A 48,965-nucleotide genomic window follows, 5' to 3' on the forward strand; every position below is an offset into this window, starting at 1 on the left:
AATTCTTTAAATAATAAGAACATTTATTTCGCTCCAAGGTTCTTAATCCTGCCTTCTGTTTTCCAATTCGATCACAGTGACGGGAGGAATAACTACTACCATCTCATTTATATATCAACAAAAATAAGGTACAATCCATATGCGTGATTGCACCTCTATTTCATTTACTTTTTGATTTTTTACGATTCAAAACTAAACTCGTACAGGTTACTTTTATCTTGCTAATAGACCACTAACAAATGGCTGCAACCAGTTATTCCCCTTCATATGAAATGATTCTTTCGTTACTTGCTTCCATTTTAACGGGGTAATGTAAGATGCTCCTTCTCTAAGTTGGCGAACTGGAGCTTCAGCTAGCGTCGAAGCCACATCTAATCCGGAGTTTATTTCAAATTTTTGATCTTCATATAGTCCGGTCTCGACTGCCTTCTGTTCCAGCCTACCAGCACTGGTCATTTGCCAAACGGACCCATTTAATAAAGCATCCTCAAAAATAGTGGTCGCACCTAGCGATTCTTCAAGTGTAATCGCAAGCGTTCCATGGTAGCCTGGTAATAGCTCTGCTTCTATTTCAGTTTCAGCCTCTGCTTCCGTTTCCTCGTCCTCTATATCTTCTTCTAAAGTATCTTCTTGGAAACTCGCAGAAAACGGGTAAATACTTTCTTTTTCCACGTTAAGTTCAGCAGGGGAATCACCAAGCAACTCCACCGTACCTTCTAAAAGAACATCCGTTTCCTCCAGTTGTAAAACAGCATTCATGCCTTCTTCCACTTCCAACCGTTCCGCTTCACTCAAATCACCTGTTGCATGGAGTTCTGTACTTTCAATAACAATCAATGGATTGCTAAGATCTGTTGAGATATGTTTTATTTTCCCTCCGAAAGGACTCTCGTATGTAATCATATCCCCTGTATCCCGAAGTTCTGCCAATTGATTTTCCAATGTCGTCAATTCAATCGTTTTTGCTGCTAATTCTTGTTCTTTCTCCGCGATAAATTGTTCTTTCATCAATTCTGCTTCAACCGGTGACTCTGGAAGCTCAACGAAAATATCTTCCTCGGTAATCAAAACGGAACTCGATGGATTAAAGTCATTCGCAGGAATTTGGTATGCCTTCATTTGAGAAATCGCTTGTTCAGTGGCAGTGATTTCTCCTTGCACACGTTCCAGCTCCTGAAGTAAATCCGATTCGGTTTCATAATAGTTTTCCACACGGAAGGTGAATAAGCTTGAACCCGGTGTCACTTCTTCTCCAACTGACACAAGAAACTGCTGGAAAATTCCTTCCGTCCTGTCAAAGTAAATCTCCTCTTCATCTGCAGCCGCTAAAACAACTGGTTTATACAGCTCCCGCTTTAAATCTGCAGTGACACTTTCCGACCATTTATTCACATAAGAGACCCGATCGACCCGTGCTTCGTCGTCTAAGTAGACAAGCAGTAAATTTACAGCTATAAATACAAGTATTCCTAATTGAATAAAGTGACTTCTCCTCATTCAAACCACCGACCTATCATATAAGAATCAGCGAATGCAATGGTTCCCGCAAGAACCCAACCGAGAACATGGAGCAACAAGATAAATGCCCATAACGTTCGACTTCCGATTTCAGAGAGCGTATGTAAAAACCGGTATTGGAACCAAATAATCCAAAATTGAAACAACGTAATTGCACCAAAGAAATAAATAAACCAATCGATTTCCGTAATATAGGAAGCGATGATTCCAAAGGATAGCGGGGATACAAACCAATCCAGTCCTGCAAATAAGGCAAGAGGAATCCATAGAAGCCTTTCGATCAACATGACCGCAAGCACGACTTGCTGCATGATGACGAGTTTCCCGTACGGTATTTCCGTAATCAAGTAGAAGATCAGACTCGGTATAAAAAGAAGGAACGCGGCAAATAGGGCACCATAGATCATTCGTCCAATGACAAACCATAATTTACTCGTTTCGTATTCCATTGCACCAAGTTCCGCTACTCCTCCCGACAAAATGGAACTGCCGATGCCTAAATAAGCCATCCATCCATAGATAATTATCGTCGCGAGAATCAATAGAGTACTAGTTTTTCTAACGTTGGATAGTTTTTCCGCTTGTCTAATCCGAAAGATATGGTCATAGATTGATGTGAAAAATTTAAACAACTGGACACGATAGAGCATGATTCGACTTCCTTTTTAAGTTTATATGTAGTGACTTACATTTTAACCTATGTACCGAATAATTTCTATGTATTACATTAAAAAACTTGACATTTCGCCAAGCCTTTACGGCGAATGCTTGTTGAACTTATGCAGAAATAAAACTTTCTTTTATAGTAACCAATTCTTTGCATTTTAAATAAACACCCTTATTTGTTTGCCAAACCAACAAAATTAATATATACTTAACATTACATGTAAACGCTTTATAACTCAAGAGAAGCCATGATTAATCTTTAAAACATCTTTACTCGTTTGTTTGAAGTCTATCAATTTCTATTTGTGTTCTACCCCACAGAATTAGAGGATTTGTTATAATAATTACGAGGGATGAAAGCACTTGCATTATCTTAAATAAACATTAAGATATTTACAATTCATGATGTATCATCCAGACGTATGAAGGGGGAACCGAAATGGTTATTGGGGATGGCGCCTATATAAAAAAAATAAACAGGTCGCTGATTTTGCAAAAGATTATTGAACATGAATTTATTTCACGAGCGGAAATTGCTAAGATAACAGGCTTAAATAAAGCAACGATTTCCGTCCAAGTTGCTGATTTATTGAACGAAAAGCTCGTGCAAGAAACACAACAGGAACATAACACAGTCGGCAGGCGTCCGATTATGCTTTCCATTAATGGAAGTGCTGGTTATGTTCTCGGTATCGATCTTGACTTTAAAGAAATTAAATTTCAAATTGCCGATTTACAAGGAAATATAGTGGAAGTCAATACAATGGCGATCCATACAGAAGTGTACGAAGAAGTCCTTTATATTCTTGTTGAAGAAATCCGCAATTACAAGGAAAAGTATTCTACAAGTCATTATGGACTTGTTCAAACGATCATCGGTGTGCACGGTACCGTAAATAACGATGAATGGGTTCAATTCATTCCGAGATTGCAATGGAGCAACAAGGACTTGAAATCAGATATTGAAAGGGAAATCGATATAGATATTTCGATTGAAAATACAGCGAACCTTTCCATTTTTGCTGAAAGAGTTTATAAATATCCTGATAGCGATAACATGCTTGGTATCGTACTGGGTTCGGGGATTGGGGCAGGAATTATTAACGATGGTAAACTTGTAAAGGGAAACGATGGTTATGCTGGAGAAATTGGTCATATGATTATCTCCCCGTTTGGGCAAGAGTGCAGTTGTGGTAACTCGGGCTGTTGGGAACTTTATGCAGCAGAGTCGGTTGTCTTTTCACAGTTGATGGAAAAGCTTGACCGCCCGAACTTAAATTATCATGACATTAAGCAATTACTGGCTGCAGAAGATCCAGAAACTTATGATGTAATGAAGAACTTTATCAGTTATATATCCATTGGATTAAACAATATGATTAATTCCTATAATCCTGAAACATTGATTATTAACAGTGAGTTATTGAAGGTATATCCAAATGCGATTGAAGAGATTGTCGCAAACTTGAAGTCTTCAGTCAGTGTGTATGGCCAAATCGTCTTATCTGACCTCGGAAAAGATGCTAGTGTTTTAGGGGCAAGTGCGCTTGCAATCCAGAACTTTTTTGAAGTCAAAGAAGTGGTCTTCTCCCGGGAGGAAGTTATAGCTTAGTAAGTAAAAGTTGAAATAAAAACGAGTCATTCAAAATGAATTGACTCGTTTTTTTAATTAGAACCAGTTCGTATGGAACGTTCCTTCTTTATCTTTACGCTCGTACGTATGAGCACCAAAGTAGTCGCGTTGTGCTTGGATTAAGTTTGCTGGTAAGTCTTCCGCACGGTAGCTGTCATAGTAAGCAATTGCGCTTGAGAATGTTGGTACTGCAATACCATGCTTAATTGCAAGTGCAACAACTTCACGCAATGCATCTTGATAGCCTTCCACAATCTCTTTGAAATATGGGTCTAGCATTAAGTTCGCTAAGTTTGCATTGTTATCATAAGCATCTTTGATCTTTTGCAAGAAGTCTGCACGGATAATACATCCCCCACGCCAAATCATTGCAATATCACCATACTGAAGGTCCCAATTGTTCTCTTCAGATGCTGCACGCATTTGTGCGAAACCTTGCGCATAGGAAACAATCTTACTCATGTATAGAGCTTTACGTACCTTTTCAATCAATTCCTTGCGGTCACCATCAAACTGGGATGGGGATGGGCCAGACAACACTTTGCTTGCTGCAATACGTTCATCTTTCAAGGAAGAAATGAAGCGAGCAAAGACGGACTCTGTAATAAGTGGTAGTGGAACTCCAAGGTCAAGGGCGTTCTTACTTGTCCATTTACCAGTTCCTTTTTGACCAGCTTTGTCCATAATTACCTCTACTAGCGCTTTGCCTGTTTCGTCATCTTTCTTCTTGAATATGTCTGCAGTGATTTCAATTAAGTAACTGTCAAGTTCGCCTTTGTTCCACTCAGCGAATACTTCACTTAATTCGTCAGCTTCCATGCCAAGAACATGTTTCAGAATGAAGTATGCTTCTCCAATTAATTGCATGTCGCCATATTCAATCCCGTTATGAACCATCTTCACAAAGTGACCTGCTCCATTTGGTCCAATGTACGTAACACATGGGTCGCCTTCAACTTTTGCGGAGATTGCTTCAAAGATAGGTGCAACAAGTTCGTAAGCTTCCTTCTGTCCGCCCGGCATGAGAGATGGACCTTTTAAAGCGCCCTCTTCCCCACCAGATACACCAGTACCAATGAAGTGAATACCTGTTTCGTCCAACATTTTATTACGACGCATTGTATCTTCGTAAAGTGTGTTTCCACCATCGATTAGAATATCGCCTTCTTCTAAATACGGTTGTAATGATTCGATTGTCGCGTCTGTAGCTGGTCCCGCTTGAACCATCAACATGATTTTACGTGGCTTCTCTAGGGAATTTACAAATTCTTCAATTGTTTCTGCGCCAACAAAATTCTTGCCTTTTGCTTCGTTTGCTAAGAATTCCTCTGTTCGTGCGTATGTACGGTTATACACTGCAACGGAATAACCTCTGCTCTCAATATTCATTGCCAGGTTCTTACCCATGACAGCTAAGCCAATTACACCAAATTGTTGTGCCATATTATTCCCATTCCTCTCATAGATTGTGGTTTTTATATTATTATAAATGCTCTATCTAAACATAACTTCCATTAATATAACTGGTATCAAGATTACATCCGGAGCCTAAAGGGAAAACTTAATCTATTTCCCTAAACTACTTAATTAAAAAAATAAAGATTCCTCTCCATCCTTGTCATATCAATTAATTGACTGACTAAACAAATTAAGTATTTCATAATTATATCATATCGGACTAGTACAGGTTTTACAAGTGATAATGCGTGGGAATACATTGTAGAAACTGCGGATTCATCATATAATGATTATAACAAATTACAGGAGCGACTGTGTATGAATAACATTATATTATTTGATGGTGAATGCCACTTTTGCGATGCGAGCGTCCAGTTTATTATTAAAAGAGATCCAAAAGCTGTTTTCTCATTCGCTTCCCTCCAAAGTGCAACAGGAAAACAACTTTTAGCTGCATACAAACTTTCTGAGAACCTCAGCATGGTGCTTATTGTTGACGGGAAAGCCCACCTTAAATCGAGTGCTGCCCTACGGATTGCCAAGGAGTTATCAGGTATTTGTAAATTAGCGTATGCCTTTATCATGATGCCACGTCCAGTTCGGGACTTATTTTATGATGTAGTCGCTCGAAATAGATATAAGTGGTTTGGGAAAAAGGAAAGCTGTGCAATCCCTTCCCCTGAGGTAAGAAAAAGGTTTTTATAAAATTAACGTAAATTAAATCCTATTGGAGCGATGGGAATGCATTCTTGTCTATTTCATTAAACATTCGATTAGAAATTCCCGATCTTCCGGAAACGATAATTCGAGTTCTTTTATTTCTTGTACATTCTTCCAGGCTATCCCATGAATGAGTTGATCAGGATCTTGAATACTTCTAGTACCGCCAATAATTTTTACTAAGAAATAATGGACTTCTGCAGAAATATTATATGCTTCATATTTTCTTTTTTTCACTTTCATTTTTTTGATAATTTCTGTTTTATATCCCGTTTCCTCTTCTATCTCCCTTATACAACAATCTTCAAATGTCTCATTCCGTTCTTTTCCACCAGAAGGTATGGACCATGTTCTTCTCTCGTCAGGCGCACCTTGCAAAACCATCAATAACTCGCTTTTTTCATTTATACAGACGCCAGCGGCTCCTCGCCATTCCTCCATACGAAAGCCCCCTTTAAGATTTGTGATATCATCTCGTATAAAACTTTCTAAGCCCTCTTTATCTTTTATTTACAACAATTCTCTAGCAAGCAACCGATACACATCCAACCGTTTCTCCTGCGAATGCGGGATACTCACAATCATTGCTTCATCAAAGCCATACTGCTCCTGCTGCTCCCTTAACGTTGCTGCCACTTCTTGCGCACTGCCCACAAGGTGCAATTTACGATTATCTTGAATCTTCATCTTATCCACTTCTGTTAATGGATAATCTTTTGCCTCTTCCGGTGTAAGGACTTGTATATTTTTCCCCTTCTCGAAAAGCAGACGCCAAATATCCTGCGGTTTCGCTTCGTATTCTGCTTCTTCTTTCGTTTCCGCAGTCGTCACCATGTAGCAGACATTAATCTCCGGTTTATCCATGAAACCGGAAGGTTCGAAGCTGTTCTTATATATATCAAAAACTTCTTTTTCCATCTCCCCGGTGAAAAACTGTGCATAGGAATACCCAACACCGCTGCGTCCGGCCTGTGTTGCACTATCACCTGTTGAACCGAGTAACCATGCTTCTGGTAAAGTGACTTGATACGGGGAGGCAATCATTCGCTGATATAACGGATCGTCTGGGACCTCGTCGTTGATGAGCTGAAGTGCTGTTTCTAATTTTTCATACATATTATGGACCATCGGCTGCCTTCCTTCTGATAAGGCATAGATAGAATAATTATCGCCCCCAGGAGCTCTTCCTACTCCGAAATCTATTCTCCCTGGAGAAAAAGCACTTAATGTTTTAAACACTTCAGCCATTTTCAATGGAGAATAATGCATCATCATAATACCGCCTGTTCCAATCCGGATGTTTTTTGTCTTTGCGGCTAAATGGGCGACGGTGATTTCCGGTGCGGAACTTGCAAGCGTGTTCGTGTTATGGTGTTCTGCCATCCACATCCGATGGTACCCTAATTCATCCCCTAAGATAGCCAACTCTTCCGCTTTCTTTAAGGCATCAGATGCTCGGTTTCCTTTTGTAATCGGAGCTTGATCCAGTATGCTTAACTTCATTTTATCGATCCCTTTCCAACATTTTTTTAATCTATTGCCTAGTATAATACATCATTTCACGAACACCATTCATCTGCTTGCACAAACAAAGGCGGAAGCGCCCTCGCAGGTTAAAAACGCGATTCGTTTCGCAACACCTGGGACTGCGATTACTCGTCCCACCGAAGGGCGTTTGCATTAGCACATCCAGTAGTCGTAGCAACGTACAAACTGCGCCTCCTAGGATAGGAGGTAGTTCGATGTTATTATTTTTGTTTTATAGTTTCTTATGCACTAAAAATCCTAATGCAGCCACGAAGGCCACCTTAGGATTTCCCTTTTAGTTCACAATATGTTTTTTTATTCTCCGTATATAATTATGACGGATGAAGATAAAGTAAATAATTTGGATCAGTGTGAAGCTCCCAAGAACAAGAACAGAGCTTTCGAGCATACTTGTAGCGAACATGTTCTTTAGTGCCGTTAAAGCAACTGCACCATGGATAACTGCTACGATAATTGGAATAAAGAACAGTAAGGCAAGCTGTGTTGTTAACACTTTCGACAATTCCTTATCCGTCAGTCCGATTTTACTAATCATCGCGAACTTCTGCTGCTCACTTTCTAAATCCGCATACAAGCGGAAATACAAGAAACTACCTGCTGCTACGAAGAATACAACACCAATGAATAAGCCGATAAACAGAACTGTACCGAAAGATTGATTGATAATATACCAATCGTAACCAAGATTACTAAAGGTGAAGTGCTCACCATATCCATTCGTGTCACTTACCCCTAGCTCTTCTAGCAGCTGTTCTCCTATATCCGCTGTCGCTTTCCAATCTTCTACTTGAAAGGCATAGAAGGTTTCCTGCTCAAAGTCAGTGATTGTATCATAAAATGCATCATCAACAATTAAATAATTTTCAAACGTACGAATCAGAGCCGAACCGAATGCTGTTATCTGATTTACTTCATTACCCGCAAATTCAAGCATTCGCTTCCCCTCCACTTCTTTTGGTGGAAGCATTGCACTATGATAATACAGGTAAGCCGCCTCCTGTCCATCTAAGGCAACCTGTTCCTCGCCCCGTCCTGCTGCTTCAGCAATTGCATTAAACTCCGACTCGGAAATAATCCCCGTTAGTGGATTATAGCCATCATCGGCGAGACTTGGAATTGAAACATTTTTTATATGAACAGGCAGTTTCTGATAGGTAATGCCATCAAGTTTATCCTCAATAATTGCAATATGTTCCGTTTCTTGTTCATCCCCATGCTCTGAATAATATTCTACCGCAAAGGGACGTTCATCTAATATATTATTCGTAATCATAAACCGGAAACCGACAAGCGTACCTATCGCAGTAAACGCAACCGTTGATACAATTGCAACAAAGAAAAAGGTGCGCGCATTATCCTTCATCCGGTGCGCCAAATCGGAAAATAATACGAGATTCGTCTTTTTCCAAAACAGCCCTTTTCGTTTTTTCAACCGATTGATCATAAAGACACTTAATTGAGTGAAAAGGAAATAGGTCCCGATAATGACAATAATTGTTACAGGAATCATGGCGAATACGACTTGATCCCCTTTCACTGTTAATGCAACCCCGTAACCAACCGCCAGTAACATAGCAGCTAATAACGAGAGGAGAACAGAAGCTTTCGGTTCTTTCTTCGGAACAGCGCTTCCCTTGATCAAATCGATTAATTTATTTCCTTTCAAGATGAACACCGTAAAGAAGGATATCACAACAAACAGGAGTAAGAATGCACCACAAGTAAGCAAGATCGCTTCCCATGGCATATAAAACGGCAAGGATTCTTTTAACTCAAGCACCGTTTCCGCCGTCATCAGGATGAGCTTCGCGAACACAAGCCCGATTCCCACACCGAAAATCGTTGCAATGAAGCCGATCAACACATTTTCTAAAAAGACCATCCTACGCAATTGCTTATTCGTCATGCCGAGCATAACCATTAAGCCGAATTCCTTCTTTCGTGAATGAAGGAAGGCACTCATCGAAACGAGTACAAAGATGAACGAAAAAACATAAATAATTCCCTCAGCAAAATGCAGACCTACCGTAACGCTCGAATGCACTTCCTTTAATGCCGGGTGAAAGGCAAAAATCGCATAAACAAAGAAAACCATTACTGAAAATAAACTACTAAGGAAATAAGCAGCATAGACCCGTTTATTTCTTAAGACATTATTAAACGCGAATTGACGAAAGGTCACTTGTATCTCCCCCCAACAGCGATAGCACATCAATTATTTTTTGAAAGAAAGCTTGACGGTTATCCCCACGCTGAATCTCGTTATATAGCTTCCCATCCTTAATAAAAACAACCCGCTGCGTGTGACTTGCAGCGATTGGATCATGGGTCACCATCATCATCGTTGTCCGGTCGTTCCGATTAATTTGCTCAAGCATTTCCATTACCGTCCGGGATGCTTTAGAGTCAAGGTTACCTGTTGGCTCGTCGGCGAGCACCATTTTCGGCTGGTGGATAATCGCTCGGGCTATGGCCGTCCGCTGTGCTTGTCCACCGGAGATTTCATAAGTGCGGTTTTTCAAAATTTCCAAGATGCCGAGCTTTTCAGCAACTGCTGCGACACGCTTCTCCATTTCTTTGACCTTTGTTCCTTCAAGCGTAAGTGGCAGCACAATATTTTCCTCCACGGTCAATGTCGACAGCAAATTAAAATCCTGAAATACAAAGCCCAATTCTCGGCGGCGGAACTCTGCCATTTCATTATGTTTCATCTCTAGCGGATTCTTGCCACTGATAAGAATCGAGCCTGAAGTTGGCTGATCAATCGTTGCAACCATATTGAGCAATGTCGACTTCCCGCTTCCCGAAGGACCCATGATTCCAACAAATTCCCCTTCCTCAATAACTAAATCAATATCCTCAAGCGCTTTATGCGCTACTTTTCCATCATATACTTTGCTTACGTTTTGTGTTTTTAAAATTTCCATACTAAAAACCCCTTTCCTTCTACAACTAGTGTAAAAGAAAAGAGGAATTTTAAACATCGGTCTAGCTTTCAATTAGCTTACATTTCTGTAAGGTTTCTTAACTCGGGAATGTTAATTTGACTAATGTCCCTTTTCCAGGCGTAGATTCTATTTCCACAGTATGTCCTAGGTTGTCACATATATCTCGAACTAGCGCAAGTCCCATCCCCGTCGATTCACGATAAATCCTTCCATTTTCACCTGTGAAAAATGGAGCAAATACACGTTTTATATCTGATTTCGGAATACCGACACCATGGTCTTGAATGAATAATTGAACTCCTGCAGCAGTCCTTGCTTCCGAGATATAAATCTTATGTGCTTTCCCTGCCGAATATTTTACAGCGTTCGTAATAAGCTGGTTGATGACAAAGACTAACCATTTCTCATCTGACTCCACACGAACTTCCGAAAGGTCGAGCTCCGGGTAAACCCTGTTCTTAATGAATAGCCGCTTATTATCGCGAATTACTTGTTCCACCGCTCGCTTTAATCCGACCGATTTCACGTGAAAGTCTTGTTCGAACACTTCTAGGCGAGCAGCATATAAAACCATTTCCAATCCCTTTTCAAGCTTATCCGTTTCTTCACGGATACTTAGAATTTGCTCATCTTCATATTCCTGGATAATCAACTCGATGACAGATAATGGTGTCTTCATCTGGTGCACCCATTGATTGATGAATGTCATATGTTCATTTTTCTTACTGTTCGCATGTGCTATTTCGCTAATATATAAACGATGTTGTGTCTTTAAGAGTTCGCTTAGGGCAGCAGAAAGTGGAGCTTCGTCAAGTGTTTCAAACACTTCCTCCAGCCGGGCAATCGGATTTGCCAAGCGTTGGTAAAATTTCCGTAATGTAACGTAACGGTATACTAAATAACCTGTTAGAAAGAGGATGCTTAAAAATAAAAGATAAAAGACGAGTGACACTTCACGAAGGCCGCTTAACCAGAGCACAAGCACCATAACCGTGAGCTGAATAATATTTAAAAAAATAAGCGGAAACTGGTCACGAAAAAATAGTTTCTTCATGAGCCGTGCTCCCAATTCGCTACGAGCCGGTAGCCTGCACCTCGAATCGTTTCAATCGCATCTTGAATCCCTAACTCCTGCAACCTTTTCCGAACGCGAGTGACATTCACATTCAGTGTATTTTCATCAACAAAAGCTTGGTCATCCCACAGCTTTTCGAGGAGTAATTCCCTTGATACAACCCTCGGAGAACGACTCAACAGCATTTCGAGCAAAACAGCTTCTTTCTTTGTTAGAGTAATCACGTTTCCACCTTTCACTAATTCCATCCGTTCCGCGTAAAGAGTAAGCCCGTCCAGCTCAATCTTCCGCTCTTCCACTTTTGGTGCATATTCCCCGTATGCTCTCCGTAAGTTACTCTTAATTTTCGCAACGACGACTTCATAAGCGAATGGTTTCGTAATATAATCATCCCCGCCATTTTCCAGTGCCATGACTTGATCCATCTCCCCTGAACGGGCAGAAATGAATATGATCGGACAGGTTGAAAACTGTCTAATCTGCCTGCACCAGTAGAAACCATCAAAGCTAGGTAAATTAATATCCAATAATACAAGATCCGGTTGAACTTTGTGGAACTCTTCCGTTATTGCATCAAATTGTTCTGCGACTACCGCGTTATAACCATATTTTTGCAAATGGCTCTGCAGGAGTACGGCAATCTTTGGATCATCCTCGATAATTAAGATCTTCGCCATTGGTAACCGTCCTTTTATACATAAGTTATAATCGTTCCTTATAGTATAACGTAAGTCGGACCATTTTTAACATAAGCATTTCAATTGAATAAACGGGAATCGATCTAAGCAATTCAAATTTTGATTCACTCACAGTTTCACTGGATGATATAAATATATTTCTTTCCCTCCAAAGACTAAAACCCTTGGAAATCCCCAAAAATTGGCGCAAATAATGAATTAAAAATAGTGAACATATCAAAAAACAATATAATTCCCATTAGAATCATGATGCTTCCACCGACTTTCATAAATGCACCACTGTATTTTTTAATCCACGTAAATTTCCCGATAAAAAATGCCATCAACAGAAACGGGATACTAAAGCCTAATATATAAGCTCCCATGTACCAGATACCTTGGGACGGATTCGCGCCGACAAGAGCTAACGTGGCTGCTAATATCGGTCCCATACAAGGTGTCCAGCCCAATGCAAAGGTTAAACCAATCAACACAGTGCCTAGATAACCAGATGGCTTGTTTTTTAAGTTTAGTTTATGGTCTTTCATCAAGAAGGTCGGGGTGAAGATCCCAACTGTAACTAAACCAAAAAACACGATGAAGATCGCACCGACCTGGCGGATGATATCTCCATATTGTATATACCACGTCTCAATTAAACTGGCACTTCCAGTTGACCCTAATCCCAGCACGAGATAAATAATGGAAAATCCTAATAAAAAGAATAATGTATGAAATATCGCTTTGCGTTGTCCTCCTATTTTACCGCTTTGTACATCAGACACACTCATTCCAGTAATATAGGATAAGAATGCTGGATAGAGCGGAAATACACAGGGTGATACAAAGGATAATACCCCTGCGCCAAACGCTAGAATAATAGAAACTTCCGTTAGCATACTCCACCTCCTTTGCTTTGCTATTTCATTTCTTTACACTTAGTAAAATGGTGTAAGACAATCGCTAGTTCTTCTTTCGAGTAATTTAAAAGCAGCGACTTTATTTGATTTCTTTCTTCTTCAGAAATTGTCTTTATTGTTTCATGCGCACCCATGTCACTCTTCCCTTTCACAAACGTCATTGTTATTCCTTTTACCTTACACTAGGATAAGTATTTGTTATCATACTATACTTAAGAAGCCAAGCACACTTGTAACTTCAATCGCGAGCGGTTCAATCAATCACTTCTGTATGGAAACAACGTACCATATGATTAACCATTGTTTCTCCAAGATCTGTAAACGTTGCTATACCTCGTTTGTGAATCGCCGTTTTAAAACCTTCTGCATCTGCTCCTGAAACTGTTAAAAAGTCACAGATATCCGTCGTTACCCCAACGGTATGAACCTTCTCCACACCCGCCTTCCTGAATGTTTCAGCCAAATCTGTTTGGAAGAATGCATTATAGTTAGTCTTTGCCGAATATATTAGGTTTTCATTATTCTGATTAGCTTCGTACCAATCATAGAGCTCCCCGTACAATTGCTGGCCTTTCGTACCGACAATATTATGAGGTGGCCATAATTCGAAGTGAGGGTCATTTGGCTGATGGGCATCCATCGATACAACAACCATCTTTCCTGCTTCTAGAAATTCGGTTGCCAAATCCTTAATGTAGGGTACAATTTCTTGTGCTGGTTTACCGACAGTTAATGGGCCATCGTCTGCTACAAAGTCATTACTCATATCAACAATTAATAACGCTTCTTTTACCAATTTGAATCCACTCCTATATGTTATTTTTTAAAACTGTATTTTTTCATTTCTTCTATATGCTTCATCTTGTTATCCCAACAAGCCTGACTTAAATCGACTGGATATTCTTCCGGATTTAAGGAACGCTTGTATTCTTCCCATAATAGATTCAATTGTTCCTTGGAGTAAGATTGAATCTCTTGGAGTGGTGGGTTTTCATACATAAGTATACCATCCACAAAAATATCCTCATGTAAATCCTTTGCGATGAAATTGGTAACAAAACTTCCAATATACGTATGTACGGGATGGAACATATGAAGTTTAGATTCTTTTTCAGGTTGTTCGTAATTTAAGGCGATATAATCCCCTTCTGATTTATTTGTAAATTTATTAATGATGCGGTATACCTTTTTTAGTCCCGGTGTCGTAACCTTTTCAGGACTGGAAGAAAGCTTGATCCGATCAGTCATTTCGCCATTTTCATCTTCCATAGCTACCATCTTATATACGGCTCCCAAGGCTGGCTGGTCAAAAGCAGTAATCACTTTCGTTCCGATACCCCATGCGTCGATTTGCGCTCCTTGTGCGTTTAAATTCATCATGGTATATTCATCTAGATCATTTGAAGCGATGATTTTGGTATCTACAAACCCTGCTTCATCTAATAATTTTCTTGCTTCTTTGGAGAGATAGGCTAAATCTCCACTGTCTAATCGAATCGCTTCAAAATTTATATTATCGCCAAGCTCTTTCGCAACTTTGATTGCCGTTGGAACACCGGACTTTAACGTATCATAAGTATCCACTAGGAAAACACAATTCTTGTGGGATTTTGCATATTTGTGGAAAGCAATATATTCATCTTCATATGCCTGAACATACGAATGGGCATGCGTTCCAGATATAGGAATACCGAAGCGCTTGCCTGCTCGAACATTGCTTGTGCTAGAGAAGCCACTGATAAAAGTTGCTCTCGTACCCCATAATGCAGCATCAAATTCATGCGCGCGTCTCGTACCGAATTCCGATGCCGGCTTGTCCCCCGCAACTTGCATAATCCGGGAGGCCTTCGTTGCAATAAGCGTTTGGTAGTTAACGATATTCAACAGAGCCGTTTCAATTAGTTGCGCCTCGATTAACGGGGCTTCGACTTGAAGAATTGGTTCATTATTAAATACAACCTCGCCCTCCTTCATTGCACGGACATTCCCTGTAAAGCGCACCGTTCGTAAATAGTCAATAAAATCTCGCTTGTAGCCTAACTCCTTTAAATAATCCAGATCACTTTCGGAAAAATGAAAGGTCTGTAGATAATCGATGATTCGTTCTAACCCAGCAAATATTGCATATCCATTCCCAAATGGCAACTTCCTGAAATACAAATCAAATACAGCTTTTTTATGATGAATATTATCTTCCCAATAAGCTTTTGCCATATTAATTTGGTATAGGTCCGTATGAAGGGCAAGACTATCATCACTGTAATTGTTCATAATAATTTCCTCCTAAGCTGACTAATGGTGCTTGGACACCCGTACTATAAATAAACTTTACACCTACTCATTTGTTTTTTCACCTTTTTTGCAATATATCTTTTGCAAAGTCAACAAGTTCATGCACTTCTTTTGTCCGTAAGAAATTTATATCCAAGCGAGCAAGATGTGCTCATTTTGCTTAGCGCGTCATCTTTAAGATATATCATAGCATGGCGCCCATTTTTATACCCTATCTTTCAAAAAGACGATCTTCCGGAAATCCTGCTTATCTAAAATGATCATATACATTCGATGTAACGACAAAGAAGTCTTTATTTTTTATCTTAGCTTCAATCTGTGTGAAAAAGAAAAAGCCTGAATAAAGTTCTATTAACTTCATCCCGGCTTTTATCATGTCTAGAACATTCTCTCCATCTCGTTTCATATTCATATCTAACATCCTTTTACTGTTTTATTCCTTATGAAAAGGTATGAATCACTTTCAGTATAACCTATGTTACCATGTTTACAAAGCAGTCTCTTCCAGCTATGATGAATACAGAATTCAGGTAGGGAGGACGTAAGATGAATACAATCATGGATGCCATTGGAATAGAGATAATTGAAGTAACAAAGGAAAAAGTGATAGCGACAATGCCTGTACATGGACCAACACGCCAGCCTTATGGATTGCTGCATGGAGGAGCGTCAGTGGTTCTTGCGGAGACCGTGGCCAGTGTAGGAAGCATGAATCTAGTAGATGCTGAAACGGAAGCAGCAGTGGGGCTTGAGATTAATGCGAACCATATCCGCAGTGTGCGGGATGGTAACGTAACTGCAGTTGGAAAACCGCTCCATATCGGAAGGACAACCCATATATGGGAAGTTAAAATTACGGATGAAGCAACAGGCAAGCTTGTCTGTGTATCCCGTTGTACAATCGCAGTCATTCAGAAATAAGCATTTATAATTATGATGGTGAAGAAAGAATGAGTAGACAGAACAGGAAACTAGGGTTTTTCTTTGTTATTATCGGTGCAACATTTTGGGGAGTCGGTGGTACGGTTTCCCAAAAACTTTTTCAAGATTTCCAAATTGAAGTAGATTGGCTTGTTACCGTCCGATTGCTTGTTTCTGGAATCTTATTATTAACGATTCAATATCTCACAAGGGATAAGAAACAAGTATTCGATGTTTGGAAAAATAAGCGGAATGCGTTCCAGCTTCTTATATTCGGACTTTTTGGTATGCTTGCGGTCCAATATACGTATATGGCTTCGATAAATCACGGAAACGCGGCTGTTGCTACCCTATTACAATATCAAGCGCCAATTATGATTATCGCCTATTTATTGGTACGGAGACAGATGAAGTTAAGAAGAATTGATTTTGTAACTGTCTTCCTTTCTTTGAGCGGCTGTTTCTTTTTACTGACGAATGGATCGTTATCAGGATTATCTGTCCCCGCACCGGCAGTCATCTGGGGAATTCTGTCAGGGGTCGCTTTCGCTTTTTACACATTATATGCTGCTTCCCTCCTCGCCTATTTCGATTCCCTCGTTATTGTCGGCTGGGCGATGGTCATTGGAGGCTTCACGTTAAGCTTTATCCATCCACCATGGCAAATGGATTTCGCGGCGCTCCCACTAGAAGGGTATCTTTATTTATTTTTCGTCGTGATTTTTGGAACGATGATTGCTTTTTGGTTTTTCATCGAGAGTTTACATAGTCTTTCACCAAAGGAAACGAGTTTAATAGGTAGCTTAGAGCCGCTCGCCGCAGTTTTAACGACTGTATTTTGGCTGAAAGAGCCATTCGGATCGTTTCAATGGCTTGGCACAGCTTGTGTGATTGCGATGATTGTCTTTATGGCTTTAGCAGATAGTGAGAAAGCTGAGATTGAATGAGGAAGAGACATTCAGGAGTATGGCCTGGATGTCTTTTTATGCTTTTTTACCTTTGACATTTCCTTTAAAATACTCTATAGTTTCCTTCGTTAACTATTACCCTAGGTAACTAATTTTCGCAGGAGGAGGTTAAAACTTGGAAGGATTCTTTCAGCGTTATTTAAGCTTATATCGCCCGCTCATTAGCAAATTGAATGAACTATTAAGCGATCATGGACTTTCCTATTCCTTATGGCAAGTTATCTTTTACTTAAATAATAACGGGCCCTCTACATTAGTTGAGATTGCGAACTACTATAATGTGGAGAAACCAACAATCACAAGGAGAGTTCACCGCTTGGAAGAAATGCAAATTATAAAACCAATTCCGAGTGAAGACAGAAGAGAGAAGATTATTCAATTAACGGATTTGGGTAAAGAGATTTATCGAACATGCAGAATAAAAATAACGGATTTAGAAAATCATGTCATGGAAGGTATCACGAAGGAAGAGCAACTAGCTGCTTATCATATCTTCCCTAAATTACAAGAGAATATTAGAGCGGAAAACATTATTTATTGGCTTAATTCTTTTTACGATTATGAGTATTTTTTATCTTTTTAGTGCGAGTATCTATTCGCTATTAATTGTGCGACTGTTGCATGGATTTACACTTGGAATAGCGAGTACAGCAGCTGGAACAATTGTTGCTGACCTGATTCCGGCATCTCGAAAAGCTGAAGGGATCGGCTATTACAGTATGAGTGCAACTTTGGCTGCAGCTATTGGTCCATTCTTTGGGCTTTATCTAAGTCAAAACACGAGCTATTCGATTATTTTTGGTTTCTGTTTACTATTGGGGGTTATTAGTTTAATTACAGCATTTCTAATCAATGTGCCAAAAGTAGACTTTTCAATAGAAGAGTTAGAGGAGAAAGGATTTAAAATCTCTAATTTTATCGAACCAAGGGCGATGTCTATTGCAATTATTGTTCTCGTGCTAGGTCTTTGCTATTCGAGTGTGCTTTCTTATATTAACTTTTATGCCGCAGAAAAAAACCTCGTTGAAGTGGCGAGTTTCTTCTTTCTCGTCTACTCTGTGGCAATCTTACTATCACGCCCTTTCACTGGCCGCTTAATGGATTTGAAAGGAGCAAACTATGTCATGTATCCAGCTTTTGTGATTTTTACAGCTGGAATGCTGCTTCTAAGTACAGCAAGTGGCGGGATGACTCTATTATTGTCTGGATTTCTGATTGGTCTTGGGTTTGGGAATATCCAGTCCTGCTCACAGGCTATCGCAGTTAAGCTGACCCCGCCTCACCGATTAGGACTCGCTACATCAACCTATTTTATTGCGCTTGATGCAGGGCTTGGGTTCGGCCCTTATCTGCTCGGATTCATTATACCTTTAATAGGTTACAGTTCCCTTTACGGTATTTTAGGTTTTGTAGTATTAGCTTCAACCGTGCTTTATTTCTTCTTGTATGGTAGAAAAGAGAAGCAAATGCTAAGAATAACATAACAAAAATCCGAACAATCTAAGGTAGAAGTTCCTCCTAGATTGTTCGGATTTTCCTATCTAACAAACGATTCTTTTATCGCGCATTAACGGTCTGTAATACCCCCACTGAATGAAGTTTCACTTTATAAGTCGTCAAACCCGTTCAAATCACTTACTTTTGTATAGGCACGTGACTTTTGCTCAAAGAAGTCTGTCTTCGTTCCATCAAAGTTATCTACATATGCGCGAATCCATTTCATCGGATTATCGAAGTAACCATCATATATCTCACTTAAGCCCAACATACGTAACATCTTATTCGCTCGATATTTAATATAGCCTTCCATTTCATCTAAATCAATTCCATCAACATGAGCTAATACATATCTGGACCAATTAATCTCTTGTTCCACCGAATGACGGAACGCATCATATACCCACTCATTGAACGCTTCCGTATTATACTCCGGATTCTCAGCTAGTGTTGCGCGGAACAATTCGCCAATATATCTTCCGTGCTCGAGCTCGTCCCGATTAATATAGCTGATCATCGTACTAGTTCCTACCATTTTATTATTTCGTGCTAAGTTATAAAAGAAGGCAAATCCGGAATAGAAAAACATTCCCTCCAGCAGAGAAGTATAGACCATGACTTTTAATATGTTTTTGATTGTCGGATTCTCTGCAAATTCATTATAAACTTTGATAATCCGTTCGTTCCGTTTTAGGAGAACTGGATCTGTCCGGCCTAACTCGAATGACTTATTCTGTTCATCCAACGACACGACAGATGATAAAACATACGAGTAGCTCTCATTATGCACAGCCTCTTGCTGCGAAATTACAGCCATAATGGATTGTACGGATGGATCGGTTGCGTATAAAGATAATAACAAGGCCGTCCGTGTCTGTGGTGCATCTAACGTAGACAGTAATCCGATAATCTTCAAATAGGCATCCTGTTCATCCTTCGTCAACTCGGGAAACTGCCTAATATCGGAAGACATATTGATTTCATCCGCTTGCCAGTAGTTTCCTAGTAACTTTTTGTAAATCTGATACCAATGGGGATATGCAATATCATTCCAATTTAAAATACCACTGGACTTCCCCCCAAAAATCCCTGTTGATTTATTAGGGTTTTTTGGTTCTAACGTTCTAGCTTTTTTTAAAACTACAGTCATATTTGTATTCCCTGCCTCTTTTAATTTTCTATTCTTACTCACTCTATACGCCTACTGTCACCCAGCTCTTCTGCTCTTTTTCTTTTCTTACACTTTCTACAATTCCATCTACCCAATTGGAAACTTTTATCTCCTGGCTTCCCCTTGGGGACTGTTCTATTTTCAAACCTTCCCATGGACTATTGTAAAATCTAGCTAGTTTCGTAACTGCAAGACAGAACATCTCTTCCCCGCCAAATTGGGTTTCGCCTGAGCCAAACACGGCAATATTATCCGGCTTATAGCCGACATCTGCTACAAAGTCTTTTACTTCAGCCGGGGTACTACCCAGATCCCAAGTAAACGTCCCTAACATGACGACATCGTAATTACTTAACTCAGGAAAATAGGCACCCATACCAATTTCATATAATTCAGGTTGATAACCGTGATGATTTAATCGATCCTGGATCATCTCCGCTATTTCCTCGGTATTGCCACTAAAACTATGATAAGCAATGAGTATCTTCATTTATTTCACTCCTGTTTATAACGTACGATTAATCCCTTTGTCATCGATTCCTTTGGGCAGAGATATGGGAAAGTAAAAACTTTCCCATATCCATTATTGACACCACTCACATTCTTCAATATCTGTAGAAGAAGAGCGTACATAGTAAGTTGTTTTCAGTCCGCTCTTCCAAGCCTGTAGATGCAAGTCTAGTAAAACAGAAGCCCGGATCGTGTTCGGCACATACATGTTAAATGAAATCCCTTGGTCTACGTGTTTCTGGCGCATTGCATTCTGTTTCACCGACCAGCGCTGGTCAACAATATAAGCGGAACGTCTGTAGATATGGTAATTATTGTGGTCCATATCTGGTGCCGTTACAGGCATTTTAAAGTCTTTCTTCTCTTCATGATAGAAAGGTTTAAACACTGGGTCGATTCCTGCAGTAGAGCCGGCAATAATCGAAGTAGACGCATTCGGTGCAACAGCCATTACATAACCATTGCGGATTCCGGTTTCTTTCACCCGCTCCTTCAATGCCATCCACTCTTCGGAATCATCGTACCCTCTGTTATCAAAGTACTCTCCTGTACTCCATTTACTTCCTTCAAATACTTGATAGCTGCCTTTTTCTTCCGCTAAATCTGCTGATGCAGAAATCGCTAAGTAGGCGATTTTTTCATAAATTGCATCGGTATATTCTACAGCTTGCTCTGATTCCCACTCAATTCCTTCTTTTGCAAGCAGATGGTGGAATCCAAATGTACCTAGACCAATCGCTCTATACTTTTGGTTCGTGAGCGTTGCTTGTAATAATGGCAGCGTATTGATATCAATGACATTATCAAGCATGCGAACTTGAATTTTGATGAGGCGTTCCAATACATTATCTGGTACAGCCTTTCCTAAGTTGACGGAGCTCAGGTTACAAACAACAAAATCACCAGGCTTGTATTTTTTCACAACGGCATTTTCTTCCGTGAGATATTGCTGGACAAACTCTGTCGGGGATTGGTTTTGCGTAATCTCCGTACATAAATTCGTGCAATAAATCATCCCAGTATGAGAGTTCGCATTCCGGCGGTTCACTTCATCTCGGTAAAACATGAATGGTGCCCCTGTTTCAAGCTGGGACCGCATGATTCTCTTCATAATTTCAATTGCAGGTACTTTCTTTTTCGAATCTAAATTAGCGTTAATGCATGCTTGATATTTCTTGCGCCATTCTCCATCACCTTTCTTCTCATCGTAGAAATCTTCTAGAGAGAAGCCCATCACCTCACGAACTTCATGAGGGTCAAATAAATACCAGTCTCCTCTGTTCTCCACTTGTTCCATAAATAAGTCTGGCATACTTACCCCTGTGTAGATATCATGGGCTCGTAATCTTTCGTCCCCATTATTTAGCTTCAAATCAAGAAATTCCTCAATATCGCGATGCCATACATCTAAATAAACCGAAATTGCACCTTTTCTAGTACCAAGCTGATCAACACTTACCGCCGTGTTATTTAACTGTTTAATCCATGGTACAACCCCACTAGACATCCCTTTAAATCCTCTAATTGAACTGCCCCTCGCTCGGACTTTACCCATGTAAACCCCAATTCCACCGCCATTTTTCGACAGTTGGGCAACATCGCTATTACTATCATAAATGCCTTCTAAACTATCATTTACCGTATCGATAAAACAACTCGACAATTGCCCGTGACTCTTCCCTGCATTAGCCAATGTTGGTGTCGCAACCGTCATATATAAATTACTCAGCGCCCAGTATGCTTCTAGAACGTGCTTCGTGCGACCCTCAGCTGGTTCTTCTTGCATAAGATGCATCGCAATAACCATCCAGCGCTCTTGTGGCAATTCATAGATATTCTTTTCATGATCCATTGCAAGATAACGAGTTGCCAATGTATAAATGCCAGGGTACGTAAATAATAAATCCCTTTCCTGTTCAAGTGACTCACCAAAATAATCAATTTCCTCTTTCGTGTAGCTTGAAAGAAGATTAGTAGAATAAATTCCTTTATCGGTCAATTGCTTTAATAAATCGTAGAAGGGACCATACGAAAGAGAAGCGTCATAACCCCTATTTTCTGCAGCCTTTTGATAGAGTTCATGCAAATAAATTCGTGTAGCAAAATAAGTCCAGTCTGGTGATACTTCGTCTATATTTTCAAGGGCATGGTTAATTAGAGCATCATAAAATTCATCCCTCATTTGGTCAGAATTCCAGAGTCCTTCCACTTTTTCTTTATATTTTTCGGTTTGAATATTTAATCCCTTGGCCCATTCATCAATTAATTCAATCCCTTTAGAACTTTTAGTTTGACTCATTGTTTGCATTTTATTTCCTCCCTTTATGTAAACACATTAAAAAAACCGTTCATTTTCGGGATGAACGGCAGGAAAAAACGACAAAATGCATAAAAAAATACACACTTCTTATCGTTTTACCTTTCTTACACCCCGAAGAAACAAAACTTGCAAGTTATGGCAGGTCTCCTGGCTTGTGCTTCTTCCTACTATAGCCCTTCCCATATCGTCACCTAACAGCAAGCGATATAGTGGTTTACTAATTCGTCCACACGTACAGTTGCGGGGGCAGCTCCAGCTTTTAACTGGATTCCCTTTTAAACAGTTATCTTGTCACCATTACTTATATACTACATTTAGTATTAAATTGCCTTGTCAAGCACTATATATTGAATTCTATCATAGAGTATACCCGTTTTCAACAATTAATAACTTACGAAAAGGTTCCGTTAGCTGAAGGAAAATTTACTCAAATGTTACAGACCGTTAATACGTGCTAAATTTAAATATTAAATTTCTTTATGCGATATTGAAGGCTCTGTCTGCTTATACCTAGAATCTTTGCAGCTTGTGTTATATTATAGTTATTTTCTAAAAGTGTTCGTTTAATATATTCCTTTTCCAACTGTTCCATTCTAACTCGCAGCTTTCTCGAATGAAAATCGTTTATAGGGGGACTATCCTTGCTGTTTCTATCATTGTCTCTCTTATATTTATTATGGTTTCGAAAACGAGTGGGTAAATGATGAACTTGAATTTCCTTTTCTTCAACTACTAGATTCATCGCACCTTCAATAGTATGCTCTAACTCCCTTACATTCCCTGGCCAGTCGTGTTCATAGAGTAATTCTTTTGCTTCCTCACTAACATTCTTTATATTCATTTGAAAAAGTGTATTGTATTTATGAATGAATTCCGTCGTTAAAGGCATAATATCTATTTTTCTTTCACGCAAAGGGGGGATGAATAAAGTTACGACACTCAAACGATAAAATAAATCTTTTCTTATTCGATTTTCCATAATCATATCGGCAGGGTCTTCATTAATCGTTGCGATAATACGAACGTCCACCTTTTTATCCTTTGTATCCCCTATTCTTCTTACTGTTCTTTCTTGCAGCACTCTCAAGAGTTTTGCTTGAAGGGAAGCGTCTAAAGAATTAATCTCGTCAAGTAACAAAGTTCCACCATCTGCTTGTTCAAATAGACCGGGTGAATCTATCGCATCCGTGAAGGCCCCTTTCTTTGTACCAAATAATAAACTCTCCATTAAACTTTCGGGTATTGCTGCACAATTCTGGGCGACAAAAGGAGCAGATGACCTCGCACTACCATTATGGATACTTTGCGCAAATAATTCCTTACCAGTTCCTGTTTCGCCAACAATAAGAACAGATGAAGTTGTTCGAGTTGCTAGTTTTGCATCTTCAATTACCGTAGCAAATTCTTCACTATCTCCAATAATTTGATCAAATGTAAATTTGGTGTTTTTCCTCTGTAACACATTTTCCTTAATAACTTGTTCTAATTGAGTGATATCTTTTGCTATCTCGACTGCCTCAGTAATCTTTCCATCTTTTATAATTGGAAAAGTATCATTAATTGTCGTGATTTCTTTTCCAATATTATTAAAGTAAGTTTGTTTAATCCCTCTAGTTTCTTTCCCGGTTGTTAATGTATGGACAAGTGTACTATGCTGATTTTCCTTAAATGAAAAAACTTCTAATACATCCTTATCCAATACGTCAGCTGCTTCCATTGATTCAATTTCCATCATTTTTTTGTTATAAATAATTGTTTTCCCTTGATTATTAATTACGTGGATACCAACATTCACTTCATCCAGCAACTGTTCATATAGTTTATTTCTATGCTTTAGTGCTTGCAGATCCATTACATCATTTCCCATGAAAGTGTTCCCTCCCTATTATCAGCTTAATGGAAATATACTGTAATAGCAAAATAATTTTGCACGGTTATGCGCTTTTTAAAAATAACGCAAATTTATTTTGCATCTCTTTTTATTAAAACCTTGATAAGTCAACACTTAAATAGTTGGCATGATTTTTGCTATTTATACAAGCAAGCGAAATTTTATAAGGAGAGTGGATTCTATGTTAACACCGTATAAGCACGAACCATTTACAGACTTCTCAATAGAGAGCAATCGCAAAAGATTGGAATCTGAGTTAGAAAAAATTGAAAGAAAACTCGGGGGAACTTATGACCTCTTAATAGATGGAGAAAAAGTACTTACTGAAGAAAAGATCACTTCTATTAATCCGGGGAAAAAAGAAGAAATAATTGGATACGTTGCCAAGGCGAATCAGGAACATGCTGAAAAAGCTGTGCAAGCAGCGAATCAAGCTTTCCAAACTTGGAGATATACGAATGCAATTGACCGGGCGAATATTTTAATACGGACTGCAGCAATTATCCGTCGCAGAAAGAGTGAATTTACAGCTTTACTGATTAAAGAGGCTGGAAAACCATGGAACGAAGCCGATGCTGATATTGCAGAGGGTATTGACTTTATGGAGTATTATGCCCGACAAATGATTGAATTAGATAAAGGAAAAGAAATAAATAGTAGACCAGGGGAATACAATCGGTACCTCTATACCCCTTCAGGCGTTGCAGTGACCATTCCGCCATGGAACTTTGCTTTTGCCATTATGGTAGGTACAACGGTAGCACCACTTGTTACAGGCAATACAGTCATACTTAAACCTGCAAGTGCAACCCCTGTAATTGCTGCAGAATTTGTAGATGTTTTATTGGAAGCAGGCATACCAGATGGCGTCATCAACTTCCTACCAGGCAGTGGTTCAGAAGTTGGAGATTATCTTGTGGATCATCCAAAAACAGCGCTAATAACCTTTACAGGTTCACGTGAAGTTGGAACTCGCTTATATGAACGTGCCGCAGCGGTTAATGAGAACCAATTTCACTTAAAACGTACAATTGTAGAGATGGGTGGAAAAGATACAGTTGTAGTCGATAATGAAGCAGACATTGATATTGCTGTCGACGCCATTGTAACTTCTGCATTTGGATTTTCAGGGCAAAAGTGCTCTGCTGGATCTCGCGCAGTCGTTCATGAAGATGTCTATGATGAAGTACTAGAAAGGGTAGTAAAACGCACGAAAGAGCTAACTGTTGGTGAAACTACCACACCCGACGTTAATATGGGACCTGTTATCGATCAAGCTGCCTTCAACAAGATTATGAATTATATCGAAATCGGTAAAGCAGAAGGCAAACTAATGACTGGTGGCGAGGGGGAAGACTCCAAAGGTTATTTTATTCAGCCAACCATTTTTGCTAATTTAGATGTAGAAGCACGTATCATGCAGGAGGAAATCTTTGGCCCTGTTGTTGCATTTGCAAAGGCAAAAGACTTTGATCATGCACTGGAAATTGCCAATAACTCTGAATATGGATTAACAGGAGCGGTAATTACAAATAATCGTGAAAAAATAAATAAAGCTTCTAGAGAATTTCATGTCGGTAATTTATACTTCAACCGTAATTGTACGGGGGCAATTGTTGGTTACCACCCGTTTGGCGGATTTAAAATGTCTGGTACGGATTCAAAAGCGGGAGGTCCAGATTATTTGGCACTCCATATGTTAGCGAAAACAATTTCTGAATCATACTAACATAGAACAGTGCAAGGAGCATCATAGCTCCTTGCACTACTCTAAAGGAGGAGTACGGATGACTTTAACGCAAACAACCGAAGAAATTATTGAATTAACCGAGCATTATGGTGCACATAACTATCATCCACTACCGATTGTAATTTCGGAAGCAGAAGGGGTCTGGGTAAAGGACCCGGAAGGCAATAAATACATGGACATGCTTAGTGCTTATTCAGCAGTCAACCAAGGACATCGGCACCCCAAAATTATTAAAGCACTTAAAGAGCAAGCCGATAAAGTAACTTTGACATCCCGCGCTTTTCATAATGATTTGCTAGGTCCCTTGACAAAACGAATTTCAAAATTAACTGGTAAAGATAAAGTATTACCAATGAATACAGGAGTAGAAGCAGTAGAAACTGCGATAAAAGCTGCTCGCCGATGGGCTTATGAAATAAAAGGAGTAGAGGATAATCAGGCAGAGATCATTGCTGCAAAAGGGAACTTTCACGGACGAACAATAAATGCAGTTTCTTTATCTAATGATCCTACTGCAAGAAAGAATTACGGCCCATTTATCCCCAATATTAAGCGAGTAGACTTCGGTGACATAGATGCTGTCAAGCGTTCGATTACAGAAAATACTGCTGCTATTATTGTAGAGCCTATTCAAGGGGAAGCCGGAATCATCATTCCCCCCGAAGGCTATCTCAAAGGAATTCGTGAAATATGTACGGAGAATAATGTGTTATTCATTGCCGATGAGGTGCAAACAGGCTTGGCACGCACTGGAAAAATGTTTGCATGTGACTGGGAAGATGTTGTACCAGATATCTATGTATTGGGTAAGGCCCTTGGAGGTGGAGTATTTCCAGTATCCGCTATCGCTGCGGATAAAGAAATAATGGATGTCTTTACACCTGGATCACACGGTTCGACTTTCGGTGGAAATCCACTAGCATGTGCAGTTTCTTTAGCTGCCCTTGATGTAATAGAAAAAGAGGATCTTGTGACAAGATCACTGGAGCTTGGTGAATACTTCGAAAAAGAATTGCGTAAAATGAACATCCCCGAACTGAAAGCAATTCGAGCTCGCGGACTATTCATCGGTCTAGAGTTCAATCATCCGGTTCGCGGTTATTGTGAGAAACTAAAAGAAGAAGGCGTCTTATGTAAAGAAACGCACGAAAACACAATCCGACTTGCACCACCATTAACGATAAAACATGATGAACTTGACTGGGCTATTGAAAAAATTAATAACGTATTATCATCATAAAAATAGATAATCTATCATCCTATTTGTACAATCGCTGTATCTTTATCAGGCTTGAACGGCGATTGTATTTTTTTATCTTATCCATTTAACTGCTATAAAGCTTTATTTTATAATCTTCTCTGCTGCTAATAACAATCTAAAGTGGTATATTATAGGGTATTAAAGTTAGAAGAATCAGTAATATTTTTCTGTTTGTTATGGAAGGAGCGATAAAATGGAAATTAGAAATCTAAAGACATTTCAAGTTGTAGCGGAAAAATTAAACTTAACGGAAGCTGCAAAGGAATTGAAATACACCCAACCTACTGTAACTTTACATATCCAAGCTTTAGAAGAAAGATTAAACCATAAACTTTTCACCCGAATTGGTAAAGAGACCTTTTTAACGGCCGCTGGTAAGAAGTTTAAGGTACATGTAGATCATTTACTTGCATATATAGAAGACATCGAAAGAGACATGCAGAAACTGCACCGCCCTGATGGAACTCTTACGATTGCAGCATCTGAATACTATTGTACGCGCTATCTTGCATTAATAATAAAGGCTTACTCCGAGATGTATCCAAATGTTCGTTTAAACCTTCTCCCACTAAATAGTCACCACGCTCTTGCATGCGCTAGAAACCATGTTGCTGATATCGCCATAGTGGCAGGTAACGATGGAGGAGCTGATTTAAATAAGATTATTTTAGATGAAGAGCATGTGGTATTAGTCGCTTCCTCTGAGATTAGTCAGGGAAAAAATGTAGATGAAATTTTTTCTGATTACCCATTTATTTCTTATGATGACGATTGTAGTTTTAGTGAAATTGCTAGTAATTACTTTAAAGAAACGGGTCTCAAACCCGAATCAACCATTATTTGTGGAGGTAGTGATGAAACAATAAAGCGAATTGTTTTAAATGGGACAGGCTCCGCTGTATTAGGAGAGAATATAGTCAAAGAAGAATTAGAGGATGGTTCTCTTATCGTTTTAGAAAGGATTGCTGATCTTGTCACCACTTCATCTATTTATTTAAAGGTTCGTTCGGAAGAGCCAAATATTCAAACATTTAATGAGCTATTACAAAGCGCTTGGCCACTAGCTACTCATCATTAGAATTTAACTAAGCCAGTTATATCTAAACTAATGCAAAAAAACATCAATTAACCCACATCAAATGAATATGTGGGTTAATTAATCCTTACAAATTAAAAATATAACATGCTAGTATACTTCAATTTTTTAGCAAAATATTATACATACACTCCATTTACAATCTGAGCCTTTTTATAGTTCCCTTCAAAGAAGTTTTTTACATTTGTTGCACTTTCAATTGAAGCCTCCCGAATCGCTTCTTGGGAATAAAATGCAATGTGGGGAGTAAGAATTATATTTTCATACTCCATAAACGCATGGGTGTGCAAATCAGGGTTTTCTTCAGTTAATACATCTGCAGCATAATATTGCATTTTCCCAGAATCAATGGCACGTACAATTGCAGACTCATCAATCAATTGTCCCCTTGCTGAGTTAATAAAGATAACTTGGTCTTTCATTTTTGCGATACTTTGATCATTAATGATTTGATATGTATCATTATTTACCGGCAGATGAATACTTAAAATATCTGACTCGGCCAGCACTTCGTCAAAAGAAACTAGATCCACATGATACCTTTCCTTCACTTCACGTTTATCAATAAACGGATCATACGCAATTACTTTTGACCCGAATGGCTTCAATCTTTCGACTACCAACCTAGGAATATTACCAAACCCTAATAGACCTATCGTTTGTTCCTCCAGTCTTCTTGTATTTGGAAATGTGTCAAACTTCCATACTTTTTCTTTTTTAACTTGATGATGAAATGAACTAATTCTACGATTAAGCATCAATATCATAGCCATCGTATAATCAGCAACCTCTTTAATGCAGTATTTTGAAACATGGGATACGGCAATGTTTTTAGATTTTGCATAGTCTATATCTGCATAATTGAATCCTATCGTACCGAATGCAATAAGCTTTAGACTAGGTAATGCATCTATTACCCGCTTTGTAAATGGTTCATATTCACAAATGACAGCATCTGCATCTTTGCAGTTTTTAATCAAATCATCTTCCGTATAAGATGGAATTTCTTTAATTTCAATCTGGTCACCAAAGATTTCTTTCTCGATTCCGAGTGCACCCGGAAAGTCAAAGGTACGTACTACTTTAAACATAAAATTGCCTCCGTTATAGACTTAATTTTTAAAGTCTAGTAAATAATATGTGCAATGATCGCAATAATCGGCATGGAAATGATTGTTCTTTGAATAAAGATAATTAATAAATCCCAGAAATTCGCCGGCATTTTTGAAATGATTATTAAAGTTGCCATTTCTGTTAAATAAATAATTTGAACTAATGATAAAGCTCCAATAAAGAATCGTGTTATTTCAGTTTCTATTCCTGAAGCTAACACTGCAGGAATAAACATATCAATAAATCCAGTGATCGTAGCAGGCGCCGCAGCTTGCGCCTCAGGGATTCGAAGGAACTCTAGCACATAAACCATTGGCTGAGAAATAATAGTGAAGAAGGATGTATATTCTGCAATAATCAATGCAATCGTTCCAATTGCCATCACTTGAGGTATCAAGACAAATGAAATATCTACAAAAACTTCATATCCCTGCTTCAATTGTGTCTTTAATGAACCAGACTTTTCCGCACGTTTTACAGCTTGTTCCAACGCCCAAGCAAATTTGCTTTTGTTTTTAGGTACTACTTCTGTATAATGATTCTCAACATGAAACGTATCAGGGATTCTGGATACCGGTGGAATTCTAGGGATGATCATTGCACAAATAATCCCTGCAATAAATATCGTTAAATAAAATATCGGAAATATGTGGTCTACTTCCAGCATTCTTGCAATAACAAGACAAAATGGTAAGGATACCGTTGAAAAGTTTGTAGCAATGGCTACTGCTTCTCTCCCAGTATAAAATCCTGTATTATATTGCTCCCGTGTTAGTACCACGCCAACGTTAACATTTCCGATCCACGACGCTAATAAATCAATAGCCGATCTTCCAGGCAGGGTAAACAACGGTCTAATAACACCTCGTAAAAGTGTTCCTGTGAATTCCATAATCCCAAAATTAATCAGGTAAGGCATCAAGAATGAAGCTACTAAAAACCACATAATCAATGTGGTCAATAATCCCATCATTGTACCACCTGTACCATCAGAATACACCACACGAAGTCCAACTTGATAGTGTGTCATAATGACAGCTGCCATTCCAATGACTCTTATGACGAGCCAAAAGAACGATGTATTGAACATTGAAGATAACATTCTAGATGATGTAATAAACTTAGGCTTAAAGAAATAAGCTATGACTGACAGAACGGTTGAAAGGATAATTACTAATGTTATTACGAATGGAAGGAAACTTGAAAATAAATCAATAAAAAATTCAGTGATTACTCCAAGCGGAATATTAAAATTATTATCTGCATCTCTTACTGGCATTAAAAAAATAATGACACCGAATAATGAAGGAATGATAAACTTTAACAAACCAGATACTGAGACTGAGTATTCTTCAACTTCCTTCTTTTGCGCTCTCATAACAATCACTCTCCAATCTTAGATCACTCTAGACCATAAACCATACTTATATTCTGAATATCTATTTTCCAATTCTTAATAGGTCTTTCACCCTGAGATACCGCTTACATTTAAACGTACATCTAAACAATAAATCCTAATCACAGATTAGAACATCATGACTCACATGATGTTGCTGAGTAAGCACAAAAAGTTATTTTCCTAAGCTACTCAGTTATCTGCTCCCTTTAAATCCTGCTCATATTCAGCTACCGCTTCACCCAATATAGCAATTCCTTGATCTAAATGTTTTCTATCAATGGTTAGAGGTGGCATCATACGAATTACTTCCCCCTGATTACCACTCAAGTAAAGAATAACTCCCTTTTCAAGGCATTTTTCAAGTATGTTCATTAATCCTTCCCCATTCGGCTCGCCTGTGTCTGGGTGAACAATTTCAATTCCTATCATTAGTCCAATTCCTCTTACGCTACCAATGGCTGGATGGTTTTCTTTGAGGTTCTCTAATTTTTCCAACGCATACTCACCTAGGATTCTAGTATTTTCAATTAAATTTTCCTCTTTAAAAACATCAATCGTTGCACATGCCGCTGCACAAGCTACTGGATTCCCTCCAAATGTTGTACTATGACTCCCAACTTCCCATTGTTCCATTAATTCCCTTGAAGCCACCGTTGCACTTAATGGAAGTCCACTAGCAATTCCCTTTGCGATTGCCATGATATCTGGAGTAACACCGAATCTATTAGCTGCAAACCAGTCACCAGTTCTTCCAAACCCTGTTTGGATCTCATCAAAGATTAGTAAAATATTATACCTGTCACAAATCTCTCTAATCTTTTGCAACCAAGCTTTCGGAGGCACAACATATCCTCCTTCACCCAAGACAGGTTCTAAAATAACTGCTGCAACCTCACTAGGGTCAACTTGATGATTAAATAGTAATTCAAAGTCCTTTTCTACATGATCAGACCAGTACAGCTCCGGATCTTCTCCTTGTGGTGTTTCCGACACCTTTGCGTAAGGAAGCTGATAGGTCATATTCCCTCCAACTGGAAGATGCTTTCTATATTTGCTTTTAGAAGAGGTTAGACTCAATGCGCCCATCGTTCTTCCATGGAATCCTCCAAGAAACGAGACAACATAGGGCCTTTTCGTTACATGTCTTGCTAGCTTAAGTGCCCCTTCTATCGCCTCAGTGCCACTATTTCCGAAAAAGAAACAATCCAACGGTTTCGGTAAAATAGTTCTAAGCTTTTTAGCTAAGTTCAGGATAGACTCGTAATTGATAATACCAATTGGTCCATGTACTAGATGATCTACCTGATCTTTGATCGCAGCAACAACCTTTGGGTGTCTGTGACCTGTATTTTCTGTAGCAATACCAGCTGTTAAATCTAAATATTTGCGATCATCGATTCCAATATAATGCAAACCTTCAGACCTTTTAACAGGCAAATTTGGAAAGTCTTTGGCCATAGTAGGTGCTAGTAGACCTTCCTCATTTACTTTTTTCCAATCCATCATTTGAAGACATCTCCTATTTAATAAATTTTGAAATATTAAACATGATTCTTCCACAATGTCAAAAATCCGTCAAACACCATCCATAAGAAAATTTAATACTAACTAAATCCTTAATTTTTAATAAATTAACCTCAACAAATTTATAAAAATGCAAAAAGATAGTTTAAAAAGCAATCTTACCCATTATCTAAACGCTATTATCGTAATAATCCTAAATATCTATGAGATAATCATAGAGTAAAATAGTGCATATTTATTAACTTTCATTGTTAGATTGATTCATATCGCTTAAACAACTAAGATATTCTTAAGCTTTATTATGGGAGGTATTTTTATGGGTAAAAATATATCAATTTTAGGAGTTCCCATGGATTTGGGACAATCAAGAAGAGGGGTCAACATGGGACCTGATGCAATTCGTTATGCCGGTATTGTGGAACGACTGGAGAATATCGGTCATATAGTGGTCGACAATAGAAATATTACGGTTTGCAACAACGATATGGACAATTCAGCCTCAACAAACTTAAAAAACTTGGATGCAGTTCTTAAAACAAATACAGATTTACAGGAGGAAGTAGATAATATAATAAAAAACGAAGCATTTCCTTTAATTTTAGGAGGGGATCATAGTATAGCGATCGGAACATTAGCGGGATTAGCACAGAATTATTCTAATTTGGGTGTTATTTGGTTCGATGCCCATGGAGATTTGAATCTTCCAGAAACATCTCCCTCTGGCAATATTCATGGGATGCCACTTGCAGTTAGCTTAGGATATGGTCACCCTTCCATTGTTAATATCGGGAGTAAGGCTCCAAAGGTAAAACCTGAGAATGTAGTGATGATTGGAATACGCGATTTAGATGAGGGAGAAAAAGAGTTGATTAATCAAATTGGCCTGAAGGTATACACGATGCATGAAGTTGATAAACTTGGAATGAATCAAGTGATACTCGAAACAATGGACTATCTTAAAAATACAGATGGAATCCATTTATCTTTAGATTTAGACGGTTTAGATCCGCTTGATTGTCCCGGTGTAGGCACTCCAGTAAACGGTGGAATCAGTTATCGTGAAAGTCATCTTGCAATGGAAATGTTAGCGGATACAAATTTAATTACTTCCGCTGAATTTGTTGAGGTAAATCCTATTCTAGATGAAAGGAATAAAACAGCTGAAGTTGCAGTTGATCTTATAGGTTCTTTATTAGGTGAGAAAATCTTAAAAACATCTCCACCGAAAGCAACAGTTTAAATTAAAGTATCTTAGGAACGCAGCTATAAATCTATCTTCATGTATTAAGATATTTAATAGTTGTTCATTTAACTTTTGCAGTCTGAAATTGTAGGCTCTTCCCTGGTATAATTAATGGATGCAACAAGTAATTCCATTATTGCATCGGATGCACTTCCAATACCTTAATCAAGAGGGAAGAGCCATTTTCATTTTTCATTGTCCATTTGAACAAGTTTTGAATTCGTTCGGGTGATTAGGAGCGCTATTATCACTCGAACGGGCTTAGATTTAAGTTCGTTCAGACAATTAAAGGGGTTCTGATCAACCGAGCGAGATACATTTAAGTTCGTTCGGACGATAACATGATAAAATCAAAACCACATGGAATAGGGGGAGTATATTAGATTTTTTCACTTGATTCCATGCGGCTTTTCTATTGTTTTTTCTATAGACTTTTAATCTTAGCTATCATATGCATTTAACGCTTTCACACTATGCGCGATCGCCGAGCCCGCCTTTAATGCCGTTGCAACAAAAATCGACTCTGCTAGCTCTTCTTTCGTCACACCCGCTTTCTTGGCTCCCTTTGTATGGATAGCAATGCAATACGGGCAACCTGTCGTATGTGCAACAGCTACTGCGATGAGTTCCTTTTCTTTCACACTTAATATATTATCCTTGAGTGACAACGTATCAAAATCTACAAACGCTTTGAATATATCGTCATTTAGTGCAGAAAACTCTTTTAACCGGTTAAAATAAGATTGTTTATATAATTCTTCATCCTGGGTTTCATCGTAAGCATTCAGTGCATTTACACCATGAGCAATTGCGGATCCTGCTTTTAACGCTGTTGCAACGAGAACTGCTTCAGACAATTCTTCTTTCGTTACACCTTCAGTTTTACCTGCTTTTACATGGACCTCGATGCAATACGGACAACCTGTCGTATGTGCAACAGCAATCGCAATGAGTTCTTTCAACTTTCTAGATAACTTTCCTTCAGCCAATGCTGCCTTATCAAACTGCGCAAACGCTTTAAACGTATCTGGCGCCAGATCACCTAATTCACCAAGACGGTTGAAATATGATTTTTGGTACAATGCTTCCTGATTTGTAGCTACTGTTTCTTGACTCATGATAAGTTCCTCCTTGTTATTTTCATCTATTTAAATAAAATTACTTCTCAAATGAATTAAACTCCTACTTTTCCCAGCTCTTTCGCTTTTAACTCCCGGCGTAAAATTTTTCCGCTGATCGGTGTTTTCGGAAGCTCCTCCATAAATTCAATTTCTTTTGGTGCAGCATGTGCTGCAAGACCTTTACGGACGAATTGGCGCAATTCTTGTAGTAACGCTTCACTCGTCTCATAGCCACTCTTCAACACAATAAACGCCTTCACAATTTCTCCTCTGACCGCATCTGGCTTCCCGATAACACCAACTTCTGCGACTGCAGGATGTTCCATCAGCTTACTTTCCACTTCAAATGGACCGATTCGTTCACCGGAAGAATTAATCATATCGTCACTTCTCCCTTGGAAAAAGATATAACCATTATCATCCATCGTCGCCAAGTCACCTGACACATACCAGTTTTCAAACGGGAAGTACGTCTCATATTTCGCCGGGTCTTTCCAAACTTCGCGCATAATAGCAGGCCAATTTGCTTTCAGCGCTAAATGCCCTACTTCTCCAGGTAAAAGTTCTTTTCCATCCTCATCTAAGATCGCTGCTTCAATCCCTGGAAAAGGCTTGCCCATTGATCCTGGAACGATTCTTTCTGTCGGTAAATTGACAATAAGCTGTGCTCCCGTCTCTGTCATCCACCATGTATCATGGATACGTCTAGATAATGTTTTGATCCCCCAACGAATGACTTCTGGGTTTAATGGTTCACCGACACTTAAAATATGACGAATCTTAGATAAATCATAGTTTGTTAACTTCTCATTCCCTTTTGCCATCAACATTCTAAAAGCTGTCGGGGCACTATACCAAACCGTTACACCTGCTTTCTCTAAGACAGAATACCATTCATCCGCTTCAAATCTGCCACCATGAATGACAATCGTTGCCCGGTTTAAGAGCGGTGCAAATACCCCGTATACCGTTCCAGTCACCCAACCAGGATGAGCCGTACACCAGTAAACATCATCATCTTTTAAATCCAAAACCCATCTACCCGTGATGTATTGCTGGATCATTGCCCGGTGTGCATGGATAATACCTTTCGGGCGACCAGTCGAGCCACTCGTATAGTGAATATTAAGTCCGTGGTTTAAATCCACCCACTCGATAATGCCTTCTTCTGCTTGTGTCGCTCGTGCTTCAGCATAGAGAGAGATTTCATCACCTTCACATTGCTCGGGCTCTCCAGTAATCCAGACCGTCTGAAGGGAAGGCAACTCTTTCCGTGGAACACGCTTGATCAATTCCGGCGAAGCAATTAAGTAAGTACCTTCACAGTCCGCAATACGCTCTTTCACAGCATCTTCCATAAACGCTTCAAACAGTGGTCCGACAATCGCACCAAGCTTGATTACGGCAAGCATGGCGATATGACAATCAGGATGCTTTTCTAAAAAGACGAAGACGAAATCGCCTTTTTTTACCCCTTTATTTTTTAGAACCGTCGCCCAGAGATCCGATTGCTCTTTTAATTCACGGTAAGTCAATGTATTTTCTTCAGCTTCTCCGAAATAATGAAGTGCGATTTTTTCTCCATAACCATCAGCCACATGGCGATCCACACTCTCATATGCCATATTTACATTTCCAGTATCCGACCAACTAAAATGAGACTCGATTGCCTTCCAAGTGAAATCCTCCCTGACAGGCAGATCAGCTGCTATATTATAATTCCCTTCATATGAATCAATGACTTCTTCTTTCCCCATCGTTCGTTAGCCCCCTTATTCAATATGTAATACATCTAAAATTTCAGCTTTTTTTGCTGCTAAGTTTGAATTACCCCGGTCACGAGGCTTCGCTCCCACAACGGACAGCTCTCTTTCCAATGTCCCTGGCTGACCACCAAGAATCAATATCCGGTCACATAAGTACAATGCTTCATCAATATCATGTGTAACGATAATCATCGTTGTCGAGCGAATCTCTTGAATTTCTAACAATAAATCCTGCAATTGCATTTTGGTGAAAGCATCAAGTGCGCTAAATGGCTCGTCTAATAACAAAACACTAGGCTCTCCAATAAGTGCGCGGGCAATCGCCGTTCGTTGCGCCATTCCACCAGATAAATCTTTTGGAAAATGATTGCCAAATTCGGATAATCCGACTAGATTCAAATATTCCTGCACGTCAACACTTTTCGTATCTTTTACACCAAATAAGATATTTTCTTTCACGGTTAGCCAAGGCATTAATCTCGGTTCTTGGAAAATCATTCCGATTGGTTGCTCACCTAGACTCGCAAGCTCAATATCTCCCTTAAATCCTTCATCCAAACCAGATAACACCCGTAATAATGTACTTTTCCCACAACCACTCGTTCCCAGGATTCCAACCGTCTCGCCTTCCTGAATGGCAAATGATAGATTTTTAAATCCTGCCAGTCCGTTATTGAACGTTCTTGATGCGTTTTCTACTTTCAACATGATGATCCCTCCGTCAGAGCTGGTTTTGTAAGTTATCCTGCCATTTTAATGCACGGGCCTCTAATGTCTTCAATAGGAAATCCGTTGCTTTACCTAGTAGTGCGAATAATATAATGCTTGCAATGATCAGTTCAGGTGAATACGTATTTTGACCGACGACGAGCAAATATCCTAGTCCTTGGCTTGCTCCCATTAACTCGGAAGCAACAACGAACATCCAGCCTAATCCAACCCCGCTCCGTAACCCAACGAGGAAAGATGGGAGGGATGCTGGAAAAATAATGCGACGAACTGTTTGTAATGCTGTGAAATGGTGAATCTTCCCAACCTCAATTAACTTCCGGTCTACACCTTGAATTCCTGAAACGATATTCAAATAAATTGGGAAAAAGACACCAACTGCAATTAACATCACTTTAGAGGCCTCTCCAATTCCCATCCATAGGATAAATAGTGGCACCCACGCGAGCGACGGAATCGAACGAAACGCTTGGATTAATGGATCCATCAATTGTTCAAACCATTTAAAATAACCGACAACAGACCCGATGACAACTGCGGCAACCGTCCCAGCTAGAAAACCAACAGCCACACGATAGAAGGTGATCCCAACATGCCCCCAAAGTGTTCCTTCATTCGCTAGTTCAATGATTTTTTGTACAATTGTCGTTGGAGAGGGAAAGACATAAGCATCGAGCAAGCTGAAACGAACCGCCGCTTCCCAGATGATAAACAGAACAGCTGGGATAATGAGACCAAGCGCGAACCCCCTCACTTTCTTCCATTCTGAGTTGACCTTTATTGCTTTCTTTTCTTTTACTTCAAATATTTCATTTACCTCTGTTTTGACGGACATGCCTATTCCCCCTACTTCATTCGATTACATTTTTTGAATATTGTTCAACGATCAATTCTTCCACAAGTTCCTTAACATCAATATTTTCTTGAATGACACTTTCCGCTTGCAGTACTTCACCTGCTGCGTTAAGTGCTTCAATTTGCTTCTCTCCGGGAATCGGATCTGAAAAGTCATTCCGTTCCAAGCTCTTCTCAGCTATCTCTAAATCCATATCTGCTTCTCGTGCCAATATTTCCGCTGCCTCCTCTGGATTTTCGATGACCCATTCTCTCGCCTTTTCATAGACTTCAATTACTTTTTCTATAACCTCTGGATGCTGTTCTGCAAATTCGGATCGAACATTTAATGTTCCGTACGTATTTTTATCATGGTCCCGTAAAAATAAATTTGCTCCAGAATCTACTTCAACTTTTGCCATATGTGGATCTAACCCTGCCCATACATCGACTTGATCGGTTAAAAGAGCATTTGCACCATCAGCATGTTGTAAGTTCACAATTTCCAAATCCTGTGAGGAAAGTCCCGCTTCCTGCAACGAACGCAGCAAGAAAATGTACGGGTCTGTTCCTAATGTGGCAGCTACTTTCTTACCTTCCAGTTGTTCTACCGATTTAATGTCAGAATCAGCTGTTGCGACAAGTGCCGTCCATTCCGGCTTCGAATAAATATAAACGGACTCAATTGCCGATCCGTTTGATTTTGCAATTAATGCAGCTGCCCCAGCAGCCGAACCGAAATCTACACTACTCGAATTTAAAAACTCAAGTGCTTTATTACTCCCATGACTGAGCACCCATTCCACTTCTATCCCCTGCTCCTCAAACACTTCCTCCGCCCAACCAAATTCTTTCAATGCTAGACTTGTCGGGGAATAATATGCATAATCTAATACCACTTTATCTAATGTGTCCTTTCCTTCTCCCTGGGCAGAGTCACAAGCCGTTATAACGAGCGAAGCTCCAATCATTCCTGCGATAAAAGCAATCCACTTTCTCATGTCTAGTTCCTCCTAGGCTTATTTTTATATTGAATTTCAATTTAAGTTTTCCAAACTTTATTTTCCTTATAAGTATAGTCGGGTTTAAATGTGAACTTTCCACCTTTTCAAAGATTGCTTCATATAAAAAACCCCCTTCCTTAAGAAGAGGGTTTTAAAATTCCTCCTCTTATCTTTCAGATTCTTAAAAACTGTAGGATTTAGCACCTTTGCAGTTTGGCCAACTGCAGGTTGCCGGGTTTCGTCGGGCCTATTCCCTCCACCACTCTTAATAAGAGAGTATACATATGTAATTGTATTGAACAAATTATTTTAAAATTTAACCGATTGGAAACTATTCTAATCAAAAAGAATAAAATTGTCAACTTTTTTTTAAAGTTGTTTCAGCGGGACAGAGGGTCAGAGCATTTGTCCCAGGTTTAATATGATTGCAGGATTACTTAAGTTTTTATCTTGTATTTTTCCTGTTATAAGTGGATACTAAAGGATATAGGCAAAACTAGTTAACTTACTTCACATGGCATAAGAGAGGAAATATTATATGGAATCAATCGTCGACTTTTTTCGAAAAACCGGAGTAAAACGCATTATTATTTTTGGTTTAATCATTCTAATTCTTTACAGTGTAAGAAGTTTAATAAATATTATCCTCCTTACTTTTATTTTTTCATTTTTGATGAATGGGCTAGTTGAATTTACAATGAAACGGATCAAATTTAACCGATCGATTCTCGTGTTATTGCTATACTCCGTAATCGTCAGTTTATTAACAGTAGGAGCAGTAAAATACTTACCAATTATAACGATGGAAATCAGTCAAGTCATTGGGCAGATTTCAAATTTCTCCATCCAATCGTATAATAATCCAGTTTTTAGTTTTATAGAACCGATTATTTCAAGCGCTCAAATTACAAGCTACATAGAAAACGGCTTTTCATTTCTCTTAAAGTCGATTACAGATATTAGCACGGTAAGTGTACAGGTTTTAATCTCGTTAATACTTAGCTTATTCTTCCTGCTCGAAAAACCCCGCCTACTTGCATTTACGAGTAAGTTCAAAAAAAGTAAAGTTGCGCCATTTTACCTGGAGATCGAGTACTTCGGCAGTAAGTTTTCACGCACCTTTGGCAAAGTAATTGAAGCACAATTTATGATTGCCCTGATTAATACATTTCTTACGGTCATTGTATTAATCATTCTTGGATTCCCACAGATCTTTGGATTAGCGATTATGGTCTTTTTCTTAGGGCTTATCCCTGTTGCAGGTGTAATCATTTCACTTATCCCGCTATCTCTCATCGCCTATACAATCGGGGGCTTTTTAACCGTTATTTACTTGCTCATCGCAATTATGGTTATCCATGCAATTGAAGCGTATATTCTTAATCCGAAATTGATGTCTTCTAAAACAGACTTACCTGTATTTTATACATTTATTGTCTTGATCTTTTCCCAGCATTTCTTTGGTGTCTGGGGGTTAATTATCGGAATACCGGTGTTTGTATTCTTGCTGGATATATTGGATGTAACGAATATAGATACAAAAGAGCAAAAAACAACGTGAGGCTTTTATTAGACACACGTTGTTTTTTTATGTTTATTAATTTTGTAAGGAAGATTTTAACCGCTCTATTTTTTAGTATACATAATCCTTTTCTAAATGAATGATACAAAATTACAATAAATTCTAACTTTTTTGGAATAATTGGCTTCTGATACTTATTGTACAAAAGACTGAAGTTTAGAAAAGATGATAGAAATTAAACTCCTTATAGTTCATGCTAATAACTGCCTTTGTGTCAGTCATGAAAGCCTGTATATAAGGAACGTAAGAAATACGGTCTTAAGGGCGCGCGTAGAGCTCCACAATTTTCAAAACGTTAGGGATACTGTTATATCAACGTTTATGGCACTTCTCATATATTTGGGAAGTGCTTTTTTATATAAATTGGGTACGAAAATGGGTACTCCTAGTTTTTGTAAACACTATTCCATTTTATCTAATCATTCATTTTGTACATCTTTTAATCGTTGTTCAAACTTCCGATATGCGGATAAATCCACTATATTTGGTGTATTTACATAGACTTGTGTTGTTTTTGCATCAGAATGTGTTAAAGCACGTGAAATTTCTTCCATAGAAGCACCGCCTTCATAAGCTAGGGTACTAAAGGTATGTCTCAATTTATGAGGTGTTACATGAGAAAGTTCTTTGTGACGACGCTTTACAGCATTGACGCGATAGTTTAAATAATCAATATGAACAGGTACATTAATATCGCCTTTCGAATTAGTGTAGGTGAATAGAAATTGTTCTTCGGTTTGTTTGATTCCAACTTTCAGTAATTCTTTTGCTTGTTCCTTTTTCCACTTTGATAGTAGGTTAACTAAGGAAACAGGTAACTGGAACTTTGTATTTTTTCGCCCTTTTGTAGCAGTTATTTTTCCGTCTTTTGTTTTATTTTGAACAAGTAAAATAGTTCCTTTTTCTAATTCGATATGTTTCCATTGCAACGCATAACTTTCACTTTTTCTATCACCAAGATTCAAAGTTAGGGTAAATAGTACATAATCTTGCAAAGTTAAATATCCTTTATCTTTATCTTCTTGAACAGCTTTTACCCAAGCAAGTAATTCCTCTGCGGAAAGAGATTCTCCGTTCAATTCTCTTTCTGCTTTTAATCGTTGTTTTAAAGGGTCACCAACATAACCAATGATTCGGGCAATACGATTATACTCAATATAGTTTAATAACTCTGCAATATCGAAAAGTTGATTGACATAGCTTTTGATAATTTTGATATTTGCATAAGTTTGTGATTTTGCATTTAATTGTCTTAATACAAAATCATTATTCGTATTGAGCTCTAATAAAGAGTACTCACCAAACATCGGAAGGATATGCAATCGAAATACATCTTTTGTATTTTTAACAGTTTGAGAAGAAGGGACTTGTCGAGTTTTTCCACTAGAACCGTTACAATACATATCTATCCAAATTTGCTTGTAAAAGTCTTTAAATTTTATTGTTCCTTTTTGTTCGAGAGCACGCCCGTGTTTTTCTTTTTTTACTTGTTCAATCTTCTTTTTAATTTCCTTTTCTGCTTCTTGTGCTTCTGCTTTAGTAGAATAGGTTTTTCTAAATCGTTGTGTCGTTACTCCTAAAATTTTCCGAACCTCTTTTGGATAAAACACCTCAACTTTGTAACTCCCACTACTCATTTCTTTAATAGCCATACATTTTTCCTACTTTCTTGAAGTGAATCAGAACGTAAGAAAGACTACACCCTGATTATAACGCATATTTTTCAGAAAGTGTCGATTCATGCATGTTTCGCCAACCATTCATTCATTGCCTGTTTATCAAAAAGTAGTGTTCGATTAATCATAATTCTTGGAAATCCTTGCTCAATCCACTTATCCAAAGTATTATTCGATATTCCTAGATATTCACAAGCTTCCTTTTTTCTAAGGTATCTCTTTTCTAGTGCAGAGTCTTTTCTAGCTTGGGATATAGCATTTGATATAGTCGAATAAATGTTTTGTTGCAGTGTGTTAAGTTGTTCGTCGGTTAATACAATATTAATCGTACTCATGATAACACTTCCTTAATATAACAAACTATTGTTCTTCAAATGTTATTTCCTTTTTGAAGGAGTACCATATTCATAAATCAGAATCTACGCTGTATAATGGTATGTTCGTATAAAAACTGAAAAAAATCAGACGGCTGTTGGTACAGCTCCACGGGAATTTCACCCCTGCAAGTATTTCTTCCAGCCCTACTCATGGCTTGCGACGCTTCAAACGCTCGAACCATGACGATAGGGGAGTATCATTATCCTAACTGATGGGTTATCGCCAGCAATCCACCACGATTGCCTTAGACTCATAGATTATCGCCTCGTTTCTAACGAAAGTCATGGCGTATGAATCAGATGGCTCGCCATCAGTTGAATGTATCTGATTTTTTAGTTTATACTGCACAGCGTTATCTTCCGTGCTTTCTTTGTCAAAGAACAAATATATGATTAATGAAAGGGAAAACCTAACCATTCTGTATTCAAATTTTGAAAGCTAAAACAGATTGCATAAGCTTCGCTCGTAAGCGTTCACGTATATCTTCATCGATGCCCCAATAAGTGTTTCCTTGTTCATCACGGAGCTTACGCATGGATAGGCTTGTCATATAGCTTCCATAATGCAAAACAACTACTTTCATTGCTTCTGGCTCACCCTTATTTGCAGCTAAAATAATTGGGTACGGCAATAAACCTCGCTCGTTGTTTTCAACATTAGAATTAATCACTCCATTCATCTGCATGTTCCTCCAAAAATCGTTTTAACCTTTTGAAAGAGCTTGTCCGCCTATACTGAACGGTACTACGTGGAATATTGAGTATTTCAGCTATTTCTACATCTGATTTGTTAAAAAAATAATATAGTAGGACAGTGATACGCTTTCCTTTTGGCAAAGTATGCAGCGCTTCAGCAAGTAATTTCGGAGTGATTTTCTTTCCAGCCACTTGAAAACTTTGCCCTTCTTCTCCAGGTATAGAGTTGATTTTCTTCTTGTGGTGTAAGGTCAGAAAATGTCATCTCCTTTGTTAGACGTTGTTGTTGCCTTTCGTTATAAATATTAATAGCTTCATTCTTCAAGACACGTTTACAAAAGGCGTTAAATGCACAGCGAACTTGCCACTCGGTACGATCTGGTTCTATCATGCATGTCCTCTCCCTTCGCAACTGCAAAGGTGGGTGATGATTTCCCCTTTCATAACCTTCAACAAACTTTTTTCTAAAATGCCGAAAAAAAGAACTATTTTTTTGAAAAAATTTGTAAAAAGGCGAAAAATCCACCGATTAGAACGAGATAAATTTATTTTTATGAAATTATTAGGCTTACACACAATTATCTTTTACTTTTTTTAAAATCCCTCTTGACGGGTACCTATGAATTAGTGTACTATTTAACTATAACACTAGCACAAAGAAACCACAGGAGGAATTAAAATGACCGCTTGGTTTGATTTAACGAAAAAAGAATTTCACCTAGGACTTCCAGCGTTTATATTCTCACTGATTGCCTTGATTGGAATTTTCACAATTAGTATTATGTTTGGCCTTTCAACTAATCTCATGTGGGAAATGTTAACAATAGGAGCGTTTGTAGCAGTTGCTCTTCATGTTTTTTATTTAGCTTATTACCTGCTTTACAGCTTGAGCGTAGAACGTAAACGAATGCATTTATGGCTTCATAATCCGTTGCCAATCGAGTCAATCCTATTAGCGAAGCTCATTTCTGGTCTAGTCTATATGCTCATTACTCTTATCACTGCAGTTATCGTGCTATGGCAGGCTTATAGAAATAGTGCATTGACTATCAATTTAAATGAATGGCTAACTACCGCTATATCGTCTGTCATTGCCTTACTATTAACTGCGTTGTTATTGGGATGTACTTATTTGTTTTTCTGGACAATCTTTATGGTATTGAGCAAAACATATAATGATTTTTTCAGTTTTGTGTTAGCATTCTTTTTGTTTCTCGCCGCTGCTTCACTTCTCAATATAATTGGTGATTTATCTTTCTTAACCGATTGGGGTGTGATAAACAGCGACAGTGTACTTTCAGGTTTTGAGTTAAACATTTCAAACGAAAATTACCATTATGAAATCGAACATTTATCAACCATCTTTTATATTGGTCATTTTGTAAGGGATCTTGTATTGGCTGTCCTACTTTTTGCTGGCAGTAGTTGGATTCTTGACCGTAAAGTTGAGGTGTAATTTATGACTGATCTATTCCATTCTGGAGAGCCGATTTATTTACAGTTAGCTGAACGTATTAAACGGCAAATCTGCCGTGGTGAGTTACACCTTGGAGAAAAGCTTCCATCAATACGTGATATGGGAATAGCTGTAAACGTGAATCCAAATACAGTACAGCGAACATACAGAGAATTAGAGTGGTTGAAAATCGTGGAGTCCAAGCGCGGGCAAGGAACCTTTGTTACAGATGATGAACAAGTTCTTCAAGCGATTAGAGAACAAATGAAAAAAGAAGAAATCTCTCATTTTGTGCAAGGAATGCGGGAAATGGGGTATTCTGACGACGAAATTCAAGCAGGAATCGAATCTTATTTAGCAGAGAAAGGAGCGCCTGAGCAATGATCTCATTTCAACAAGTAACAAAAAAATATCGGCAAAAAGTAGCATTAGATAAAGTGAACTTAAAGCTAACAAAGGGAAAAATTATCGGATTGGTTGGTGAAAATGGAAGTGGAAAATCTACGATGCTGAAGTTAATCGCTGGTCTGACTTACCCGACAAAAGGGGAAGTGCTTATTAATGAAAAAACCGTAAATCGCCGTTCAGCCTCTATTGTTTCATATTTATCAGAGCTAGATGAGTACTACAGGTTTTATAACGTGGAAAAGACCATTGAGTTTTATGCTAGTCAATTTTCCGATTTTGACCTTAAAAAGGCCAATGAAATTTTAACCTTTATGAAGCTCAATCCGGAAAGTAAACTGAAAGAACTCTCAAAAGGAAATCGAGGAAGGCTAAAAATTGTACTTTCTCTTGCACGAAATGCCCCTATTATCATAATGGATGAACCACTTTCAGGTCTTGATCCAATGGTACGTCAATCCATTGTCAAAGGGTTGCTTTCCTTTGTTGATTTAAAAAAACAGCTCGTTCTAATTACTACTCATGAGATCCAAGATTTAGAAAACATCTTAGATGAAGTGATTGCAATAAAGGATGGAACAATCATCGGTCACCATAATGTAGAGCAACTGCGAGAAGAACAAAACCTCGGAATCGTTGAATGGATGACAACTATTTATGAGTAAGACATTTTCTTTAGGGAGAATCGCTATCTGCCAATAGGAATCTGCTTAGTTAATACGGTAGGTTTTTAAATGATAAATGGCAATTGTTCTGACCATATATAAGTTTTTTATGTAATAAGGAGGAAAAAATTAATGGATATCATTAAAACAAATCGGTTGACGAGAAAATACGGGAAGCAATACGCAGTAAACAATATCAATTTAAACGTAAAAGAAGGATCGATTTATGGATTCTTAGGACCGAATGGAGCTGGGAAAAGTACTACTATTCGTATGCTTCTTGGTCTGATTAAACCGTCAACGGGAAGTGTGCAAATATTAGGGAAAGATTTAAGAAAACATCGAATGGAGATTTTGAGTCAAGTCGGGTCGTTAGTAGAAGCACCTTCGTATTATGGTCATTTAACAGGATATGAAAATTTGGAAGCTGCCCGACGATTACTAGGAGCACCAAAAAGTCGCATCACGGAGGTTTTAAACATCGTTCGATTGAACAAAGCAGCAGATAAAAAAGTCAAAAACTATTCATTGGGAATGAAACAACGCCTAGGGATTGCAACTGCTTTACTGAACAAACCGAAGCTTCTTATATTGGATGAACCTACAAACGGACTTGATCCAGCAGGGATCCAGGAAATACGGGAACTGATTAAGGCGATGCCAAAACATGACAACATGACGGTCATCATTTCAAGTCATTTACTAAGTGAAATTGAACAAATGGCTGATCAAGTGGGCATCATTAATAAAGGTGAGTTAATTTTTCAGGACTCCATCGATGTGCTAAAAGAGAAAAGTAAACCTAAATTACACATCGGCGTCAATCGTGCGGACCAAGCCTTTACGTTTCTGAAAGAACAAGGATATGATGCTAAACTTACCGATACGAGAGTTATCATGGAAGACGCAGACCCTGTATTTGCAGAGAAAATCAATTATACTCTGCTTTCCGAAGGTTTTCGGGTAAACAGATTGGAAGAAGTGAAACAATCCTTAGAAGATATATTTATCGAACTAACAGGGGTGGGTGAATCTGTATGATGAGCAAGGTGGTAAGTTCAGAAATAGTAAAATACAAGCGAACATGGCTTTGGATTCTTCCGTTGATCATACCATTCATTATTGTACTGGCAAATGGTTTGAATATATTTTTACGCTATGACACGATTGTTCAACAAGCCGCTAAGGATGGAATGACCATGTGGGACCCAATATGGATATTTAGTTTTTTTCTTATACTTCTAGCCGTTCCACTAGAAGTAACACTAATCACATCCATCATTGCAAATATAGAACATCAGGGGAACAGCTGGAAGTCTATTTTCTCCATGCCTGTTTCACGATTTCAGATATACGTTAACAAATTTGCTTGGTCAACGGTTCTAACGATTATTTCGGGATTCATTTTAATGATAGGAATTATCATCTTAGGTATGATGGTTGGAAATGACACCTTTCCTTGGACGCAAATTTTAGGTTTTTCCCTTTTTCCATTTTTGACTGCTGTTCCACTGATTGCTTTGCAGTTATGGCTAGCGCTTACCTTTCAAAACCAAGCAATACCGATTACGATTGGTTCCCTTGGAATTTTACTAACCATTCTTGGGGGACAGTTACCATTAGGAAAATGGTTACCCTGGACATTTTATGTCCAAGTATTGCCATCGCCTAACCAGGAATCGGTTGGATTACCGTGGGACATTGTTGGCACGAGTTTTATCATAGGTTTATTGCTTCTTTTCGTTGGGTTTATTCATTTTAGAAAAAAAGAATTTGCATAAGGAGGGAAAATAGATGTTCTCCAATCTTTTTTCAGTCGAACTTTTAAAAACAAAACGATCGGTTCTTTGGATTATTGCTCTTCTCATTCCAAGCTTAGCAACCTTTCTAGGAGTCGGAAATTTACTTGTTAACGCAAGAGAGTTTATCGAACCAGACGCTAATTTATGGGTTGACGCGTGGTCACAGGTTGTCATTTTTTACGGAATGATCTTTCTCCCTATTCTTGTTGGTATTTATGCTTCTACCATCTGCAGGGTTGATCATTTAAATGGAGGATGGAAGCAAGTGTTAAGCTTTCCTATTTCTCACGTAAAGCTTTACTTTGCTAAATTACTTACTTTATATTTACTGTTGGCAGTCACTCAGATTTCCTTAGTTATTCAATATGTTGCCATCGGTCACCTCTTTGATCTCTCGGGAACGTTTATATTAAAAGATTTTATCATCTATGGTCTATTTGGCTGGCTTGCTTCTCTACCGCTTGCTTCGTTACAGCTATGGTTAGCCTTTAACTGGAAAAGCTTCGCGCTTCCACTTACTGTTAACATTGGGTTGACAATCCCTGTCTTAATGGTAAGTCAGACTCCATATGGCTTTTTCTATCCATGGGCTCAGCCATCTATGATGATGTCACCAGCTTATGAGGCGTTCCGACCACCAATTGAACAATTGCTTATCATATTTAGCGTATTGCTTGTTCTTTTTACTGTTTTAGGGTTGCTTCACTTTAGGAGAAAAGAATTCAGTTAGTCC

General features: G+C 38.6%; 47 protein-coding genes, 2 pseudogenes and 2 riboswitches. Of the genes and pseudogenes, 18 read left to right on the forward strand and 31 right to left on the reverse strand.

Going from position 1 to position 48,965, the window contains the following annotated elements:
- Positions 1 to 213: 213 nt before the first annotated feature.
- Complete coding sequence (locus tag SPD53_RS12550) at positions 214 to 1,497, reverse strand: efflux RND transporter periplasmic adaptor subunit (RefSeq protein ID WP_336252768.1); 1,284 nt, start codon at positions 1,495 to 1,497, stop codon at positions 214 to 216.
- Entirely contained in the window at positions 1,494 to 2,168 is a 675-nt protein-coding gene (locus SPD53_RS12555; RefSeq protein WP_336252769.1) for a hypothetical protein, read from the reverse strand. The genes SPD53_RS12550 and SPD53_RS12555 overlap by 4 nt, the downstream gene beginning before the upstream one ends.
- A 455-nt stretch (positions 2,169 to 2,623) precedes the next feature.
- Between SPD53_RS12555 and SPD53_RS12560 the strand changes: the two genes are divergently transcribed.
- Positions 2,624 to 3,796: an ROK family transcriptional regulator gene (locus tag SPD53_RS12560; RefSeq protein WP_336252770.1), complete on the forward strand. Its 1,173-nt coding sequence runs from the start codon at positions 2,624 to 2,626 to the stop codon at positions 3,794 to 3,796.
- 57 nt (positions 3,797 to 3,853) lie between these two features.
- Here SPD53_RS12560 and gndA read toward each other — a convergent pair whose 3' ends face one another.
- Positions 3,854 to 5,260: an NADP-dependent phosphogluconate dehydrogenase gene (gene gndA, locus SPD53_RS12565; RefSeq protein ID WP_336252771.1), complete on the reverse strand. Its 1,407-nt coding sequence runs from the start codon at positions 5,258 to 5,260 to the stop codon at positions 3,854 to 3,856.
- Positions 5,261 to 5,593: 333 nt separating this feature from the next.
- Between gndA and SPD53_RS12570 the strand changes: the two genes are divergently transcribed.
- Positions 5,594 to 5,980: a thiol-disulfide oxidoreductase DCC family protein gene (locus SPD53_RS12570; protein WP_336252772.1), complete on the forward strand. Its 387-nt coding sequence runs from the start codon at positions 5,594 to 5,596 to the stop codon at positions 5,978 to 5,980.
- A gap of 48 nt (positions 5,981 to 6,028) precedes the next feature.
- On the opposite strand, the gene SPD53_RS12575 is transcribed toward SPD53_RS12570, so the two are convergent.
- The 11 genes from SPD53_RS12575 to SPD53_RS12625 form a co-directional block, all read right to left on the reverse strand.
- Positions 6,029 to 6,436, reverse strand: a complete 408-nt coding sequence (locus tag SPD53_RS12575) for an NUDIX hydrolase (RefSeq protein WP_336252773.1) — start codon at positions 6,434 to 6,436, stop codon at positions 6,029 to 6,031.
- Positions 6,437 to 6,505: 69 nt separating this feature from the next.
- Entirely contained in the window at positions 6,506 to 7,498 is a 993-nt protein-coding gene (locus SPD53_RS12580; RefSeq protein ID WP_336252774.1) for an LLM class flavin-dependent oxidoreductase, read from the reverse strand.
- Between the two features lie 319 nt (positions 7,499 to 7,817).
- A complete protein-coding gene (locus SPD53_RS12585; protein WP_188858302.1) occupies positions 7,818 to 9,725 on the reverse strand; it encodes an ABC transporter permease in 1,908 nt (635 codons plus the stop codon).
- On the reverse strand, positions 9,700 to 10,470 hold the full coding sequence (locus tag SPD53_RS12590; protein WP_336252775.1) for an ABC transporter ATP-binding protein: 771 nt from the start codon (positions 10,468 to 10,470) through the stop codon (positions 9,700 to 9,702). The genes SPD53_RS12585 and SPD53_RS12590 overlap by 26 nt, the downstream gene beginning before the upstream one ends.
- 97 nt (positions 10,471 to 10,567) lie before the next feature.
- A complete protein-coding gene (locus SPD53_RS12595; RefSeq protein ID WP_336252776.1) occupies positions 10,568 to 11,545 on the reverse strand; it encodes a sensor histidine kinase in 978 nt (325 codons plus the stop codon).
- Entirely contained in the window at positions 11,542 to 12,243 is a 702-nt protein-coding gene (locus SPD53_RS12600) for a response regulator transcription factor (protein ID WP_156857515.1), read from the reverse strand. Before SPD53_RS12600 ends, SPD53_RS12595 begins: the two co-directional genes overlap by 4 nt.
- Positions 12,244 to 12,419: 176 nt before the next feature.
- Entirely contained in the window at positions 12,420 to 13,142 is a 723-nt protein-coding gene (locus tag SPD53_RS12605) for a cytochrome c biogenesis CcdA family protein (protein WP_156857514.1), read from the reverse strand.
- Positions 13,143 to 13,162: 20 nt separating this feature from the next.
- Entirely contained in the window at positions 13,163 to 13,324 is a 162-nt protein-coding gene (locus SPD53_RS12610) for a hypothetical protein (RefSeq protein WP_156857513.1), read from the reverse strand.
- A 92-nt stretch (positions 13,325 to 13,416) separates the two neighbouring features.
- Positions 13,417 to 13,959 (reverse strand): cysteine hydrolase family protein, encoded by a 543-nt coding sequence (locus SPD53_RS12615; protein ID WP_336252777.1) that lies wholly within the window; start codon positions 13,957 to 13,959, stop codon positions 13,417 to 13,419.
- A 20-nt stretch (positions 13,960 to 13,979) separates the two neighbouring features.
- A complete protein-coding gene (locus SPD53_RS12620; protein WP_336252778.1) occupies positions 13,980 to 15,434 on the reverse strand; it encodes a nicotinate phosphoribosyltransferase in 1,455 nt (484 codons plus the stop codon).
- Positions 15,435 to 15,702: 268 nt separating this feature from the next.
- On the reverse strand, positions 15,703 to 15,867 hold the full coding sequence (locus SPD53_RS12625) for a hypothetical protein (RefSeq protein ID WP_188858293.1): 165 nt from the start codon (positions 15,865 to 15,867) through the stop codon (positions 15,703 to 15,705).
- A gap of 134 nt (positions 15,868 to 16,001) precedes the next feature.
- Between SPD53_RS12625 and SPD53_RS12630 the strand changes: the two genes are divergently transcribed.
- The 4 genes and pseudogenes from SPD53_RS12630 to SPD53_RS12645 form a co-directional block, all read left to right on the forward strand.
- A complete protein-coding gene (locus SPD53_RS12630; RefSeq protein ID WP_156857511.1) occupies positions 16,002 to 16,376 on the forward strand; it encodes a hotdog fold thioesterase in 375 nt (124 codons plus the stop codon).
- Between the two features lie 29 nt (positions 16,377 to 16,405).
- Positions 16,406 to 17,323, forward strand: coding sequence for an EamA family transporter (locus tag SPD53_RS12635; protein ID WP_156857510.1), 918 nt, complete (start codon positions 16,406 to 16,408; stop codon positions 17,321 to 17,323).
- Between the two features lie 136 nt (positions 17,324 to 17,459).
- Positions 17,460 to 17,927 (forward strand): MarR family winged helix-turn-helix transcriptional regulator, encoded by a 468-nt coding sequence (locus SPD53_RS12640; protein ID WP_336252779.1) that lies wholly within the window; start codon positions 17,460 to 17,462, stop codon positions 17,925 to 17,927.
- Positions 17,866 to 18,828, forward strand: a pseudogene (locus tag SPD53_RS12645) (MFS transporter); the annotation flags it as partial. The gene SPD53_RS12640 and the pseudogene SPD53_RS12645, both read left to right, overlap by 62 nt.
- Positions 18,829 to 18,950: 122 nt before the next feature.
- On the opposite strand, the gene SPD53_RS12650 reads toward SPD53_RS12645, so the two are convergent.
- The 4 genes from SPD53_RS12650 to SPD53_RS12665 all read right to left on the reverse strand — a co-directional run bounded on the left by SPD53_RS12650 (position 18,951) and on the right by SPD53_RS12665 (position 24,709).
- Entirely contained in the window at positions 18,951 to 19,991 is a 1,041-nt protein-coding gene (locus SPD53_RS12650) for a ribonucleotide-diphosphate reductase subunit beta (RefSeq protein ID WP_188858337.1), read from the reverse strand.
- 43 nt (positions 19,992 to 20,034) lie between these two features.
- On the reverse strand, positions 20,035 to 20,502 hold the full coding sequence (locus SPD53_RS12655) for a flavodoxin (protein WP_188858288.1): 468 nt from the start codon (positions 20,500 to 20,502) through the stop codon (positions 20,035 to 20,037).
- Between the two features lie 93 nt (positions 20,503 to 20,595).
- Positions 20,596 to 22,830: a ribonucleoside-diphosphate reductase subunit alpha gene (locus SPD53_RS12660; protein WP_156857506.1), complete on the reverse strand. Its 2,235-nt coding sequence runs from the start codon at positions 22,828 to 22,830 to the stop codon at positions 20,596 to 20,598.
- 132 nt (positions 22,831 to 22,962) lie between these two features.
- Positions 22,963 to 23,156: riboswitch (cobalamin riboswitch) on the reverse strand.
- Between the two features lie 146 nt (positions 23,157 to 23,302).
- Positions 23,303 to 24,709 carry a sigma-54 interaction domain-containing protein gene (locus SPD53_RS12665; protein ID WP_336252780.1) on the reverse strand — a complete coding sequence of 469 codons (1,407 nt, stop codon included), beginning with the start codon at positions 24,707 to 24,709 and terminating at the stop codon, positions 23,303 to 23,305.
- Between the two features lie 205 nt (positions 24,710 to 24,914).
- On the opposite strand from SPD53_RS12665, the gene pruA reads away from it, so the two are divergent.
- From pruA to SPD53_RS12680, 3 genes are all read left to right on the forward strand, one after another.
- Positions 24,915 to 26,462, forward strand: a complete 1,548-nt coding sequence (gene pruA / locus SPD53_RS12670; RefSeq protein ID WP_336252781.1) for an L-glutamate gamma-semialdehyde dehydrogenase — start codon at positions 24,915 to 24,917, stop codon at positions 26,460 to 26,462.
- 58 nt (positions 26,463 to 26,520) lie between these two features.
- Complete coding sequence (locus tag SPD53_RS12675; RefSeq protein ID WP_188858285.1) at positions 26,521 to 27,723, forward strand: ornithine--oxo-acid transaminase; 1,203 nt, start codon at positions 26,521 to 26,523, stop codon at positions 27,721 to 27,723.
- A gap of 214 nt (positions 27,724 to 27,937) precedes the next feature.
- Positions 27,938 to 28,822 (forward strand): LysR family transcriptional regulator, encoded by an 885-nt coding sequence (locus tag SPD53_RS12680; RefSeq protein WP_156857502.1) that lies wholly within the window; start codon positions 27,938 to 27,940, stop codon positions 28,820 to 28,822.
- 137 nt (positions 28,823 to 28,959) lie between these two features.
- On the opposite strand, the gene SPD53_RS12685 is transcribed toward SPD53_RS12680, so the two are convergent.
- From SPD53_RS12685 to SPD53_RS12695, 3 genes are all read right to left on the reverse strand, one after another.
- On the reverse strand, positions 28,960 to 29,931 hold the full coding sequence (locus SPD53_RS12685) for a C-terminal binding protein (RefSeq protein ID WP_336252782.1): 972 nt from the start codon (positions 29,929 to 29,931) through the stop codon (positions 28,960 to 28,962).
- Between the two features lie 35 nt (positions 29,932 to 29,966).
- Complete coding sequence (locus SPD53_RS12690) at positions 29,967 to 31,280, reverse strand: YjiH family protein (protein WP_336252783.1); 1,314 nt, start codon at positions 31,278 to 31,280, stop codon at positions 29,967 to 29,969.
- A gap of 261 nt (positions 31,281 to 31,541) precedes the next feature.
- On the reverse strand, positions 31,542 to 32,858 hold the full coding sequence (locus SPD53_RS12695; RefSeq protein ID WP_336252784.1) for an aspartate aminotransferase family protein: 1,317 nt from the start codon (positions 32,856 to 32,858) through the stop codon (positions 31,542 to 31,544).
- 334 nt (positions 32,859 to 33,192) lie between these two features.
- Here SPD53_RS12695 and rocF point away from each other — a divergent pair, with 334 nt between their 5' ends.
- Entirely contained in the window at positions 33,193 to 34,116 is a 924-nt protein-coding gene (gene rocF / locus SPD53_RS12700; protein ID WP_336252785.1) for an arginase, read from the forward strand.
- Positions 34,117 to 34,559: 443 nt separating this feature from the next.
- Here rocF and SPD53_RS12705 read toward each other — a convergent pair whose 3' ends face one another.
- The 5 genes from SPD53_RS12705 to SPD53_RS12725 are packed head-to-tail and all read right to left on the reverse strand — an operon-like array spanning position 34,560 to position 39,570.
- Positions 34,560 to 35,237, reverse strand: coding sequence for a carboxymuconolactone decarboxylase family protein (locus tag SPD53_RS12705; protein WP_336252786.1), 678 nt, complete (start codon positions 35,235 to 35,237; stop codon positions 34,560 to 34,562).
- 56 nt (positions 35,238 to 35,293) lie between these two features.
- On the reverse strand, positions 35,294 to 36,997 hold the full coding sequence (acsA, locus tag SPD53_RS12710; protein ID WP_336252787.1) for an acetate--CoA ligase: 1,704 nt from the start codon (positions 36,995 to 36,997) through the stop codon (positions 35,294 to 35,296).
- Between the two features lie 15 nt (positions 36,998 to 37,012).
- Positions 37,013 to 37,714, reverse strand: coding sequence for an ABC transporter ATP-binding protein (locus SPD53_RS12715; protein ID WP_336252788.1), 702 nt, complete (start codon positions 37,712 to 37,714; stop codon positions 37,013 to 37,015).
- Between the two features lie 13 nt (positions 37,715 to 37,727).
- Positions 37,728 to 38,570 (reverse strand): ABC transporter permease, encoded by an 843-nt coding sequence (locus SPD53_RS12720; protein ID WP_336252789.1) that lies wholly within the window; start codon positions 38,568 to 38,570, stop codon positions 37,728 to 37,730.
- Positions 38,571 to 38,586: 16 nt separating this feature from the next.
- Positions 38,587 to 39,570 carry an aliphatic sulfonate ABC transporter substrate-binding protein gene (locus tag SPD53_RS12725; protein ID WP_336252790.1) on the reverse strand — a complete coding sequence of 328 codons (984 nt, stop codon included), beginning with the start codon at positions 39,568 to 39,570 and terminating at the stop codon, positions 38,587 to 38,589.
- Between the two features lie 166 nt (positions 39,571 to 39,736).
- Positions 39,737 to 39,848: riboswitch (SAM riboswitch) on the reverse strand.
- A 263-nt stretch (positions 39,849 to 40,111) separates the two neighbouring features.
- On the opposite strand from SPD53_RS12725, the gene SPD53_RS12730 reads away from it, so the two are divergent.
- The gene (locus SPD53_RS12730) at positions 40,112 to 41,134 is read left to right on the forward strand and encodes an AI-2E family transporter (protein WP_156857972.1); all 1,023 of its coding nucleotides are present in this window, start codon (positions 40,112 to 40,114) and stop codon (positions 41,132 to 41,134) included.
- Positions 41,135 to 41,391: 257 nt separating this feature from the next.
- A pseudogene (gene rpsI, locus SPD53_RS12735) lies at positions 41,392 to 41,454 on the forward strand (30S ribosomal protein S9); the annotation flags it as partial.
- Between the two features lie 120 nt (positions 41,455 to 41,574).
- Here the strand turns inward: rpsI and SPD53_RS12740 are convergent.
- The 5 genes from SPD53_RS12740 to SPD53_RS19865 form a co-directional block, all read right to left on the reverse strand.
- The gene (locus SPD53_RS12740) at positions 41,575 to 42,807 is read right to left on the reverse strand and encodes a tyrosine-type recombinase/integrase (RefSeq protein ID WP_336252791.1); all 1,233 of its coding nucleotides are present in this window, start codon (positions 42,805 to 42,807) and stop codon (positions 41,575 to 41,577) included.
- An 86-nt stretch (positions 42,808 to 42,893) separates the two neighbouring features.
- On the reverse strand, positions 42,894 to 43,166 hold the full coding sequence (locus SPD53_RS12745) for a helix-turn-helix transcriptional regulator (RefSeq protein ID WP_156857974.1): 273 nt from the start codon (positions 43,164 to 43,166) through the stop codon (positions 42,894 to 42,896).
- A 467-nt stretch (positions 43,167 to 43,633) separates the two neighbouring features.
- Complete coding sequence (locus SPD53_RS12750; RefSeq protein ID WP_156857975.1) at positions 43,634 to 43,888, reverse strand: helix-turn-helix domain-containing protein; 255 nt, start codon at positions 43,886 to 43,888, stop codon at positions 43,634 to 43,636.
- On the reverse strand, positions 43,872 to 44,096 hold the full coding sequence (locus SPD53_RS19860) for an RNA polymerase sigma factor (RefSeq protein WP_442946176.1): 225 nt from the start codon (positions 44,094 to 44,096) through the stop codon (positions 43,872 to 43,874). The genes SPD53_RS12750 and SPD53_RS19860 overlap by 17 nt, the downstream gene beginning before the upstream one ends.
- Positions 44,059 to 44,295 carry a hypothetical protein gene (locus SPD53_RS19865; RefSeq protein WP_442946177.1) on the reverse strand — a complete coding sequence of 79 codons (237 nt, stop codon included), beginning with the start codon at positions 44,293 to 44,295 and terminating at the stop codon, positions 44,059 to 44,061. Before SPD53_RS19865 ends, SPD53_RS19860 begins: the two co-directional genes overlap by 38 nt.
- A 288-nt stretch (positions 44,296 to 44,583) precedes the next feature.
- On the opposite strand from SPD53_RS19865, the gene SPD53_RS12760 reads away from it, so the two are divergent.
- From SPD53_RS12760 to SPD53_RS12785, 6 genes are all read left to right on the forward strand, one after another.
- Positions 44,584 to 45,360 carry a hypothetical protein gene (locus SPD53_RS12760; protein ID WP_336252792.1) on the forward strand — a complete coding sequence of 259 codons (777 nt, stop codon included), beginning with the start codon at positions 44,584 to 44,586 and terminating at the stop codon, positions 45,358 to 45,360.
- Between the two features lie 3 nt (positions 45,361 to 45,363).
- Complete coding sequence (locus SPD53_RS12765) at positions 45,364 to 45,744, forward strand: GntR family transcriptional regulator (RefSeq protein ID WP_156857977.1); 381 nt, start codon at positions 45,364 to 45,366, stop codon at positions 45,742 to 45,744.
- Positions 45,741 to 46,430 (forward strand): ABC transporter ATP-binding protein, encoded by a 690-nt coding sequence (locus tag SPD53_RS12770; RefSeq protein ID WP_336252793.1) that lies wholly within the window; start codon positions 45,741 to 45,743, stop codon positions 46,428 to 46,430. The genes SPD53_RS12765 and SPD53_RS12770 overlap by 4 nt, the downstream gene beginning before the upstream one ends.
- Positions 46,431 to 46,562: 132 nt before the next feature.
- Positions 46,563 to 47,471: an ABC transporter ATP-binding protein gene (locus SPD53_RS12775; protein WP_156857979.1), complete on the forward strand. Its 909-nt coding sequence runs from the start codon at positions 46,563 to 46,565 to the stop codon at positions 47,469 to 47,471.
- Positions 47,471 to 48,211 carry an ABC transporter permease gene (locus SPD53_RS12780; protein ID WP_336252794.1) on the forward strand — a complete coding sequence of 247 codons (741 nt, stop codon included), beginning with the start codon at positions 47,471 to 47,473 and terminating at the stop codon, positions 48,209 to 48,211. Before SPD53_RS12775 ends, SPD53_RS12780 begins: the two co-directional genes overlap by 1 nt.
- A 13-nt stretch (positions 48,212 to 48,224) precedes the next feature.
- Entirely contained in the window at positions 48,225 to 48,962 is a 738-nt protein-coding gene (locus SPD53_RS12785) for an ABC transporter permease (protein WP_156857981.1), read from the forward strand.
- Positions 48,963 to 48,965 lie beyond the last annotated feature (3 nt).

The organism is Oceanobacillus sp. MO10714A, assembly GCF_037072045.1.
GTDB classification, from domain to species: Bacteria; Bacillota; Bacilli; order Bacillales; family Amphibacillaceae; genus Oceanobacillus; species Oceanobacillus indicireducens.

Excerpts from the sequence above, each read along its gene's own strand:
- SPD53_RS12550 (WP_336252768.1), bottom strand. The coding sequence starts at position 1,497 with ATGAGGAGAAGTCACTTTATTCAATTAGGAATACTTGTATTTATAGCT.
- SPD53_RS12555 (WP_336252769.1), bottom strand. The coding sequence starts at position 2,168 with ATGCTCTATCGTGTCCAGTTGTTTAAATTTTTCACATCAATCTATGAC.
- SPD53_RS12560 (WP_336252770.1), top strand. The coding sequence starts at position 2,624 with ATGGTTATTGGGGATGGCGCCTATATAAAAAAAATAAACAGGTCGCTG.
- gndA (WP_336252771.1), bottom strand. The coding sequence starts at position 5,260 with ATGGCACAACAATTTGGTGTAATTGGCTTAGCTGTCATGGGTAAGAAC.
- SPD53_RS12570 (WP_336252772.1), top strand. The coding sequence starts at position 5,594 with ATGAATAACATTATATTATTTGATGGTGAATGCCACTTTTGCGATGCG.
- SPD53_RS12575 (WP_336252773.1), bottom strand. The coding sequence starts at position 6,436 with ATGGAGGAATGGCGAGGAGCCGCTGGCGTCTGTATAAATGAAAAAAGC.
- SPD53_RS12580 (WP_336252774.1), bottom strand. The coding sequence starts at position 7,498 with ATGAAGTTAAGCATACTGGATCAAGCTCCGATTACAAAAGGAAACCGA.
- SPD53_RS12590 (WP_336252775.1), bottom strand. The coding sequence starts at position 10,470 with ATGGAAATTTTAAAAACACAAAACGTAAGCAAAGTATATGATGGAAAA.
- SPD53_RS12595 (WP_336252776.1), bottom strand. The coding sequence starts at position 11,545 with ATGAAGAAACTATTTTTTCGTGACCAGTTTCCGCTTATTTTTTTAAAT.
- SPD53_RS12600 (WP_156857515.1), bottom strand. The coding sequence starts at position 12,243 with ATGGCGAAGATCTTAATTATCGAGGATGATCCAAAGATTGCCGTACTC.
- SPD53_RS12605 (WP_156857514.1), bottom strand. The coding sequence starts at position 13,142 with ATGCTAACGGAAGTTTCTATTATTCTAGCGTTTGGCGCAGGGGTATTA.
- SPD53_RS12610 (WP_156857513.1), bottom strand. The coding sequence starts at position 13,324 with ATGACGTTTGTGAAAGGGAAGAGTGACATGGGTGCGCATGAAACAATA.
- SPD53_RS12620 (WP_336252778.1), bottom strand. The coding sequence starts at position 15,434 with ATGAACAATTACAGTGATGATAGTCTTGCCCTTCATACGGACCTATAC.
- SPD53_RS12625 (WP_188858293.1), bottom strand. The coding sequence starts at position 15,867 with ATGAATATGAAACGAGATGGAGAGAATGTTCTAGACATGATAAAAGCC.
- SPD53_RS12630 (WP_156857511.1), top strand. The coding sequence starts at position 16,002 with ATGAATACAATCATGGATGCCATTGGAATAGAGATAATTGAAGTAACA.
- SPD53_RS12635 (WP_156857510.1), top strand. The coding sequence starts at position 16,406 with ATGAGTAGACAGAACAGGAAACTAGGGTTTTTCTTTGTTATTATCGGT.
- SPD53_RS12650 (WP_188858337.1), bottom strand. The coding sequence starts at position 19,991 with ATGACTGTAGTTTTAAAAAAAGCTAGAACGTTAGAACCAAAAAACCCT.
- SPD53_RS12655 (WP_188858288.1), bottom strand. The coding sequence starts at position 20,502 with ATGAAGATACTCATTGCTTATCATAGTTTTAGTGGCAATACCGAGGAA.
- SPD53_RS12660 (WP_156857506.1), bottom strand. The coding sequence starts at position 22,830 with ATGCAAACAATGAGTCAAACTAAAAGTTCTAAAGGGATTGAATTAATT.
- SPD53_RS12665 (WP_336252780.1), bottom strand. The coding sequence starts at position 24,709 with ATGGGAAATGATGTAATGGATCTGCAAGCACTAAAGCATAGAAATAAA.
- pruA (WP_336252781.1), top strand. The coding sequence starts at position 24,915 with ATGTTAACACCGTATAAGCACGAACCATTTACAGACTTCTCAATAGAG.
- SPD53_RS12675 (WP_188858285.1), top strand. The coding sequence starts at position 26,521 with ATGACTTTAACGCAAACAACCGAAGAAATTATTGAATTAACCGAGCAT.
- SPD53_RS12680 (WP_156857502.1), top strand. The coding sequence starts at position 27,938 with ATGGAAATTAGAAATCTAAAGACATTTCAAGTTGTAGCGGAAAAATTA.
- SPD53_RS12685 (WP_336252782.1), bottom strand. The coding sequence starts at position 29,931 with ATGTTTAAAGTAGTACGTACCTTTGACTTTCCGGGTGCACTCGGAATC.
- SPD53_RS12695 (WP_336252784.1), bottom strand. The coding sequence starts at position 32,858 with ATGATGGATTGGAAAAAAGTAAATGAGGAAGGTCTACTAGCACCTACT.
- rocF (WP_336252785.1), top strand. The coding sequence starts at position 33,193 with ATGGGTAAAAATATATCAATTTTAGGAGTTCCCATGGATTTGGGACAA.
- SPD53_RS12705 (WP_336252786.1), bottom strand. The coding sequence starts at position 35,237 with ATGAGTCAAGAAACAGTAGCTACAAATCAGGAAGCATTGTACCAAAAA.
- acsA (WP_336252787.1), bottom strand. The coding sequence starts at position 36,997 with ATGGGGAAAGAAGAAGTCATTGATTCATATGAAGGGAATTATAATATA.
- SPD53_RS12715 (WP_336252788.1), bottom strand. The coding sequence starts at position 37,714 with ATGTTGAAAGTAGAAAACGCATCAAGAACGTTCAATAACGGACTGGCA.
- SPD53_RS12720 (WP_336252789.1), bottom strand. The coding sequence starts at position 38,570 with ATGTCCGTCAAAACAGAGGTAAATGAAATATTTGAAGTAAAAGAAAAG.
- SPD53_RS12725 (WP_336252790.1), bottom strand. The coding sequence starts at position 39,570 with ATGAGAAAGTGGATTGCTTTTATCGCAGGAATGATTGGAGCTTCGCTC.
- SPD53_RS12730 (WP_156857972.1), top strand. The coding sequence starts at position 40,112 with ATGGAATCAATCGTCGACTTTTTTCGAAAAACCGGAGTAAAACGCATT.
- SPD53_RS12740 (WP_336252791.1), bottom strand. The coding sequence starts at position 42,807 with ATGGCTATTAAAGAAATGAGTAGTGGGAGTTACAAAGTTGAGGTGTTT.
- SPD53_RS12745 (WP_156857974.1), bottom strand. The coding sequence starts at position 43,166 with ATGAGTACGATTAATATTGTATTAACCGACGAACAACTTAACACACTG.
- SPD53_RS12750 (WP_156857975.1), bottom strand. The coding sequence starts at position 43,888 with ATGAATGGAGTGATTAATTCTAATGTTGAAAACAACGAGCGAGGTTTA.
- SPD53_RS19865 (WP_442946177.1), bottom strand. The coding sequence starts at position 44,295 with ATGATAGAACCAGATCGTACCGAGTGGCAAGTTCGCTGTGCATTTAAC.
- SPD53_RS12760 (WP_336252792.1), top strand. The coding sequence starts at position 44,584 with ATGACCGCTTGGTTTGATTTAACGAAAAAAGAATTTCACCTAGGACTT.
- SPD53_RS12765 (WP_156857977.1), top strand. The coding sequence starts at position 45,364 with ATGACTGATCTATTCCATTCTGGAGAGCCGATTTATTTACAGTTAGCT.
- SPD53_RS12770 (WP_336252793.1), top strand. The coding sequence starts at position 45,741 with ATGATCTCATTTCAACAAGTAACAAAAAAATATCGGCAAAAAGTAGCA.
- SPD53_RS12775 (WP_156857979.1), top strand. The coding sequence starts at position 46,563 with ATGGATATCATTAAAACAAATCGGTTGACGAGAAAATACGGGAAGCAA.
- SPD53_RS12780 (WP_336252794.1), top strand. The coding sequence starts at position 47,471 with ATGAGCAAGGTGGTAAGTTCAGAAATAGTAAAATACAAGCGAACATGG.
- SPD53_RS12785 (WP_156857981.1), top strand. The coding sequence starts at position 48,225 with ATGTTCTCCAATCTTTTTTCAGTCGAACTTTTAAAAACAAAACGATCG.